Consider the following 57,671-nt stretch of genomic DNA (forward strand, 5'->3'; position numbering starts at 1 on the left):
CTTCCGGCGTTTCTGCGAACTGGTGGGCACACGCAGCGTCACCGAGTTCAACTATCGCATTGCGGACGCGAATTCCGCCCATATCTTCGTGGGCGTGCAGATCAGGAATCGCAGCGAATCGGCGCAGATCGCCGGCGCATTCGAAGCGCACGGGTTCGCCACAGTGGACCTCACGTTCGACGAACTCTCCAAGCAGCACATCCGCTACATGGTGGGCGGCCGCTCGCCTCTGGCGCACGACGAACGTCTGTTCCGCTTCGAGTTTCCCGAGCGTCCGGGCGCGCTGATGAAATTCCTTTCGTCGATGGCGCCGAACTGGAATATCAGCCTGTTCCACTACCGCAACCAGGGCGCGGATTACAGTTCGATCCTGGTCGGCATCCAGGTGCCGGTGAGCGAGAACGAGGCATTCAACAAGTTTCTCGCTACGCTCGGCTACCCGAACTGGGAAGAGACGCAGAACCCGGTGTATCGCTTATTCCTCGCCTGATCTTTTAGGACTGAAACGCGCAGATGGCTCTTTCGCTTGTCGACAAACTGGTGGTGGCAATCTCGTCGCGCGCGCTGTTCGACTTCGAGGAAGAGAACCGCGTGTACGAGGAAGGCGATCTGCAAGCCTATGAAGCATTGCAGCGCGACCGCCTTGCCGTGCCTGCCAAGCCGGGCGTGGCGTTTCCGCTGATCCGTAAGCTGCTGGCGTTGAACGCGGGCGGACATCGCGTCGAAGTGGTGATCCTCTCGCGCAGCGATCCAATCAGCGGACTGAGGGCGTTCCATTCGTGCCGCGAATACGGGCTCGCCATCGAGCGCGGCGTGTTTACTCGCGGACGCGCGCCGTTCGGCTATCTGAAGCCGTTAAACGCGTCGCTGTTTCTGTCGGCGAATCAGGAGGACGTGCGCGACGCGCTCGCCGCCGGATTTCCCGCCGCGCGCGTCTTGCCGGAATCGGCGAAAATGGCGAGCAAGTATCCCGACGAAATCCGCATTGCCTTCGACGGCGACGCCGTCCTGTTTTCCGACGAAGCCGAGCGCGTGTTCCAGAAAGACGGTTTGCGCGCATTCGTCGGCCACGAGATTCACAACAAGGATCTGCCGCTCGCGGACGGCCCGCTGAAGCCGTTGCTCGAAGCACTGCACCGGCTGCAAAAACTCGCGGATGAAGCCGCGCCCATGCATATTCGTACGGCATTGGTGACGGCGCGCTCGGCGCCCGCGCACGAGCGCGCGATCCGCACTTTAATGGCGTGGAACATTGAAATCGACGAAGCGATGTTCCTCGGCGGCCTCGACAAGAGCGCATTTCTGCGCGAGTTCGAGCCGGACTTCTTCTTCGACGACCAAATTGGCCACTGCGAATCGGCCCGCGTCGTGACGGCGACGGGGCACGTGCTGAGTGGCATCGTGAACGCATCATGACACCCGAACAATCACCGCTGGGTAAGGCCTCCACTTACACCGAACAATACGACGCCTCGCTGCTGTTTCCGATCGCGCGCAAAAATGCGCGCGAGGCGATCGGCATCGGCGCGCAGTTGCCGTTCTTCGGCACGGACATCTGGAATGCGTATGAGTTGTCCTGGCTGAACGCGCGCGGCAAGCCGCAAATCGCGGTGGCGACTTTCTACGTGCCGGCGGACTCGCCGAATATCGTCGAGTCGAAGTCGTTCAAGCTGTATCTCGGCTCATTCGCGCAGACCGCGTTCGAATCGATGGACGCAGTGCGCGACACGATCAAGCGCGACGTGTCCGCTTCGTGCGGCGCGACCGTCTCCGTTCATCTGGCCGCGCCCTATGAGTTCGGCAAATTGCAGATGGAAGAATTCGAAGGCTTGTCGCTCGACCGGCTGGATCTGGATACCGATATCTATCAGCCGGACGCATCGTTGCTGAAAGCGGCGCTGCATGAAGCGCCGGTCGAAGAAACGCTGTTCTCCAACTTGCTGAAGTCGAATTGCCCGGTGACGGGCCAGCCCGATTGGGGCAGCGTGCAGATTCATTATGTAGGCCCGCAGATCGATCACGCGGGCTTGCTGCGCTACATCATCTCGTACCGCAATCACACCGGCTTTCATGAACAGTGTGTCGAGAAAATTTTTCTCGATGTGCTGAAAGCCTGCAAGCCGGTCAAGCTCGCGGTGTACGCACGTTATACGCGGCGCGGCGGACTGGACATCAATCCGTTCCGCACGAATTACAACTTGCCGATGCCGGACAATATGCGTCTGGCCCGGCAGTAAAAAGCAGCTTGTTCGCCGCGGCGAGTTGATGCAAAGCTGCGGCGAACCAATCCGGCTGAATGTTCAGGCTTATGCCGTGGGCTTCTTATAAGCCACGCAGTCCACTTCGACGCGGCAATCGATCACCATCGAAGAAACCACGCAGGCGCGCGCTGGCGGGTTCTCGCCGAAGTACTCGCGGAACACCTTGTTGAACGACGCGAAGTCGCGCGGATCATCCAGCCACACGCCGCAGCGGACCACATGCTCGGCGCCATAGCCGGCTTCCTTCAGAATCGCGAACACGTTCTGGATCGCCTTATGCGATTGTTCGACGATGCCGCCGTTGATCACTTCGCCGTTTTCCATCGGCGTCTGGCCGGACACGAACAGCCAGCCGTCGGCTTCGACCGCGCGTGCAAACGGCATATGCTGACCGCCCGTTCCCTTCCCGCCTTCAACACCATAACGCTTCATCATCACACTCCTTAAAAAGTCCGGCACGCATGCGGCAGAATCGCCGTGCGCGCCGCAATCAATCACTCAATCGAGCAAAAATTCAGAACGCGCCGTGCGCGTCACCCTTCGACGCGGCGCCGCGCGCCACGAAGTGACCGGCGCGCTCGCCCGTCACTTCGCCGTCGCGGTACGACAGCACGCCGTTCACCCACACCGCGTCGATGCCGTCGGCGGCCTGTTGCGGTTTTTCGAACGTCGCCGCGTCGCGCACCTTGGCCGGGTCGAATAGCACCAGGTCGGCGTGATAGCCGATATGCACCTCGCCGCGCTGCGCCAGACCAAAGCGCCGCGCCGACAAGCTGGTCATCTTGCGCACCGCCTCTTCGAGCGGCAGCAAACCCGCGTCGCGCGCATAGTGGCCGAGCACACGCGGAAACGCGCCCCACAAGCGCGGATGCGGCAGCGGATCGTTCGGCAGGCCGTCCGAGCCGACCATGGTCGCGGGATGCGATAGGATCCGCCGCACGTCGTCTTCGGACATGTTGTGGTACACCGCGCCCGCCGGCTGTAGACGTTTGCCCGCTTCCTGCTGCGTAACGCCCCACTCCGCCGCAACCTCCTTGATCAGCTTGCCCGCCATCTCCGGATGCGGCTCCGACCACGTAATCGTGATGTCGATGTCGCCCGTCACCTGCTTCAGATCGAGCGTCGACGAACTGCGGTTGTACGGATAGCAATCGCAACCGATCGGCTGCAACCGGCTCGCGCTTTCCAGCGACTTCAGCACTTCGACGCTGCGCCCCCAGTTCGACGGACCCGCGCACTTCAAATGCGAGATCACCACCGGAACATGCGCGTGACGGCCCACGCGATACGCTTCGTCCATCGCATCGAGAATCGCGTCGAACTCGGTGCGCATGTGCGTGGTGTACAGCGCGCCGGCCGCGGCGAGCGGCTCGGCCAACGCCATCACTTCTTCGGTCGGCGCGGCGAACGCCGAACCGTAGGCGAGCCCCGAACTCAAACCCAGCGCACCATTCGCCAGTGCTTCTTCGAGTTGCGCGCGCATACCCTCGATTTCCTGCTCGGTCGCCGCGCGATCGAGCCGGTCCATCTGGTTGCTGCGCAACGCCGTATGCCCGATCAGCGCGCCGACGTTCACCGCCGGCCGCGCCGCATTCACCGCTGCGACATACGCGGCGAAGGTCGGATACTGGAACGCTTCGCGCTCGCCAAGCAGGTTCATCGGATCGGGCGGATCGCCCTTCAAAGCAACCGGCGACGCGCTGATACCGCAATTGCCGACGATCACCGTGGTCACGCCTTGCGTGATCTTCGGCAGCATTTGCGGCGAGCGGATCACATGCGTGTCGTCGTGCGTGTGAACGTCGATGAAACCCGGCGCCAGCGCGCGGCCTTCGGCCTCGATCACTTCTTCGGCGAGCCAGTTCGACAGATTGCCGATCGCGACGATGCGACCGTCGCGAACCGCGACATCGCGCTCGACTGGCGGCGCGCCCGTGCCGTCGTACAGTTGCGCGCCGACGATCAGCGTATCGGCGGCTTCGGGATGCGAATGCATGGATCAGTCTCCTAACGGTTGTCGATCGCCGCCGCCGCGGTGCGTGTCGAGTGCGTGCTTCATGCGGCGCAGCAATTCGCGGCTCTCGTCGCCCTGACTGACGGCGAGTTCGGTGACGAGCACATCGAGCGCCATCATCATTGCGTAGCGCGACGACGACGGCTTGTAAATGAAGTCGGTTTCAAAGGCGACGATCGGAATGACCCAATCGGCCAGCCGCGCAAGCGGCGAAGCCGGCGCGGTCAGCGCGATCACGGTCGCGCCGTAGCTGCGCGCGATCTTGCAGTTCTCGACCATTTCCGGCACGCGCCCGGTGGTGGAAAGCGCGATCACCACGCATTCACGCGACACGGTGCTCGCTACCATGCGTTGCAGCAAGCCGTCCTGATAAGTCGCGACGGGCCGGCCGAGGCGCACGAGCCGAAAGCGCATTTCGTCGGCGAGCGCGGTGGAACCGCCGCCCATGCCGAACACGTAGATCATGCGCGCAGCGCGCAACGCGGCCGCCGCTTCGCTGAGCGGCGCCTGACGCAGCAATTGATGGTTGTGCGCCAGCGCGGTTTGCAATTCGTCGAACACACGGGTCGCGATCGGCTCGGGGGCGTCGCCCGCGCCGCCCGGCTGCAGGAAGCGCTGACCGACCGCAGCAGCCTGAGCGAGCCGCAGTTTGAGTTCGCGCACGTCACGGCAGCCTACCGCCTTGGCAAAGCGCGTCACGGTCGCCACGCTCACCTCGGCCTGCTGTGCAAGCGCGCCGATGCTGGCGCGCGAAGCGCCCGTCAGATCGTCGAGAATCAGCGCGGCAACCTTGCGCTCAGCCGAGCGCAGTTCCGGCGCGCATTCGGCGATGCGCGCAACGATGTCGAAAGCCAGCGGTTCGGCGGTTGAGTTCATTGCAGACTGTGGGATACGGCGCGAAGGTGGCGCAAAGGCTAAGCAAAGGCGGACTGCCGCCCTTCAGCAACCGGTGGTACTAAATAACATTTCTTCATCCATCGTACTTTCGGTAACATGCTAAAGTCAACTTTGATTCAATTTAACTGGACGATGGAGCAAGGAGACATGAAAGTTACAAACTATCAGGGCGCGACGATTGATCCTTATAGCAAGGGCTTGGGCATGGTTCCGGGCACCAGCATCCAACTCACGGATGCCGCGCGTCTGGAGTGGAACCTGCTGAACGAAGACGTGAGCCTGCCGGCCGCCGTGCTGTACGCGGACCGGGTGGAACACAACCTGAAATGGATGCAGGCATTCGTCGCCGAATACGGCGTCAAACTCGCGCCGCACGGCAAAACCACCATGGCGCCGCAGTTGTTTCGCCGTCAGCTCGAAACCGGCGCGTGGGGTATTACGCTCGCCACCGCGCACCAGGTGCGCGCGGCTTATCACGGCGGCGTCTCGCGCGTGCTGATGGCCAATCAGCTGGTCGGCCGCCGCAACATGATGATGGTCGCCGAGTTGTTGAGCGATCCGGATTTCGAATTCTTCTGCCTCGTCGATTCGGTTGAAGGCGTCGAACAGTTGGGCGAGTTTTTCAAGTCGGTGAACAAGCAGTTGCAGGTGCTGCTCGAACTCGGCGTGCCGGGCGGCCGCACGGGCGTGCGCGACGCAGGGCAGCGCAACGCGGTGCTCGACGCGATTGCACGCTATCCGGACACGCTGAAGCTCGCCGGCGTCGAGTTGTACGAAGGTGTGCTGAAGGAAGAGCCCGAAGTGCGCGAGTTCCTGCAGAGCGCGGTCGCGCTCACGCGCGAGCTCGTCGAGCAAGGGCGTTTTGCGCGTACGCCGGCCGTGCTGTCAGGCGCGGGATCGGCCTGGTACGACGTGGTCGCGGAAGAATTCGTGAAGGCGTCGGAGACCGGCAAGGTCGAGGTGGTGCTGCGTCCGGGCTGCTATCTGACGCACGACGTCGGCATCTATCGCAAGGCGCAGACGGACATCTTCGCCCGCAATCCGGTCGCGAAGAAAATGGGCGAGGGTCTGCTTCCGGCGCTGCAATTGTGGGCGTATGTGCAGTCCATTCCCGAGCCGGATCGCGCGATTATTGGTCTTGGCAAACGCGATTCCGCGTTCGATGCGGGCATGCCGGAACCGGCGCGCCACTATCGTCCGGGTAACGAAGCGCCGCGCGATATCGCGGCAAGCGAAGGCTGGGAGATTTTCGGCCTGATGGATCAGCATGCGTATCTGCGGATTCCCGCAGGCGCCGATCTGAAAGTGGGCGACATGATCGCGTTCGACATCTCGCACCCGTGTCTGACGTTCGACAAATGGCGTCAGGTGTTGGTGGTCGATCCAGCGTATCGCGTCACGGAAGTGATCGAAACGTTCTTCTGATTCTTCTTGCGAAAGGCGCGCCCTGAAACATCGGGGCGCGCCTTTCCTGTTGTTTCGGAATGCGTGGAGCAAGCGATTGCTCTGCGATCCCCGAAGCGCCGCGTGCGGCGTCGTTCACGCCGCGTACGGCACGTTAAGGTTGACGCGGTGCTTCGCCCTCCACGACTTCGGCTGCCTGCTGCGAAACATCGCCGGCGGCGGCTCCCGCAGCGCCGGCTGTCGCCGCCACTTCTCCAATTCTCACCTCGAGCATCTTCAGTGCATCGGACAGCGCGCCCAGCGCCTCGTCCGGCAGCGCAGCCATCGTGTCGTGCAGAAACGCATTGCGACGCGGCAAGCTGGCTTCGGTCGCCGACTGCCCCGCTTCGGTCAGACGCACATTGGTCACGCGATTGTCGCGCGTGTCCATGCTGCGAGCGATCCAGCCCAAACCTTCCAGTGTCTTCAACTGCCGCGTCAGCGCGCCCGGGTCGACACGCAAGCGCTCCACCAGCCGTTTCTGCGACGACTCGCCCGCCTGCTCGTGCAGCGCGAGCAGAATGCGCCAGCGCGGCAGCGGGTGGCCGACATGCGACTCGAAGGCCGACATGAACGCCCGATATGTGCGGCCGAATTGCTGCATGACGGCGACGCGGTCCTGTTCTTCCATGATCTGTCAGTAAAACGATAAGTCTAAAAAATCAGTCCGCGTGAATCACGGGTTCGAGCTTGCGTTGGAGCTTGATCGGCGGCACTCGGCGGCTTTGCCAGACCGACACCACGGCGATGATCGCCGCCATGGCCAGCCCCAGATGAATCGCCGCCACGAGAGCTTCGCGCGCGCTCTCGAGCAGCATCGCGCCGTTATGGCCCGCGTGCGTCAACTGGCCGAGCAAGGTGGTTTGCGCATCGCGATTGATGAGAATTTGCGGGTCGCCGAGATCCGCGAACCATTGCGATGCGTGATCGTTTTCCAGCGCGCTGCGTACGCCGCTCGCGTACATGTGGCTGACCAGCGTGCCGGTCAGCGCGGTGCCGATCATGCCGCCGATCATGCGCAATGACTGCAGCAGCGCCGTGGCAATGCCGAGGTGCTCCCGGCCGGCCGTTTGCTGCGCGAAAATCGTCAGGTTCGGCATGACGAAACCGAGTCCCAGTCCGCCGACGACCATGAACGACATCAACAGCCATTGCGGCATGGCGCGTGTCGCGACGACCACGCCCAGGCACGCCAGTGCGAGCAGCGTAAAGCCCACGTAAAGCATCAGATTCGGATTGCGCACGCGCGAGACGATGCGTCCATTGGCGATGCTGCCGATCGTAATGAATACGACGAGCGGCGTGATGACGAGCCCCGCCTCTTTCGGCGACATGCCGAAGCCGCCCTGGAACAGCAGCGGCGCATAGAACAGCAGCGAGAACATCGTGAAGCCGCCCAGCACGGCCAGTGTGAACAGCGCGGCGAGACTGCGGTTGCGGAACATGTCGACCGGCAGGATCGCCGTCGGGCAGCGCTTTTCCCACTGCAAGAGCGCGTAAGCCGACGCGACGCTCAACGCGAGCAGCATGGCCGCACCGAAGCTCACGCCATGCTTGGGCAGCAACTCGACGAACAACTGCAACGAGCCGAGCGCCACGGCGATCAACACGGCGCCAGGCCAGTCGAGCCGCATCTTGCCTTCGTGTTCGACATGTCGCAGATGTGGCAGGAAACGCCAGACGAAAAACAGCGACAGCAGACCGACGGGCAGATTCACATAGAAAACCGAGCGCCAGCCGTAATACTGCGTGAGGAAACCGCCGAGCGACGGCCCGACCGCGTTGGCAATACCGAACGCCGAACTCATCAACACTTGCCAGCGCAGGCGCACGACCGAGTCGGGAAACAGATCGGGAATACAGGCGAACGCGGTGCCGACCAGCATGCCGCCGCCGATGCCCTGCAAACCGCGCGCGAGCACGAGGAACAGCATATTGTTGGCCGCGCCGCACAGCACCGAGGCGCCCGTGAACACGACGATCGACGCGATCACGAACGGCTTGCGCCCGTAGTAATCGCCGAGCCGGCCGAAAATCGGCACGGTAATCACCGAGGTCAGCAAATAGGAAGTGGCGACCCACGCGTACAGCTCGAAACCCTTGAGTTCGGCGACGATGGTGGGCAATGCGGTGCCGACCACGGTCTGGTCGAGCGCGACGAGCATCGTGACGAAGGAGATGCCGAGCATCGCCAGCAATGATTCACGGAAAGGTAAAACTTGCCCACTCGAGTGGTGGGCCGCGGTATGGACAGCCATTTTTGATAGTGCAACAGTTGACTGGTCAATCGATAGGGAATCATACCACGCGACGATGCTCTAATCCGGACACGCCGCCGCGGTGCGCAGCAGCGGCAACCGACTGAAAAAAACACATCACATGACGCCAGGGAGGCACATGGAGCCGAGCTCGCTCGCAACACAATCGTTATCGGACGACGATCTGAAGGCGCTGCGGCGCGCGAAACATGAACTGGAGAGCCCCGCTCTGGCGATGAAACTGGCCAGCATCGTCGGCGCGCCGCTGGAGAAGCTGCTCTCGCGCATGCCGGCGTTCGCCAACGAAAAGGTCGCGGACGCGACCGAGCTGGCGTTGCGCAAGTGCCTGGCAATCGCGCTGCGCACGCTGGGGCGCAAGGACGCCACGCTTGCGCTGGCGGCGCCCGAGAAGCCGAGCAATCTGCTGCACAAGTTCGCTGTGGCGACCACCGGCGCGGCCGGCGGCGCATTCGGACTGTTTGCGCTGCCCGTCGAACTGCCGGTCACGACCACGCTGATGTTTCGCTCGATCTGCGACATCGCGCGCAGCGAGGGTGAGGATTTGTCGTCGATCGATACGCAACTGCAGTGTCTGACCGTGCTCGGCATGGGCAGCACATCGAGTGCCGACGACGACGCCGACTTCGGCTACTTCATCATGCGCGGCGCGTTGGCGCAGGCGGTGTCGAAAGCGTCGTCCGAGATAGCCACCAAAGGTTTCACCACGCATGGTTCCGCGGCCTTGCTGCGCCTCGTCAACACGATCGCCGCGCGCTTTTCGGTGCAGGTGAGCGAACAGATCGCCGCCAAGTCGATTCCGGCGATCGGCGCGGTGCTCGGCGCGATGGTCAATACGGTTTTCATCGACCACTTCCAGCAGGTCGCGCATGCGCACTTCACCGTGCGGCGGCTGGAACGGCAATATGGCCAGCAGACCGTCGAGGCCGCCTATCAGACCATCGACATCGCGCTCGACGGCTGAGACGCGCGGCTCGTCACGCGCCGCACGAAGGTGGCGGCGCGCTCGAGCGCGCGATTTCCTTCCGGGACGAACGGCGCAAAAATCGGCCAGACGTGCGGCATCTTGTTCCACACTTCGAGTTCGCAGTCGACGCCTGCCGCGCGCGCGTTGTCGGCCACGCGCTGCGAGTCGTCGAGCAACACCTCGGTGCTGCCCGCCATGATGAAGAGCGGCGGCAAGCCGTTCAGATCGGCATAAACGGGAGAGGCATGGGGATGCGTGGCCGGCGTGTCGCCGAGATAAACCTTTCCCGCCAGCGCGATTGCCGGGCCGCTGAACATGGGGTCGAGACCGTCGTTGGTGCGGATGCTGGCGCCCGTCGCGGCCAGATCGGTCCATGGCGAGAACAGCAGGGCGCCGGCCGGCATGGGGTCGCCGGCGTCGCGCAGCGCCACCAGGGTAGCGAGCGCGAGGCCGCCGCCCGCCGAATCGCCGGCTATCACGATCGACTCGGGCGCAATGCCATTGCCGATCAACTGACGATAAGCGTAGGTTGCATCGTTCAACGCCGCCGGGAAGCGATGCTCCGGCGCGAGACGATAGTCGAGCGAAAAAACGGCCGCGTCGGCGCGTGTCGCCAGGCCGAACGTGATCGAGCGATGCGTACGCGGTGAACAGAAGTAATAGCCGCCGCCGTGACAATACAGCACCGTTGCACCGGTCTGCGCGGCTTGCGCGCCGTCGGCGCGCTCGATCCATTCGCCGCGCAAGGGCGCATCGCCCGGGCCGTACAGCTCACGCAGACGCCAGCCGCGAGGCACGCGCGGCGACCAGGCGCGCTTGGCGGTCAACGCGCGCGCCTTCTCGACATTGATACGCGGCTTCAAGGTCTCGGGACGAAACTGCCTACGCAGATACCAGCACGCGAGTGCGCTTTGCCAGCTCATCGGGACACGCTCCTTCGATTGTGTCCCGTCATGTTACGTGCGTTCACGGCAGCGCCGGTGGGCGGCGGCTTCTAATCCCAAAAGGGTCCGCGCCGCCCGGTAAGGTTTTCCGCTCGTTAGTTAGCCGGCAAAACCTGCCCGCGAATTTCGCCCATCGGGTTCTGCGCGGTATGAACGTTGAAGTACCACTGCCCCGCCATCAGATCGGTGACCTGCTGCTCGGTGAGCGCCGCCGACCCTTTGATCGGGCTGGCGAGGGCTCCCTTATCGATCGGCACCTGAACCTTGGCGTTCTGGCCCACCGGCGCAGGCCCGTGGAAATGCGCGGCGGTTGCCGGGCCGCTCAAGCCTTCATAAGTGACCGTCCATTGCAGGGATTTGGTCGAGGTGTCGAAGGTGGCGTTCAACATGCCGTGTCCGTGGCTCACGCGAGGAGGCACTTCGCTCGACGGCTCGAGATCCGCCTTCAAGGCCACCGTATCGGCGAAGGCGACGCCCGACGCCAACGCCCACAACACCATAGCGAGATTCAGTTTTCGAAGCGCAATCATGGTCTTCTCCGGACTTGATGCACCGCCGCACCGACACTTCGGCCGCGCGGAGCCACCACATACTAGTTCAAATCCGCTGAGCCTGTTTGTGCCTCGGACCGCGCATGGCCGGCGCGGGCGCCACGCGCTGTGCTGCCAGAAGCCGCTCGCGAGGTGCTGCTTTTACGTATTGAAACGCGGCGACTTCATAGTTGTCCGTAGTGATCCTGCGTCTTGCCGACGAGTTAAACCTTGGCGATATCGCGCGAGAAGTGCCGCTGTGCGCACACGCCGCCGCCGGCACCCCGCCAAGACGGAGCGATGAGACGACGTCCTGGAAGCGTTTTAAGCGAATTTCTCAAACAGTTAATTGTCGATTTTGTAGTGAATCAACCGCGTTATCCCGGTTATGCTTCCGGCTGCGAGAAGTGACTCCTTCATCGAGGGATGTCTCCAAATCTTTAACGCGGCTTCGGCCGCGTTTTTTTTCGTTCTATCGTCTCGCCTCTCGTCCGTGTGGGTGCGCTCTGCTACGAGGCGACCGCACCTATTCCGCATAATCCCCTGCGGCTTTTTCAACCGGCAGCCCGCTATACGAGCAACGCGGCTTGCTGTTCGATTCCGTCCAGCATGGCGTTGCACTTGTTGATTAAAACCATTCCGTCATTGCGCACAAGTTCGGGCGGTTTCACATTGATTTCGCGGCGGTAATCTTCGAGCGCCATGAGTAGCGGCGGATATTGCAGGACGCTCGCCGCCCCTTCCACGCGATGAAGCCATTCGCGCACACGCTCCAGTTCAGTGCGCTCGGAGCCGACCCGCTCGAGCAATGGCGAGAGCGACTGCACGTCTTCCCGAACGGAAGATACGAACGAGTCGAGCAGCGCCTTGACGGTCGATTCGCTCCCCCATAGTTGTGTCATGTGCCCCAGGTCGACCGGGACGAAGGGATCAGCGCCGCCGTGGACCTCCGGTGTAGCGACAGCCGGCGCTCTCGCGGCCTCCAAAGGCGCGGCGTGCCCCGCGCTGTCGGATCCAAACCAGCGGCTCAGATAGTCGCGCAGCGTGGCCAGCCGCGTCGGCTTCACCAGGCTGTCGTCCATGCCAGCGTCGCGACACAGATTCAGGTCTTCGGGCGCGGTGTTCGCCGTGATACCCAGAATGGGCAGCCGATGCATGCCACCCTGCTCACGTTCACGAATGCGCCGAGTGAGTTCGTAGCCCGACACGTTCGGCATGTGGCAATCCGTGATCAGACAGCCGTAGTTCGTGCGCTCCAGCGCTGCCAGCGCTTCCGCGCCGTCGTTCGTCACGTCGCAGGCGAAACCTAGCAACGCGAGTTGGTGGCGAATCAACTCCTGGTTGACCGGATGATCTTCCGCGACGAGGATCAGCCGGCCACTGGCGATTGCCCGCTCCCGGTCCGGAGGCGAAGCGCCGCCCTCCGGCGCGCGTGGCATGGCAGCCAGGCGCGGCGCCACCGAAGGCAGCCCGGTCATCGCGGCGGCGCACGCGGCGCCGAGGCCACGCCATGAAATGGGATTGATGCTGACGCGCACGGTGTCGTCGAGAATGCGGTAACCCGTCGGCTTCGGCTTCTCAGTCAGACAGACGACACGCGTGCGCGCGCGAACGTCCGCGGGTAAAGTCACGTCCTCGTTCACGAACAGCAAATCCAGATCTTCCAGTGCGACGCGATCGCGCAGTTCCGGCGCATCGGGCGACACGCGACGCAACGCGAGTCCGAGCGCCTCGCCGAAGTGCATCAGGGCTTGAGCAACACGAGCGTCGCCAGTTGCCACGAGCCCGCGCTTGCCGCGCAAGCCGTTGACCGAATAGCGCTGAGTCTCGACAGCCATGGTGAGCCGCACGGTGATGCGTGTGCCGCTGCCCGGCTCGCTGTGCAATGCAAGCGAGCCGCCCATGAGGTCGATCAGCTTGCGGCAGATCGTCAAACCGAGGCCTGTGCCGCCAAAACGGCGCGTGGTGGAAGACTCGGCCTGCACGAACGGCTCGAACAGCTTGTCCTGCACCTCCGGCGCGATGCCGATCCCGGTGTCCTCGACAGTCATGGCGAGCGTTTGAATGTCGCCGGCCTGAGCAACGACCGACACGCACACGTCGACCTCGCCTTGCGGCGTAAACTTGATGGCATTGCCAAGCAGATTGAACAGAATCTGGCGCAACCGTACGCTGTCGCCCCGCAGCGTGGCTGCGACGTCCGGCGCAATGTCCACGCGCACTTTCAGGCCCTTTTCGTGCGCCCGCCCGGCCAACAGACCGACAGCGTTGTCCACCAGTTCACGTATGTCGATAGATTCGGCCTCGATCGTCAGCCGTCCGGCTTCGATTTTCGAGAAGTCGAGCAAGTCGTCGAGGATCTGCAGCAGTGCGCCCGCCGACTCGTGGATCATGCCCAGCATTTCGCCCTGGTCCGCATTGAGCGGCGTACGCTCCAGCACCTCGACGAGACCGAGCACACCGTTCATCGGCGTGCGGATTTCGTGGCTCATCATTGCGAAGAAGTCGTCTTTGGCGCGCGAAGCCGCTTCGGCCAGGTCGCGCGCTCGCGCCAGTTCGTCGGAGCGAGCGTGCTCGACGCTGGCGTCCACCCAGTAACCGCTCCACACGACACTACCGTCCGTTTCGCGACGCGGCACCAACTCGGCACGTGCCCACTTGATCTCCTGGTCGCCTTCGAAACGGAACTCCATGTTCACCGGCGTTTCGCTGCGAGCCGAGCGCTCCAGTTCCGCCAGCACGAACGCCCTGTCCTCCTCACACACGCGCTGGAAATCGACGTGATCGCTGCTGCTCACCGCACTGTCTTTTGCACCCAGCAGATGCCGCGTGTCGCCGCCGATATACGGAAACGAGTACGCGCCATCCGAAGTGCGGCGCAGTTGAAACACCACCGCCGGCAGGGAGCGCGTCACGTCGAAGAGGCGCCGTTCGGTTTCGCGCGCGCGCATCTCAGCGCGCCGAATGTCCGTGATATCGACCACCGTCCCCAGCACGCAAACCGGCTGACCGTCGCTGCCACGGCAGACGCTGGCCCAGAAAAGGCCATGCCGCACATTGCCCGCGCCGCGCTCGAACTGCAACTCCAACTGCACAGTCTCGCGCCCGCTTAGCATCTCGCGAGTCATGTCGCCGAGAATCCGGCTGTTGGCCTCACCCCATGTTTGCACGTCCATGGTGTTTCGTCCGATGACCGCTTCGCGGCTCAATCCGCAGGCTTGCTCATAAGCCTCGTTGACTGCGATATAACGGCCGTCGAGGTCCATGGCGACAAGCGGATACGGCACCATCTTCATCATCGTTTCCTGGAAATTCAGTTGCAGCTCGAGCTTGAGCTCGGTTTTCTTGCGCAGCCTGACTTCCCGTTGCAGCAACAGATAGGCACGCAGCGTGATCAGCAGCGCGACGCCGATGCCGATCAGCAACGGCAGCAGGCGCACCGCGGTCACGCTCCATATGCCCGACTCCGGCGCACTGCCGGTGACCCATTTCTGCCGGATGCGCTGCTTTTCCGCAGCCGGCATGGCCAGCAATGCACGATCGATCAGTTCGGCAAGCGGACTCAGGTCCGGGCGCACAGCGAAGTCGAGCGCGTCGGTTTCGCCTACCGTGCCGAGGATTTTCAGGACACCGTCGTAACGCTGCTTGAGCAGGATGTCGATAGCGGCCACATTGCCGACCAGCACGTCCGCCTCGCCGGCCTCGACCATCCTGAGCGCGTCGTCGAGACTGGGCGCGATTGCAACGTGGTCCGCCGGAATGCGCTCGAATGCGAGCGGAATCGAACCGGCAACGTGCGACGAAACGACAATGCGCCGTGACGCGAAATCATTCAGGGATCTGGCCGCCGGCTCGTTCTCACGCCCGACGATCACCAGTGGATAGCTTTCGTATGCAAGGGTGTGGCGCGCCCGCTTGAGTCGCGGATCGTGAATCGAGGCCGTGGCGAGCATCGCCAGCTCGCCGTGTTGAAAGGCTTCAATAGCGGCGGGCCAGTCGGCCGTGCGGGCGCGGTTGATCACGACGCCGAGCGTGCGGCTCAGATACGCCAGATAGTCGGCGGCAATACCGGCCGGTTGCCCGGAACTGTCGACGTAACTGAACGGGGACCAGCCATTATCAAAACCAATCTGCAACGGCGGCAACGAACGAAGCCAGGCCTGCTCCTGCGGCGTCAGCACGAGACGCGGCGCAACGGGCACGGGCTTCGCGTCGAAGTTGCCGGATAGCCAGCGCACACGAATCGCCGCGTCGTCGGCCGGGTTCAGCGAGGCGAGCGCCTCGTCGAGCTGGTCGCGCAGCGTAGCGCGGCTCCGTGGCACCGCGAAGCGCAGATTGGCGGTCCGGCTGCTTTCCTCGAAGGCCACGTGCAAACCACGGAACTCCTCCGTAGCCAACGCATATTGCACAGCCGGCGTGAAGCCGAGATAAACGTCGGCGTCGCCCCGGACCACCGCCGAGAGTGCGGCATGCGTCGTGGCGAACACGCTGATCTGCGCATGAGGAAAGCGCTCGCGTGCCACCCGCTCGAGCGCAAAACCCTTTTCTATCGCGATACGTGCTCCGGCAATCTGAGCGGGACTCGCGTAGCTGTCACCGTCACGGCGAACCACTGCCGACGACGAAGAACGGAAATACGGTGCGGTAAAACTCAGGCACCGCTCGCGTTCCGGTGTGCGGGCAACGCTCGTCAACAGGTCGACCTCACCGGCGCAGGCCGCGGCAAGCAATTGCGGCACATCAGGAAACGCCTTGGCTTCGATAACGACATTCGGCCCGACGAGCGCGCGCAGATAGTCGACGCTCATGCCGGTGAGGCGTCCGCCTTGCAACGCGTCGAGCGGCAGCCAGCCGCCCGCGAGAACCCCGGTGGTCAGTTTCGCGGGAAAAGCGGCAACGCTCTGGCTGTTCGAACGGTTGTCGAACAGTTGGGCGGCGGCTGCCGTTTGGGTGGCGACAAACAACGCCCATACGAGCAGACCAAGCCACACGCGTTCGAGCGTGCGCCTCATTGCAACGTTTGGCGGGAAATTGACGGCAGACACGATGATGGCGCCCGGCAACACTCAGGCGACTTCGCCTTGCCCATCGGCAAGCCCGGCGCTACCGTGCTCGGGCTTGCCGTGCAGATACGAGAACAACGCGCCGGCAGTGATGCCCCCCGACAGCGGCGCAGCCCAGAACAGCCAGAGTTGATCCAGCGCCCAGTCTCCGACGAACAAGGCTTGCGCCGTGGAACGGGCGGGATTGACAGAACCGTTGGTGACCGGGATCGACACCAGGTAGACGAGCGCCAGACAGGCGCCGAGCACCAGCGGCGCGAGCGGCTGCACGTCGTGCCGGCGGGCGATCATGAGGTTGGCCATGACAAAGCAGAAGGACAGCACGAACTCGATGGCCAGCGCCGAATGCAATTGATAGTCAGCGGGAGAATGGTCGCCGAAGCCATTTGCCGCGAACTCGCTTGCGCGCAGATCGAAACCGGGACGGCCGCCCGCCACGTAAAGGAGCAATGCTGCGGCAACGATCGCGCCGAGAATCTGCGAGGCAATGTAGGGGAGCAAATCCCTGACCGGAAAACGCTGTGCGACGGTAAAGCCTACGGTGACAGCAGGATTGAAATGACCGCCGGACAGGCTGCCCATGCAGTAGCTGGCCGTGGCGAGTGCGAGGCCGAATGCCACCGCCGCTTCCAGCACGCCGCCCGCCTGCTGGATCGCGCCGACGTTCAGCACAATGCTGCCGCAGCCGACGAAGACGAGCCATGCCGTTCCCGCACTCTCCACCAACAACCGCTTACCTAATGCAACCATGCCGCCTCCTGTTTCTGTCCATGAGGCAGACGGCCCTGCGCGATTGCCATAAGACATCTGCCTGAATTCGCTCGGCTCGGGCATTGCTCAGCTTAACGAAATGACTGCTTTCGTCACGGGAGCATCGAATAAAGCCGCAGTGAACGCAGAACTATGAGGCGGCAATGTCTCGCGACCAATCGGAACACTCCTAAATTCGCTGTTCTCTAAAAACAGCTGCCAACGTCGCAATGCAATACGCCCCTCGCGTTTCAGGTCAATCCGATTTGCCGCGCGTAGTCGATCAGGTCGGCTTCCGTTTCCAGGCCGAGCTTGCGCATTGCACTACGTTTCTGCGTACTGATCGTTTTGCCGCTGCGCTGCAAACGCGCTGCGATCTCGTGGACAGCGAGACCTTGCACATAGAGCTGGAAGATTTCCCACTCGCGCGCGCTCAGCACACCGGCGCGAAGCTGCGGCGGCGCATCCGCCGTTTCGATTGCGGCGCGCGCATGCTCCGACAGATAGACGCGGCCGGCAATCGCCGCCTCGATTGCGTCGAGCAAGGCGGTGACGGTTTCACGTTTATCGACGATACCGCCCACGCCGATGTGCAAAAGGCCGGTAAGCATGTGCGCATGGCAGATCATGGTCAGCACGACGACGCACGGACGCGGCCGGCCCCGCAACAGGCGGCGCAGAAAAGACACCGCGTTGCTGCCGCCGTGAATGCCCGGCATGTTGATATCCGAAACGACCACGTCGCATGCATAAGCGTCGAGTAATTCAGCGAGGCCATGCGTGTCGGCCGCTTCGCCGACAAACTCGATGTGCGGGACGGTTTGCAACATTTGCTTGACGCCGACACGAACGCAGTCGTGATCGTCCGCGACGATGACGCGAATCTTTTGTCTCATCTTCTTGTTGTCTTATCGACTGGCATGCCCCGCACGCGTTGTGCTTCCCCGGGCGATGCCAATGCATCTTGTTTTCGTCACGCCAAGGCGCGACACGCGGCCGGCTCGTCACCGGTTCTGCACGCGCTCCTCGGGAATCACCCCGTACTCGACGGCGAAGCGGAACAGTTCCGCGTCGCTGTGCAGCGCGAGCTTGCGCATGGCGGTGCACTTCTGCGCGCTGATCGTTTTGACACTGCGCCCCAAACGGGCGGCGATCTCGGTCACGCCAAACCCTGACGCATATTGGGTGAACACTTCGAGTTCGCGGCGCGACAGCATTTGCCGGACAAAGTCGAGCCGCTGGGTCACCGTTGCGTCGGCGATCAACGCGCGCACCGCCGGCCCGACGTAACACTCGCGCGCCAACGCCGTGACGACGGCCACGTGAATCAGATCGATCCGGTCGCGCTTGCTCACCAATGCGTCGGCGCCGAGCGAAATCACCTTTTGCAGCTCGGCGGCCTCGGTTTCCATGGTAAGCACGACGAGCGCAATGTCGGGGTAGCGCATCTTGAACTGCCTGACGACTTCCAGTCCGCTGCCATCCGAACCGCCCGGCATGTAGAGGTCCATGAGCACCAGATCGCATGAACCACGGTCGACTTCCGTGAAGAGTTCGGTCGCATCGGCCGCGCGACCGACAATCTCCATATTCGGATAACCGCCCATCAAATTTTCGATCGCCAGCAGCACCAGTGGATGATCGTCCGCAATGATGGCTCGAATGGGCGTGCTTACCTCAGCGGTGTCGCGCATCTTCTATTTTTCCTCCGTACCTTGATTGACTGCCGCCCTTTTCAGTAAAACCAGCTCTCGTGCCGATCATTAAACATTTTTCAGAAAATAAACATAAGATCGCTCCGAAACCACCGCATTCTATTTAAAAAGTAAATTGCTTAGATATACGATTCAAAACCAGGAATTCCATATGCGCGCACGTGAGAAAAAAGACCTGGATCGTTGGCAACTCCGAGCTTGGTCATTGCCTCGCGTTTCTGCCTGCTGACCGTGCGACGATGACAGCCGAGCGCCGCTGCAATTTCAGCGATCGACTGGCCGTCCACCAGCAGCCTGACGACTTTGGCCTGAGCGCCTGATAGACGCGGCGGCGCCGGTCGTTCACACGCAAACTCCTGCGGGCGCGCGAGCGCTTCGACGATGGAACGCCCGAGGTAGGCCTCACCGTGCCGAGTCGTGGCAATCGCCTGCCAAAGCTCGTGCATCGACTCCGCCTTGCCGAGCATGCTCACGGCGCCGTCCGACACAATGGCGCGAAGGATCGCGGCATTCGTCAGCGTTGTCATCACCACGATGCGCAGCTGCGGCCAGTCGCAACGGATTCGCCGGACGAGATCGAGGCCGTCGTCGACGGCGCCCGAGCGCTCCGGCATGGCGAGATCGGTGACGAGCACATCGCAGGGTGTGTTCCGCAAGCGTTCGAGCAGCGAAACGGCATTCGTCGCTTCGTCGACGATGGTGACACCGGCATGCATTTTTAAAGTCGCACGGATGCCAAGCAGAACGAAGGGATGATCGTCCGCCAGGATAATTCGAAGGTTCACCAGGATTTTCTCTCGTTTGTTGTAGGATTATTTTCAAATGCGCAGAAAAAATCTGACACACTTTACCTATTCTTTGACGGCCCCTTGACGACGCTTCGCGTGTCAAGGCGGCCATAAAATCACCACTACAACTCCACGAAAATCGGAGCGCTCCGAATCCTGTAGAAAAACCAATTACCAATGCGGATTTATCAAAGAAGAAAAGAATAACTACGCAAAATGAATATTTTTTACTTTCACAACGGAACCCATTCCGGCCGGAATTCGACGGTGCAACCACTCATCGCAGGCGTGTCCACACGCCGCCCAACGGCATGACAAAAAGCGCGGCAGCCGCCCCGCGGCAACCGCCTTATTACCGAGCGGCGCCGCGCCTCGTCAGATTGCGTCGCAGGCGCGCGGTGCCCTCGCCTTGCTTTCACGCGCCGCGCGCGGAAATACCGGGAACGCGATCAATGCGCACACGCTGGCTACTGCCCACACTATCGGCCACGAACCTATCGTCAACAGCAGCGGTATTACCAGCGGCGTCACGAACAGCGTGAGAAAGACACACGTGTTGCCGATCGCCAGCGCCGTGCCGGCGCGGTTCGTCCCTGCCAGCGTGGCGAGTTCCGTAAAGGCCACGCCGTGCCATGCCGACGCGCTCACACCGCCCAGCACGACCATCAGCGCGAATACCGCTGTCAGCGTCGCGTGATGCATGCCGGCGAGGCCGGTCAGTAACGCGAGCGAGGCGAACAACACCGCCGTCAGCAAACTGCAGGCGCGCATGTAGTTCCGCCGATTGCCGCGCCGGTCGGTCCACGCGCCACTCCAGACCCGCGCGATCGCGGCGCCCGTTTGCACCGCAGCCATCGTCACGCTGATCGCCATGACGCCGGCGCGGCTGAAATCGTGAAGAAACACCGTCCCGAACGTCACGACGGCGAGTTGCGGCACGCACAGCGCTCCAGCGCCGAGCGCCACGCGCCAGATGCCGATGTCGCGCAACGGCGAGACGCTGCTGCGCATGCCATTCGCCGCCGTGTCACGGACTTCGCGTGCGCCTTCCGAATCGGTATGAGCAGGTTCATGCAGCCAGCGCCATGCGAACCCCGCCGTGATCGCACAGCCGAGCGCCAGCACGGTATATGCGCTCGCAAAGCCATAACGCGACGCGAGCACCGGCAACAGCAGTGCGCCGAGGCCGCCGCCCGCAGGCACCGCGGTCTGGCGAATACTCATGGCAAGGCCGCGCTCGCCTTCGCGAAACCAGGCCATCACTGCGCGGCCGCTCGAACCGTTGACGCTGCCGCCGAACAGTCCCACCAGCAACAGGCCAAGCGCGAGCGTGCTCACGCCCGGTATGTGCGTACCGGACGGCACGACGAACAACGCGAGGCCGGCGAGCGCGGCAGCGGTCGAAAGCAGTCCGAGCAACAGGACACGCCGGTCGCCCCAGCGATCGGTCAGCAGTCCCCATGGCAACTCGCTGACCGCGATGCCGAGGCCCAACATGCCGAGCACGAGACCCAGACCGTCGTTGCCCAGGTGATAGCCCGAGCGCAAGAAAACCGCCGTCGTCGGAATTCCCGAAAATGCCGCGGAAAAGCTCGCGTTCGCAGCGAAACCGACCCCGAGCACCTTCCACCTGTGGCTTGCCGAACGCCTGCCGGATAGACCTACGGCTGCCATTGATTCGTTTCCCATTCCACCCTCCGCAAAGAATCTGGAGGTATGCTACGGCTGGGCTTTCTATCGGAAAAACCGGAATTTCAGATGACTTCCATCGGATATACCGAATCATGAGCCAGCGTGGCTTCGACCTGACCCAGTTGCGAACCTTCGTCGCCGTCGCCGAATCGGGCAGTGTCTCGGCGGGCGCGGAGCGCGTATTCCTGTCGCAGTCTTCCGTTAGCGAGCAGTTGAAGAAACTGGAGGAACGCGCCGGCCAGCCGCTCTTCATACGCAGCAAGCAAGGCGTCAGCGCCACGCCGGCCGGCAGCCGCCTGCTCGACCACGCGCGGCGCATCATCGCCATGAGCGAAGCCGCGTTCGACGATCTCCAAGGCCGCTCGCTGGACGGCGAGTTGCGCATCGCCATCACGGACTACTACCGTCCGCACGACATCGCGCGCATTCTCAAGACGTTTTCGGAACAGCATCCGCGCCTGAAGCTGCACGTCACCGTGTTGCCGAGTGCGGTGATCGACAGCTATGCAGGCGACGATGCGTCGTTCGACATTGGTCTCTCGCTGCGGCTCGTCACGGATAACTCGCGCGCCACCGGCCGGCGCAACGCTGCGCCGAGCACGGTTGTGCGGCGCGAAAAACTGCTCTGGGTGAGCGCGGCGGATTCAGGTCCGCGGACGGCCACGCCCTATTCGCTCGTGTTGCTGCCGTCGAGTTGCCAGTTGCAGCGTTTCGTCGTGAAGTTGCTCGACGAACACAAAGTGCCCTACGTGGTGTCGCACTCCGCCTCCGGCGTGGCCGGCTTGCAACTCGCACTGAAGGCGGGACTCGGCATTTCCTGCCTGAACGAATCGTCGGTCGGCGGCGGCGTCGTGGCCTGCCCGGCGAGCGTCGGCTTGCCCGCGCTGCCTGCCGTGGAGTTTCATCTGTTGCCCGGACGAATCGGCGAAAGCGAACGCGTGAGCAATGCGCGCACGGCCTTGCTGCGGCTCTTCAGTTGACCACGCGCGCAGGGGGTCCAAGGCGTGTCGCTAAAGCACGTGTTCCATCATCAAACAATCACATTCGCGCGATAACGTCGAAGCACGCGGCGATTTGCAATGAAACGTTGAAAGCCCCCTGGTCGACGCCTATCATGAACAGGTGTTTGGTCAAATTAGCTTTTGTTTGCTATTGACGCGCCGAATGAATTCCTGCAACCTCGTACACGCTGCTGAACGTTTCAAGCGTTAATTCCCGCAGCCCGAAAGCCGCCACCCACTGGCGCATTCAGGCAGATCGTTGTTTTAAAAAGCAATCGCATCGCCGTAGCAAATCAACACTCGCCATTCAGAATAAGTCCGTTTTCGATTTGCTGTTTTCGCACTCGTTATACAAAAACAACTGACGGAGTTGCCACACACCGTCCGTGGATTCAGGAGCCAATCCGCGAGCGAATGCGCGAGAAATAATCGAGAAGAAAGAACGTTCCCAATAGAGGCCTGGCGTGCATCGTAGAACTATCGGATCGTCTGTTCTGTTAGTGCTTTACGTCATGTGGAGCGGCGTGGCGCTCGCCGCCACCGACGCGTCCAGCGCCATGCCCTCGGCCATGGACGAACGCGTGCGCGCCTGCACCTCCTGTCACGGCGTGCAGGGCCAAGGCCTGAACAACGATTACTTTCCGCGCATTGCCGGCAAGCCGGCCGAGTATCTGTTCAACCAGTTGACCGCGTTTCGCGACGGCGGCCGCACATATCCGCCAATGGGCTATCTGCTCGCCTTCCTGCCCGACGACTACCTGCGCAAGATCAGCCAGTATTTCGCCGATCTGCAACCGCCCTACCCCAACGCCGATCAAAGCGCCGTCGCGCCGTCAGTGCTCGCCGCCGGACAGCGCCTCGTCACCCAGGGCGACCCTACCCGCAAGATACCGGCGTGCATTGCGTGCCACGGTGCGCGCATGACCGGGACGCAGCCGGGCATTCCTGGTCTGCTCGGTTTGCACGCGAGCTATATCGCCGGACAAATGGGTACCTGGCGCTCGGGCACGCGGCACGCGCTCGCGCCGGACTGCATGCATTCGATCGCGGTCAAGCTCAGCGACAAGGACATTACCGCGGTATCGAGCTGGCTCGCGCGCCAGCCGCGTCCGGCCGATCCGCGGCCCGCACCGGCGTCCGGCGAGCGGCTGCCTCTCGCATGCGGGAGCCAACCGCAATGAAGCCGACACTTCGCTCTCCGGGCTCGTTCCGCGCGCTGCGCACCGCGCTGCTCACCACTGTGCTCGCCATGACGAAGGGCCGACGCGCGCATGCGCCGTTCGCGTCAGGTCTCTTGGCCGCCGGCCTGATCCTCACGGGCAGCGCCGCGCTTCTGCACGTATCGCACACGCCCCTCATCGCCGAAGCACGCGCCGCCGACACCGCGACAACGTCCGCACCGGGCGGGGCCGCCGACACGCGCCCCGACATCGTCAAACGCGGCGAGTATCTGGCGCGCGCGGGCGACTGCGTGGCCTGCCACACCGCGCCGCGCGGCAAACTGTTCGCGGGCGGCCTTGCCATGGAAACGCCGTTCGGCACGCTGTATTCGCCAAACATCACGCCGGACGCGCAATACGGCATCGGCACCTGGAGTCAGGACGCGTTCTTCAAGATGATGCGCACCGGCCGCACGCCGGACGGCACGCTGATTTATCCAGCAATGCCGATCGCTCAATACACCAAGGTCACGCGCGAGGACTCGGACGCGATCTTCGCCTATCTGCGGACCGTCACGCCGGTGCGTGAGCCGAATCACAAACACACGCTGCGCTTCCCGTTCAATCAGCGCAACCTGCTGTACGGCTGGCGCACGCTGTATTTCCGCGAAGGCGAATTCCAGCCCGATCCGACCAAATCGGTCGAATGGAACCGCGGCGCGTATCTGGTCGAAGGGCTCGGGCACTGCACGATGTGCCACACCAAGATCAACATGCTCGGCGGCTCGTCGCAGAGCGAACAGTTCGCGGGCGGCCTGATTCCCGTACAGAACTGGTACGCGCCTTCGCTGACCTCGGACAAGGACGGCGGCCTCGGCGACTGGAGCACCAAAGACATCGTCGATCTGCTGCAAGCGGGCATTTCCGATCGCGGCGCGGTGTACGGCCCGATGGCCGAAGTCACGTACCACAGCCTCCAGTACATGACGGAAGACGATATCAAGGCGATGGCGGTTTATCTGAAATCCTTGCCCGACAAGAGCGGCCGCAAGACCGGTCCGTCGGCGCCGACCAACACCAACGTGTTCGCGCTCGGCGAAAAAATCTACGCCGACAAATGCGCGATCTGCCACGGCGAAAAGGGCGAAGGCAAGCTGCAACACTATCCGCCGCTCGCCGGCAACCAGTCGATCGAAATGGACTCTTCGGTCAATCCGATTCGCATCGTGCTCAATGGCGGTTTCCCGCCGGGCACGATGCGCAATCCTGAACCGTACGGCATGCCGCCTTTCGGTCAGGAACTGAACGACACCGACGCCGCCGCCGTGGTCACCTATATCCGCACGGCGTGGGGCAATCACGGTCAGCCCGTGACGTCCCGCGACGTCAACGCGTTGCGCAATGCGCCGTTGCACTGAACCGCCGCACTGGAGAGCCTTCAGATGGAAGCAAACGAAACCGGTAGCGCGGCCCCGCCGACGGACGAAGAAGTGGAACGCGTCGTCGCGGCCGGCCCGCATGGCGCGATCGCTCTCGCCGGCGTCGCCACGCTGATCGTCATGGCGATCTGGTTCGGCTTCTACTTTCTCGTGTTTCTGCCGCGCGGCGTGGTTCACTGATCATGTCGACCGATTCCAACCACCAATCGGGCGGCCACGCGGTCGCCTTGCGCGCCGAGCGCCGCTGGGCCATTTTCGCCGTCGCGCTGATCGTTCTGATGCTGGTCGTGATCGTGTATTCGGGACTGCATTGGGCGATGATGCCGCCCTCGCGCGTCGAAACGATCGATCCATCACGCCTGCAACTGTCCGGCGAATTCGTCGAAGACAATCTGGGCAGTGCGGTCGAGCCGGACGGCTCGGTGGTCGTGCGCTTCATCGCGCAGCAATACTCGTTCACGCCGCAATGTCTGCTGGTGCCCGCCGACACGCCGATCACGATCCGCACCACCAGCGCCGATGTCGTACACGGCCTGCTCGTCACCGACACCAACATCAACACGATGGTCGTGCCCGGCTACGTCGCCACGCTGAACACGCGCTTCGACGCGCCTGCCGATCACACCATGCCGTGCCACGAGTTCTGCGGCTTCGGGCATCAGACCATGTGGGCCCACGTGAAAGTCATCGACAAAGCCACCTTCTTCGAGCAGGCCCGACAATCACGGAGGCTGAGCTGTGTTTCACGCTAAGCGACTCGTTCTCGCGCATTTCTGGCTCGCCTTCATTGCGTTTCTGATCGCGCTGCTGCTCGGCGCCTGGCAGATGCTGGTGCGCAGCCCGCTGGTGCCGTGGGTCGGCGACCCCGAGCTTTACTATCGTTCGGTAACCGCGCACGGCTCCGTGATGGCTTATGTGCTGCCCACGCTGGTGTCGATGGGTTTCGGCTACGCGATCGTCGAACTCGCGCTCGCGCAGCGCCTCGTCGGTCTCAAATGGGCGTGGGCCGCCTTCATCATACTGGCAATCGGCGCGGTGATGGCAATGGTGCCCGTGGCGCTCGGCCAGGCCTCGGTGCTCTACACCTTCTATCCACCGATGATCGGCAGTCCCTTCTATTACCTCGGCGTGGTGCTGGTGGTGGTCGGCTCGTGGATCTGGGTCGCGCTGATGCATGTGAACCTGCGCATCTGGAAGCGCGCCAATCCGGGCAAGCCGGTGCCGCTCGCCATGTTCGCCAACGTGGCGGGCGCGTATCTGTGGGCCTGGACCGCTGTCGGCGCGGCGCTGGAAATCCTGTTCCAGATCCTGCCGGTCGCATTCGGCCTGACCAACACGATCGACGCCGGCCTCTCGCGCATCCTGTTCTCGTGGACGCTGCACGCGATCGTCTACTTCTGGCTGATTCCCGCTTATATCGCTTACTACACGCTGGTGCCGCGCGCGATCGGCGGACGGCTCTATAGCGATTCGATGGCGCGCGTGTCGTTCATCCTGTTCCTCGTCTTCGCGATGCCGATCGGCATTCACCACCTGTTCGCCGATCCGCAGGTCGGCTCCGGCTTCAAGTTCCTGCATGCCGTCTTCACCGGCATGGTGTCGGTGCCGACGCTGCTGACGGTGTTCACGATCTGCGCGTCCGTCGAAATCGCCGGCCGACTGCGCGGCGGCAAGGGCGCCTTCGGCTGGATAGGCGCACTGCCCTGGCAAAACCCGATGATGCTCGTAATCGCGTTCTCGTTCGTGATGCTCGGACTCGGCGGAGCGGGCGGGCTGATCAACATGAGCTACCAGCTGAACTCGACCGTGCACAACACGCAGTGGGTGACCGGCCACTTCCATCTGATCTTCGGCGGCGCGATCGTCATCATGTACTTCGCGATCGCCTATGAACTGTGGCCGCAACTGACCGGCCGGGCCCTCGCGTCGGTCAAGCTGGTGCGTACGCAACTGTGGCTGTGGTTCATCGGCATGATGGTCGTGACGCTGCCGTGGCATTACGTCGGCCTGCTCGGTGCGCCGCGCCGCATGGCCTACTACGACTACAACACGCCGGGCATGCAGTCGCAGGCGTTCTGGGTCGGCATGTCGGCGGTGGGCGGATTGATCCTCGTGGCGTCCGGCGTGCTGTTCATCTACATCCTCGCCAAGTCGCAATTCGGCCCGGTGGTGCAGCAGCAGAGCTTCCGCTTCGCGAGCGCGGCACAGCCGGTGGAGCGCGTGCCGGCCGCACTCAACAGCTTCGGTTTGTGGGTGGCGTTGATGATCGGCCTCACGGTCGTCAACTACAGTGTGCCGATCGTGCAGTTGCTCAGATTGCCGCAGACGTCCGTGCCGGCAGTCGTCGTCGGAGCGCAGCGATGAACCAGGAACGCGTCTTCAGCTTGCGCAACCCGTGGTTCACGGTGAGCGTGGGCGGCACGCTTGCGATTGCCGTCGTGTCGATACTGATCGGCTTTATCTGGCTGCCTTCGGCGAGCAACGCCTTCGGCGACCGCGGCTTATGGGCGACGATCTGCAGCGCCGCGGGCGCGCCGTCGAGCTGGTACGGCGGCGCCAATCTCACCGGGCCGGCGCCGAGCGAAGTGGTGGTCTTGCCGCCTTTGCGGCGCGCGCGAGCCGACGCGAATTCGATCGGCCGCGGCGCGACGATCGCGACGCAAAATTGCTCGATGTGTCACGGCGTGCTGGGCACGGTGCAGGTGACGGCGCCCGCGCTGGCCGGGCAATATGCCGACGTGATCTATAAAGAATTGCGCGACTACCAGAACGGCGTGCGCCAGAACGCGATCATGCAACCCATCATCGCCGCGCGCAGCGACCAGGATCTGCACGATCTGGCGGCTTATTACGCATCGCTGCCGCGGGCACCGGCAGCGCAGACACTGCCCACCGGGGTGGAACCGGACGCGAATGCCGTGAAGCTGGCCATGCAGGGCGATCCGCAGCGCAATATCGCGCCTTGCGCGGCATGCCACGGGCAGCTCGATCGCAAGGGCGCGGCGCCGTGGCTGGGCGGACAGTCGTCGATCTATCTGGCGGCGCAGTTACGCGCCTTTGCTTCCGGCGCAAGACACAACGACATCAACGAACAGATGCGCAACGTCGCACGGCAGATGACGCCCGCCGAGATCGACAGTGTGGCGAAATACTATGCGGCCATGCAGTAGCGGACGCTTTGCGCGTGCCGCGCGACTCGTCCCAACGACTCGACACGCCGTCTCGCAACACAACCGCCGATCTCAAGCCGTTGCGAACTCGCCTGCATGCGTGGTTCCCGGCGCGGCGACCGAACCGCCGCGCCGTCCGCCATGCGCGGACGACGAACCTGCGCCGCTGCCGGTCTGAAACACCGACACGGCGGAAGTCAGTCGCCGCGCCTGCTCTTCCAGCGAACTCGCCGCCGCCGCGGCCTCTTCGACCAGCGCCGCATTTTGCTGAGTCACCTCGTCCATCTGCGCAACCGCGAGATTGACCTGATCGATGCCGGTGCTCTGCTCGGTCGCGGCCGCCGCGATTTCACCCATGATCGAACTCACGCGCGCGATCGCGTCGACGATCTCGGTCATCGTCGAGCCCGAGCGTTGTACCAGCTGCGAACCGGCCTGCACACGCGCCGTCGATTCGTCGATCAAACCCTTGATCTCCTTCGCCGCTGCCGCGCTGCGCTGCGCGAGCGAGCGCACTTCGCTCGCCACCACCGCGAAGCCGCGTCCCTGCTCGCCGGCGCGCGCGGCTTCGACTGCCGCATTCAGCGCGAGAATATTGGTCTGAAACGCGATCCCTTCGATCACGCCGACAATGTCGGCAATGCGCCGCGAATCGTCAACGATGCCGTGCATCGTGCCCACCACCTGCTCCGTCAGATCGCCGCCTTGCGCGGCCAGACTGGATGCACCCTGCGCGAGCGAGCTGGCCTGCTTCGCGTTGTCGGCCGTCTGCTTGACCGTCGAGGTGAGCTGTTCGATGCTCGCCGCTGTTTCTTCGAGCGACGCGGCCTGCTCTTCGGTACGTTGCGACAGATCGGTATTGCCCGCGGCAATCTCGCTCACGCCGGTGTCGATGGATTCCGTGCCTTGCCGCACCGAATTCACTGTCGCGATCAGCGATTCCTGCATCTTGCGCAGCGCGGCCGCGAGACGGCCCATTTCGTTATTGCTGGCCACGACGATCTGACCAGTCAGGTCGCCATTGGCAATGCGCTGAAACTGCGCGATGGTGGCGTCGACCGGACTGACGATCGCGCGCACCAGCACCGCGCGGCCGATCAACGAACCGAGCAGCGACACGACCATGCCGATCGCCACCGCAATACAGATCGCGTAGAACAGATCCTGCGCATCCTGATAGCGCTGCGCGCCGTGATCGATCTGCAACTGTTCGAGCGTGAGCATGGCCTTTTCATAGGCGCTGTAGAGCGACGGCAGCTTGTGCGCCTGCAATTGCTGGAAGGTGGTCTTGTCGCCGGACTTGAGCGCGGCGAGCGCCGGATCGACGCCTTCGTGCAGGAAGGTATCGCGCTTGTCCTGCATGTCCTTGATGAGGCGCTGTTCGTCGGCGTCCGTGCTCGCGCGGCTCACATAGTGGGCAAGACGGTCGTTCGATCCTTTCTGGTACTGATCGAAACGCTTGAGCACGGCGTTCGCGCCGTCCTGATCGTTGAGATCGACGAGCGAGGCATACGTCGCCAGCGCGAGACGCAGGCGCAACAGCTGTCCGGCGCTGCCTTCGAGGTCGGCGACTGCCGGCGTGTCCACGGTGTACATCTGCTGCAGCGAGGCGTTGCTCGAGCGCAGCGACAGCAGGCCGGCGGCGGCGCCGACCAGTAACACGATGCCGAAAAATCCGATCATCATGGTCAGACAGGTGCGAATCGACAGATTTTTCAACATCGGGCGTGTCTCCGTTGGGCTGCCTGACCGGATGTTCATCAAAAATCTCGGCCACGCGCGCTGCGCCCAAGCTCACTCGGCCAGGTCCGCAACTATTGTCTTGATTTAAGCGAATGCCACATGTAAGGACTACGGCGCGATCAGCAAAAACTTGATAGTCGATGCCCACGCCGTTGTGTTACATCAAAATTCAAGCGGATGAGGCCGGTGATACGCGCCGATCGTTGCGGGACTACCCGGGTTTTCGGCGGGCGGCGGTTGATGGAAAGTGGCAAGGGTGCGTCTACGGAGCATGCGTATGTCCGAAGTCGGTTCGACCGTGGTGATTTTCGCTCTCTTGCTGATCGCGACCGGCGTGGGCGTGTGGGTGCGGCCGCTGTTGCCTGAAGAGCACAAGGCGCATGAAACGGTGCAGTTGATCCAGCTGGTGATCGGCATGCTGGTGACGTTCGCCGCGCTGGTACTCGGCTTGATGACGGCATCCGCGAAGTCCAGCTTCGACACGGCTTCCAATGATTTGCGCGCCTACGCAGCCGATCTGATCGAGTTCGACACGACCTTGCGCCAATACGGCGCGGATACCGATCCTGCCCGGCACCTGTTGCGCCAGTACACGGCGGCGGCGATTGCCTCGACGTGGCCCGGCGAAACCCCGCCCACCGGCGAATATCCCAAAGACATCGGATCGCAGGACAACTCGCAGAAACTGGAGAACGTGCGGCTCGGCGATATGCTGACCGCCGTGGGCAGGGAGTTACGGCAACTGCGGACCCACGATCCATTACAGCAACGCGCGCTCGACGACGGATTGGTGCAATACCGGCGCGTGGTGGACGCGCGGTGGAAGATCATCGAGGAAGCGCACAGCTCGATTTCCCAGCCGTTCCTCAAGACACTGACCTTCTGGCTGGCCGTGATCTTTCTGAGTTTCGGCCTGATCGCGCCGCGCAACGCGCTGGCGCTGGTCACGATTTTGCTCGGCGCGGTGTCGATTGCTTCCGCGATCTATGTGATCGTCGACCTGGATACGCCGTTTACGGGGCCGATTGTCATCTCCAGTGTGCCCATGAGGGACGCGTTGGACCATTTGCGCCGGTAAGCATGGCTTGCCTTGCCGCCGGGCCGAACCGGCGCACCATCACCGCGTGAGCGTGTCGAATTCAGCAATCCTCTTCGCCCGCTCGATGACCGGCCGGTCGACCAGTTTGCCGTCCACCGCGAACGCGCCTTCCGGATGCTCGCGACACGCCGCGAGAACACGCGCCGCCCAACGCCGCTCGTCCTCGCTGGGCGCGAAACCACTGTTGACCGGATCCACCTGCCGCGGGTGTATGCACAGCTTGCCGCCGAAGCCGAAGCGCCGCGCGGCGGCCACGTGCTCCGTCAGGCGGGCGAGATCGTCGAGCTCCAGCGTCACGCCATCGACCGGCGCGGCGAGGCCCGCATAGCGCGATTCGATCACCATCTGCGAGCGTACGTAATTCAGTTCGACGCCGAGTCCTTCAATGCCGGCATCGCCGCAAAAATCCACGGTGCCGAACGCAAGCCGCGTGACCGACGGCACGGCGGCGATTTCCCGCATCGCCACCACACCCGCGACGGTTTCGATGAGCGCCACGATGCGCATCGCCGCCGGCAGCCGCGCGGCGACGTCGGCGAGTTGCTGCGCGCTGTCCGACTTAGGCAGCATCAACGTGGCAATGCCGGAGGCCCGCACCATCTCCACATCGGCGACATGCCACGGTGTGCCCACCGCGTTGACGCGGACGATGAGCCGCGCGGGATCCGCAGTCGACAGCCAGCGTTGCAGGCCATCGCGCGCGGCGAGCTTCGCCGCCGGCGCAACCGCGTCTTCGAGATCGATCACCACCGCGTCGGCGCCCGTGTCGAGCGCCTTGCTGAAGCGCTCGGGCCGGTCGCCCGGTACAAACAGATAGCTGCGTGCGTCCATCCTGCTCTCCTGAACCGCACGCCGCGATGCTGCTAGTTGGCGTGCCAGTCGCGTTGAAATGTTTCGGAATAACTGTAGCGGTCCGCCGGATGCACGCTGATAGTCAGCTCGACCACCTGCGCACGCCGGTTCAGATAACGGCGGCACAACCACAGCGCGGGCGAACGCGGCTTCGCGTTCAAACGTTGCGCCAACGCCGCCGGCAGCGCGACCGCGCGGATTTCCTGCTGCACTTCGGCGATCTGCTCGCCGAACTGCTTTTCGATCAGCGTGTAGATCGGCACATGCGTACGGCCGCTCAGGCCTGTCAACGAGCGGAACGCCGGATGGATATACACCTGCGTGTGACAGATCGGCTCGACACTGTCCGGTGAACGGCGAATGCCCTCGGCCAGCAACCAGGTCTCACCCGGCTTCGCGCTGAGCCGCTCGAGCAGTTCGGCGTCGTCGATCTCGACGGTTTGCGTCGACTCGATCTCCAGCTCCGTGTCCGACGTGTAGCGGTGCAGGTCGCTCAGGCGCTCCATCACCTGCCGGTACGCGGTCTCGCTTTGTATGGCTTTCACGCGGGTGCCGATGCCGGGCCGCCGGTCCACCAGACCGCGCTGCTCCAGTTGCTTGATCGCCTGGCGCACCGTGAAGCGGCTCGCGCCGAACTGCTCGCAGAGCTCGAACTCGGTCGGCAGCAACGTGCCGATGGGAAACTGTCCGCCCTGAATCTCGTTCAGGAGCGTCTGTGCCAGTTGCATGTAGCGCGGCTGTTGCCCGAGGACTGTCGTGGCCATCTCGATGTGCAAAAAAGTGAAAGAGCGGACGGTTGCCCGCCCGGCCTTATTGCACCACACCCGCCTCTCTCAGCAAAGCTATCCTTTCCGGACCATAGCCCAGCTCGTCGAGCAGACGCTGCGTGTCCTGCCCGAGGTCCGGCGCCGCGCGCGTCGGCAGCGGCTCGTCGATCCGCACCGGCGCGGCCACGCCACGCACCGTGCCGAAGCGAGGATGTTCGGCGTTCACCACGCATTCGCGCTCGGCAACGAACGGATTCTCCAACGCCTCCTTGACGTCGAACACCGGCGCCGCCGGCACGCGGCCGCCGAAGCGTTCGAGCCATGTTGCCGTGGTCGCGCCCGATAACACCGCGTCGAGTTCGGTCTGCACCAGCTCGCGATTCGCGAGGCGCGCCTGAAAGTTGCAAAAGCGCGGATCGGTCACCCACGACGGTTTATCGAGCACTTCGGCGAGCACGCCCCAGAACTTTTCCTTGTTGCACATCAGGAAAATCCAGCCGTCCTGGGTCTTGTACAACTGGCTCGGCGTGAGCGACGGATGCGACGAGCGATTCTCGCGCCCCGTCACCACGCCGCCGTTCAGATACCACGTCGCGACATACGCGAGGTTGTGCAGCGCGACGTCGAAGAGACTCACGTCGATGTCGCGGCCCTTGCCCGATGTCTTCGCATCGACGAGACCGGCGAGCAGCGCCATCGCCGCGGTCGTGCCGGTCATCAGGTCGATGATCGACAAGCCGAAGCGCGCCGGCGGACTATCGGGCTCGCCCGTGACCGACAGATAGCCGGCCTCGGCCTGCATCAGATAGTCGTAGCCCGGCCATGCCGCGCGGCTGCCGGTGCGACCGTACGCGGACAGATGCCCGCACACGATCTTCGGATTCGCCTCGCGAAGTTGCTCATAGGTGAGTCCGAGCTTCGCCGGCAGATCGCCGCGCAGATTGTTGAACACCGCATCGCTCTTCGCGACGAGGTCCAGCAGCACCGCGCGCGCTTCGGGCTTTTTCAGATCGAGCGTCAGGCTGCATTTGTTGCGATTGAACGCTTCGAAAAAGTGGCTATCGCCGTCGCCGAAAAAATACGGGCCCACCGCGCGGCCGACGTCGCCGCCATTGGTCGGATGCTCGATCTTGATGATCTCCGCGCCGAGGTCCGCGAGATGCTGGGTCGCGAACGGCCCGGCGCCGTATTGTTCGATGGCGAGGACGCGCACGCCGCAAAGAGGCAGACTCATACCGGACTCCTTTCGATCAGCTGCTTCGCGATAATGATGCGTTGCATCTCGTTGGTGCCTTCGCCGATGGTGAGGAGCGGCGCATCGCGATACAGTCGCTCGACGTTGTACTCCTTCGAATAGCCGTACGCGCCGTGAATGCGCATGGCCTCGATGCTGTTTTCCAGCGCGGCTTCGGTGGCGAAGTATTTCGCCATGCCCGCCTCCATGTCGCAACGCTCGCCGCGGTCGTACTTCTGCGCGGCGGCGTCGACAAGGAGGCGCCCCGCTTCGACGCGTGTCGCCATCTCGCCGAGTTTCAACTGGATCGCCTGATGCTCGCAGATCGGCTTGCCGAAGGTCTTGCGCTGCTGCGAGTAGCTGACGGATTCATCGAGCGCGGCTTGCGCGACGCCGACGCCGCGCGCCGCGACATTGATACGGCCGAGTTCCAGGCCGCCGAGTATCTGCTGCAGGCCCTTGCCTTCCACGCCGCCGATCAACGCATCCACGGAAACGTGATAATCGTTGAACGACAGCTCGCAGGTATCGATACCTTTGTAGCCGAGCTTTTCGAGTTGGCGGCTGACTTCGAATCCTGGACCTTTCTGCACCAGCAACAAACTCATCCCACGATGCCGCGGCTCTGCCGTCGTATCCGTCTTTACCAGCAGCGCCAGCGTATTGCCGTGCTTGCTGTTGGTGATCCACGTCTTGTTGCCGTTCACGATGTATTCGTCGCCGGCGCGTTTGGCGGTCGTGCGTATCGCCTGCAGATCCGTGCCGCAATCGGGCTCGGTCAGGCCGATGCCGCCGCGCCACTCGCCGGTGGCGAACTTCGGCAGATACTTGTTCTTCTGCTCGGGCGTGCCGTTGCGTTGCACCAGCATCGCGAGAATCAGATGCGAATTGATGATGCCGCTCACCGACATCCAGACCCGCGAGATGCGCGCGATGATCTGCGCGTAGGTCCGTGTTGACAGGCCCAGCCCGCCATACTCAGGATCGATGATGCAGCCGAACAGGCCCATCTCTTTCATCTTCTCGACGATCTCCGCCGGGTAGATATCGTCGTGATCGAACTTGTGGACGTAGGGCCGCACCTCGGTGTCGAGAAAGCGGTCCAGCATGTCGAGAATCAGTTGATCGTTTTCCAGCGTGTCGAGTTCAGTGGCGGTCATGATGACGTCCTTAAGATGCGGTGTGTCCAGCAAGCGTGTCGGCGAGCGCGCGGGCCGGCTGTTCGTCGAGTTGCAAGACGGCGTGGGCGACCTGTTCGGCCGCACTGCGGGAAATGCTGCGCTGCGCGTTCGCGTAGAACTTGGCGACGATGTCGTCGTTGCTGACGGGACGGTCCGCGCAACCGCGATTGATCGCCTCGCGATGCGCGATACGCGAACCGTCGCTGCGCTCCACCACGACTTCGCCGGTGTAGTGGCGCGGGAAGGTCGTGTCGGGATCGATTTCGTAATCGACTTTTTTGGCGAGCGCCAAAACCGCTGGATCGGCGAGCGCGGCCGGTTCGAGTTCGTCGAGCGTGAAGCGGCCTTTGAGCAACGCCGTGGCGACGATGTACGGCACGCTGAATTGCGCGTCGTAGGCGGTGACCGGCTTGCGCTTCGCCTCGACCGGTTCGCAGACGATTTCCACCGTGCCGCGCGGCACTTTCGCGACCACGCGTTTGATCGAGTCGAGCTTGTCTGCCGAGAAGCGATGCTCACGATGCAACGCGATCGCCGCGTCGGCGACTGCATGCGTGAAGTGACACGCGGGCAGCGGCTTGATCGCCACTTCGTCGATCTGCCATGAACTGCCCAGGCCTTCGGTGGCGAGTTCGCGGTCGGCCGCGTCGAGTGGTTTGCCGAGGTGGCTCGCGTAGAGCCCGAAGCGTCCTTCGTAGGCCAAACGTGGACCCGTGAAGCCGTGTTTGGCGAGCGTCGCGGCGGTGATCGCCGAGGCAGCCGCGAAACCCGGATGAGCGCGCTTGGTCCACGCGCCGTCTTCGAGAAATTCGAGGCTGCCGGCCGCCATTGAAAGCACGATGCCTTGCGCATGCGCCACGCGAGCCTCGTCCAGTTGCAGCAGACGCGCTGCGGCAACCGCGCAGCCGAACGCGCCCACCAGGCCCGTCGGATGAAAACCGGCGTCGTGGAATCCGCCCTTGGCCGCCGACGCTACGCGCGTCGACACTTCCATTGCGACGATATACGCGGTCAACAGATCGGCACCGCTTGCGCCGTCGTGATCGGCGAGTGCGAGCACGCAGGGCAACGCGCTGGTGGTCGAGTGAATGACGCCGCGCGAATGCGTGTCGTCGAAGTCGAGACCGTGAATCAGCACGCCGTTCATCGTCGCGGCGTCGCGCAGGCCAAGACGCCGGCCGTAGCCGATCACTGGCGAAGCGCCGTTGCCGAGTTCGGAGAAGGCGGCGAGCGCAACATCCGCATACGGATAACCACGTGACGCGAATGCAATGCCAACGGCGTCGAGAATCAGATGCTTGGCGCGCGTCTGCACCGCACGCGGCACGTCGCGCAATTGCAGGCCCAGACCGAAGCGCGCGTACTGATCGGACAGCGTGACAGAGGTATCGAGTGAAGTCATGGAGGATTAACCTTGCTGGGTAGCGGGTATCGGATCGGAATCGGTGTCGAGGCTCGGCGAGATCCGCTCAAGCGCGTGCTGATTGGTTTCGACACGCAGCAGCAGAATGCCGAGCACCAACAGCCCGAGCACGCTACTCACCATGGCCAGCACGCCGGACACACCGAACGAGTTGTAGAGCACCACCGCGAGATACGGCGTGGTCATCGAAGCAGCGCGGCCGCAGACGCCCGCCGTGCCGGTACCGCGCAGACGCAGTTCGGTCGGAAAGAGTTCAGGGATGTAGGCGAACAAGCCGAGCGTGGTGACCGTGTAGATACAGGTGACCAGCACGAAGCCCACACTGCTGATCGCCCAACCCGCATGCATGTTCGGATAGATGAAGCCGACCACGATCGTGGCGATCGCGAAGATCACCAGACCACGCGCGCGGCCCACACGATCCGCGCAGAGAAAGCCGATCAACGCGCCGCCGGGTGCGCCGAACGCCATGAGCGTCGTGAAGCCGAGCGATTGCACGATGGTGAGACCTTCCTTCACGAAGAAGGTCGGCAACCACGCAACAAAGCCGTACACCGAAATATTCACCGCGACCGCCGTGAGAATGGCGACCAGCGTTCGGCCGAGCATGGCGTGCGAGAACAGAGCGGAGAACGGTGCTTTCGGCACTTCGAGACTTTCGGTGCGCTCGACCGGCGGCAACGGGCCTTTCTGTCGCTGCACCTCGTTTTCGATGGCCGAAACGGTCGCCTCGGCTTCGTCGCTGCGGCCCACTGATTCGAGCCAGCGCGGCGACTCCGGCATACGGTGCCGCAGCACCCACACGATGATCGCGCCGACGCCGGCAATCCCGAACATATAGCGCCAACCCAGCAGCGGGATCACGACGTAGCCCACCGCCGTCGACACCAGCAATCCGGAATTGATAATGAGCGCGAGCAACGCGGTCCAGCGTCCGCGTGATGCCGGGGGGATGAATTCGCACAACGTGCCCGCCGCCACCACGAGTTCGGCGCCGAGGCCGATGCCCATGATCAACCGGAGCACGATCAGCCACATCATGTTCGGCACGAAGCACGCGGCGATCGACGCGATGCCGAAGATCAGCAGATTGGTCTGATACGACGAGCGGCGCCCGAAGCGGTCGCCGAGATAACCGGCCAGGCCTGCGCCGATCAGCATGCCGAAGAACGTCACCGAAATGAATAGCGCGTTCAGTTTCAGATCGGAGAAGCCCGCTTTCACCATCGCGCCGAGCGCACCGGCGGCGAGATAGATGTCGAAGGCGTCGAGAAAGGCGCCCGCGCTGATGAGGCCGAGAACCTTCCAGTGAAAGGACGCGATGGGCAGGCGATCGAGTCGCGCGCCCGAGTTGACGATACCGATAGCCACCTTTGTCTCCTTGGTGTGCATGCGGCCGCATTGACGCTTGCCGCTTCGTGGCGCCTGTTCGGGCGCCGCCGGAATCCGCGCGCGGGCTGCTCTTGCCGGCAGATGCGCGCAATGTGCTGCTGGTCGTTCTCAGACTGCCCGAGCGTTCAGTTCGCTCATGCGGCGATTGACGCGGGGCAACGCGTCGATCAATCGCCGACGCCGTGGCCGCGCGCCGGCACGAGCGCGCTGCGCACGAAGTCCATGATCGGTGTGCCGTCCTGCTTGAACGCGCGAGTTTGCACGGTGACGATGCCCTGCCCCGGACGCGACTTCGATTCGCGCTTCTCGAGCACTTCGGATTCCGCATAAATCGTGTCGCCGCAAAACACCGGACCGGTCAAACGGATTTCTTTCCAGCCGAGGTTGGCGATCGCCTTGCCGCTGACGTCGTTCACCGAGAGTCCCAGCACCACGGCAACCGTCAGACCGCTATTGACCAGCAGGCGGCCGAATTCGCTCTTGGCGGCGTAGGCGGCATCGCAATGCATCGGATGGAAATTCATCGTCAGCAGCGAGAAGTGGATGTTGTCGGCTTCCGTAATAGTGCGCCCGGGGCGGTGTTCGTAGATATCGCCGACCTGGAAATCTTCGAGGTAGCGCCCGTAATTGGCGCGTATGCGGTGTTTGACTGCGAGGTCTGATTCCATGCCTGTCTCCTGTTTCGAGTGACTTTATCTGCGTTTGTTACTTTGTCCGTACAAACTATGGACTGAGTATTGTCGGGGAAGGAGTGAATGTCAAGGCGACATTGAGGAAGATAAGGCTGAAGGGTGGGAAATGGGGCGCTGAGGCATGCCTGGCGTGGTGCCTAGGTTTATCCCTAGGGGTGTCCCAGACCGGCGCCCGACTATCGCACGCCGCCCCGAATCACGTCAGTCGATCCGTATCGACCGCCGCAACCACCCCTTCAACGCGTCTTTCGAACAATGGCTCGCACGCCAGCCGAGATGCGCGTCGGGCCGCACGCCCCACACCGTGCCGCTCGGGGCGCGAAACGCCGTCGCGAATTCATGTGCCGCATCCGTCAGCACGGTGATCCGCTCGTTGCGGGGCACATCGCATCCCGGCGCCACGATCAGCGCCGCGGACGCGAACTCGTCAGGCAGGGCAGCGAGCGCGGAGCAGCCCTCGACAAACGCGTCGTATTGCGCAGCGGGTGAATCGATATAGCCGAGCAAGACATGTCGGCCGCGGCCGACGTGGTCATGCAGGCGCTGCGCGTGGCCGACGTAGGTCTGCTGGAAGCCCCCCACTTCGGGAACCCGGTCGCCGGGCGCGGGCGACGCCGCGTCCATCCCGGGACACTCGTCGACGACGATTTGGCTGCCGCGATAGGTGACGAGCAACTGGGTTTCGCGCATAGCCGGTGTCACCGCCTCGCGAGCGAACACCGCATTGAGCGCCGCGCTGGTCGACTGAACGACGTCGACTCCGACGGGATGCCGTTCCGCCGAATAGCTCTCGAGCAATTCAGGCTGTGCGAGGCCTTTCGCCGCGAGCGACAGCTTCCACGCCAGATTGTGCGCATCCTGCAAGCCCGTATTCATACCCTGCCCGCCCACCGGCGGATGAATATGCGCCGCGTCGCCAGCAATGAAGACACTGCCCTGCGCATACGCGGGCACGATGCGATGGCTGACACGGTAGACCGACGACCAGCGCATCGACGAGAGGCGCGTGTCATCGGGCAAGGCCGGCAGCAGCAGCGCGCACATCGTATCGAAATCGGGTGAGGGGTTATCGGCGAACGCGGCCTTGTCTTCGGGCACGACGACCGAAAGCCGATAGCGTCGGTCCGAGCCGCGAACCGGCACTGCCGCGAGCGCCGTTTTCGGGCGGCCCTCAGCACTCCATTCGAAGCGATACATCGGCCCCCGGGGCAGATCCCACTCGACGTCGAGATCGGCGAGCGCAAATGTTTGCGGGTATTGTCCGCCTTCGAACGCAAAACCGAGCGTCGAGCGAACCTTGCTGTGCGCGCCATCGCAGCCCACGAGCCAACGGCAACGCAGGGTGTGCGTCTGCCCGTCGGAATCCGTGAGTTGCGCATGGACCGCGCCCTCGCGCTCTTCGAAGGCGGTCAACTCGACGCCGTATTCGACCCGTCCGCCATGCGCGGCGAGTGCGGCCTCGAGAAGACGTTCCGTTTCGAACTGCGCGAGCGACAACGAGCCGTAGGGCAGCCCTGCCGTCGGCATGTTCATGCTGCGTGCCGGGACCATGACGCCGTCCTGCCAGGTTTGAACGCCGGTCAGCCATATTCCGGACTCAATCGCGCGCCGGGCGATGCCGATGTCTTCGAATATCTCGATGGTGCGCGGCGTAATGCCGAGCGCCTTGCAATAGAAGATCCTGGTGGACATACGGTCGACGAGGCGCACCTCGACGCCGTCGCGTCGCAACTCCGTAGCGAGCAATAGACCGACCGGGCCGGCGCCGACGATCAGGACATCTGCGGCATCATCCGACATGTCAAATGCCCCCTCGGAAGATGAAAGGGAATCCGCGCTGTCACGCGGGGCTATCGATTCCACGGACAAAATGCATCACGGTGGCGTCTAAAAAATGTAGCCGCGATTTCGATCGCTTGCGCGTTTTTTTATGAATCAGCGTGCCATGCCAGTGTTCGTGCGCGCTGCCTGCCAGAGCCAAGAACAAAAAAACCCCACCAAAAGGCGGGGTTGATCTTTACACTTTCTGATTACGGGTGGTTAAAACGGAATATCGTCATCCATCTCGTCAAATCCGCCACCAGCCGGCGCGCTCGGACGGCTCGCGCCGCCGCCACCACCGCTGCCGCCACGCGCACCACCACCCGACACCGCACGGCCACCACCACCGCCGCCGCTTCGCTCCGACGGCTCACCGCGGCTATAACCGCCTTCGTCACCGCCGCCGCCCATCGAGCCGCCGCGGCCACCCAGCATTTGCATCTGCTCGGCGACGATTTCCGTCGAGTAACGGTCGGTGCCGTCTTGCGCCTGCCACTTACGGGTACGGATGCGCCCTTCCAGGTACACCGACGAGCCCTTCTTCAGATATTCGGACACGATTTCCGCGAGGCGGCCGAAGAACGAGACGCGGTGCCATTCGGTCGCTTCTTTCATTTCGCCGGACGCCTTGTCCTTGTACCGATCCGTCGTTGCAAGGCGGATGTTCGCCACTGCGTCGCCGCTCGGAAGATAACGGACTTCCGGATCGGCTCCGAGATTGCCGACGAGAATGACCTTGTTCACGGATGCCATGAGTTTCTCCTGTTGATTCCGTTACGGGCGGCGCGGCAATACACGGTTCGCGTTTCAGGGCCGGCAGGCCCGAGACCGGAACTGCGCCTCTGCCCGCCGCCGGGTGAGTTCTGGGTAAGTTCGGGATGCGCCGTATTACGCTTTGCGCGGCGGCTGTTTCATCTTTGCGGCGATTATAAGCCAGCAAAAGACGAGCCCCGAACAAGTGAAGAAGACGGCGCTCTGACCATCCGCCTTCAGCAACCAGCCGCCGACCACGCCACCCAGCGCAAGACCGATGGACTGGGTGGTGTTGTACACGCCGGCGGCCGCGCCCTTGCGGGTTCCGGGCGCCAGTTTCGACACCAGCGAAGGCTGCGAAGCTTCAAGAATATTGAAGCCGAGAAAGTACACAAAAAGGATCGCCGCCACACTCAGAATCGTATGCGGAGCGACGCCCAATAACAACTGTCCGATCAGGATAAGAGCGATCGCCGACAGCAGCACGATTTTCATTTTTCCGCGCTTTTCGGCGGCGATGATCGCCGGCACCATCATCACGAACGACAGGCCCATGACCGGCAAATACACTTTCCAGTGGGAGGCGACCGGCAGGCCGCCGGCTTCGAGAATGCGCGGCACGACGAGGAACAGCGCGGTTTGCGTCGCGTGCAGCACGAGCACGCCGAAATTCAGACGCAGCAACTCGACGTTGTGCAGCACTTCGGCGAATGGTGCGCGCACATGCACCGGTTTCGGCGCATCCGGCACGATCCACACCACCACGCCGATCGCCAGAATCGAGAAGATGCCGACCAGCGTAAACAGGCCGCTCATGCCGACCCACTGGAACACGATCGGCGCGCCGACAATCGCCACCGCGAACGACACGCCAATACTGCCGCCCACCATGGCCATGGCCTTGGTGCGATTTTCCTCGGCGGTCAGGTCGGCGATGAACGCGATCACCGCGGAGGACACCGCGCCCATGCCCTGAATCACCCGGCCGACGATGATCCACGTCATGTCGTGCGCGCCCGCCGCCACGAAGCTACCGAGCGCGAAGATCAGCAGGCCGGTCGCAATGACCGGTTTGCGGCCGACCTTGTCGGAGACCCAGCCGTAGAAGATGTACAGCATGGACTGCGTCACGCCGTAAGCGCCGAGCGCGATCCCCACCAGCAGCACGTTGTCGCCGCCGGGGATGGTCTTCGCGTAGATCGAGAACACCGGCATGATCATGAAGAGACCCAGCATGCGCAGCGCGAAGATCGCGGCAAGCGACACGGTCGCGCGCAGTTCAGGCGCGCTCATGCGTGAGGAAGTGGCGGACGGATTGGACATCGGGAACGTTCTGTGAATGAGCTGGGTGGCACACCGCGGGCGGACACAGCGGCAAGGCGGCCATGACCGCGCGGCTTGCCGCAGGACGGCGGGCCAGCAGGCGGCACGAGGATCGAGCCCGCAGCCTTCGCACCTTCCGCCGGCGCCTCGCGGTTGCCTCGGGGTTGCCTCGCGGTTGCCTTGTACTCGCGGAAAACGGCCCCAGTTAGACCTCTTGTCCGCAGCGCTGGGCCGCTGCCTTACAGCTCGCTTCGACACCTCTTCAGGCTGTCAGGAAGCCGTAACGGCGGTCTTGAAAAGTCGTTATAGTAGCAGGTTTAGCCTCTTCCTCTTTCCGCCAGTTCATGGAATAAATCCGTGGAACAAATCCGTATTCGTGGGGCTCGCACCCACAACCTGAAGAACGTCAACCTCGACCTACCCCGTCACAAGCTCGTCGTCATCACGGGCCTTTCAGGCTCGGGAAAATCGTCGCTGGCGTTCGACACGCTCTATGCGGAAGGACAACGGCGCTACGTCGAAAGTCTCTCCGCCTATGCACGCCAGTTCCTGCAACTGATGGAGAAGCCCGACGTCGATCTGATCGAAGGGCTGTCGCCGGCCATCTCGATCGAACAGAAGGCGACCTCGCACAATCCGCGCTCCACGGTCGGCACCGTCACCGAGATTCACGACTATCTGCGTCTGCTGTTCGCACGGGTCGGCACGCCTTACTGTCCGGACCACGAAATTCCGCTGGAAGCGCAAAGCGTCTCGCAGATGGTCGACGCGGCGCTCGCGCTGCCGGAAGAAACCAGGCTGATGATCCTCGCGCCGGTGGTGGCCAACCGCAAGGGCGAGCACGTCGAACTGTTCGAGGAAATGCAGGCGCAGGGCTTTATCCGTTTCCGCGTGCGCTCGGGCGGCGGCACCGCCAATGAAGGCGTCGCGAAAATCTACGAAGTCGACTCGCTGCCGAAGCTGAAGAAGAACGACAAGCACACCATCGACGTGGTCGTGGACCGCCTGAAAGTGCGCCCCGACATGAAGCAGCGTCTCGCCGAATCGTTCGAAACGGCACTGCGTCTCGCCGACGGCCGCGCGATCGCGCTCGAAATGGACACCGACAAAGAGCATCTGTTCAGCTCCAAGTTCGCCTGCCCGATCTGCTCGTACTCGCTGCAGGAACTGGAGCCGCGCCTTTTCTCGTTCAACAATCCGATGGGCGCGTGCCCGGAATGCGACGGCCTCGGCCAGATCACGTTCTTCGATCCGAAGCGGGTGGTCGCGCATCCGTCGCTGTCGCTCGCGGCGGGCGCGGTGAAGGGTTGGGACCGGCGCAACCAGTTCTACTTCCAGATGCTGCAGAGCCTCGCGGCGTTCTACGAGTTCGACATCGACACCGCCGTCGAAGACTTGCCGGAGAAGGTCCGCAAGATTCTGCTGTTCGGTTCGGGCAAGCAGGAGATCCCGTTCTCGTACATCAACGAACGCGGCCGCACCTCGGTGCGCGAGCATGTGTTCGAAGGGATCATCCCGAATCTGGAACGGCGTTACCGCGAGACCGACTCGGTCGCGGTGCGCGAAGAGCTCGCCAAGTATCAGAACAACCAGCCCTGCCCTGCCTGCGCCGGCACGCGGCTGCGCCGCGAAGCGCGCTTCGTGCGAATCGGCGCGGACGGCGATGCGCGCGGCATCTTCGAAATCAGCGGCTGGCCGCTGCGCGACGCGCTCGGCTATTTCCAGACGCTGCGCCTGGAAGGCTCGAAGCGCGAGATCGCCGACAAGGTGGTCAAGGAAATCGTCGCGCGGCTCATGTTCCTGAACAACGTCGGGCTCGACTATCTGTCGCTCGAACGCAGTGCGGAAACGCTGTCCGGCGGCGAGGCGCAGCGCATTCGCCTCGCCTCGCAGATCGGCTCGGGGTTGACCGGCGTGATGTACGTGCTGGACGAACCGTCCATCGGCTTGCATCAGCGTGATAACGACCGGCTGATCGCCACGCTCAAGCATCTGCGCGACCTGGGTAATTCGGTGATCGTCGTCGAACACGACGAAGACATGATCCGCATGGCCGACTACGTGGTCGACATGGGGCCGGGCGCGGGCGAACACGGCGGCATGGTGATCGCCGAAGGCACGCCTAAACAGGTGCAGGCGAACGCGGCGTCGATGACCGGGCAGTACATGTCCGGCGCGCGCAACATCGAATTCCCGGACGAACGCAAGGAGCCGGACGAGCGGCGTCTACGCATCGTCGAGGCGTACGGCAACAATCTGCAGCACGTCTCGCTCGATCTGCCGGTCGGCTTGCTGACCTGCGTGACCGGCGTGTCCGGTTCGGGCAAGTCCACGCTGATCAACGACACGCTGTACCACGCAGTCGCGCATCACCTGTATGGCTCGGCCACGGAGCCGGCGCCGTATGAATCGATCGAGGGCCTCGAGCACTTCGACAAGGTGATCAACGTCGACCAGTCGCCGATCGGCCGCACACCGCGTTCGAATCCGGCCACCTACACGGGTCTCTTCACGCCGATCCGCGAACTGTTCGCGGGCGTGCCTGCGGCGAAAGAACGCGGCTACGAAGCGGGCCGCTTCTCGTTCAACGTGAAGGGCGGCCGCTGCGAATCCTGCCAGGGCGACGGCGTGCTGAAGGTCGAGATGCACTTTTTGCCGGACGTGTACGTGCCGTGCGACGTCTGCCACGGCAAGCGCTACAACCGCGAAACGCTGGACGTTCAGTACAAAGGCAAGAACATCAGCGAAGTCCTCGACATGACGGTGGAGAATGCCTACGAGTTCTTCAAGCCCGTGCCGGTCGTCGCGCGCAAGCTGAAAACCCTGCTGGACGTAGGTTTGGGCTATATCCGCCTGGGCCAGTCGGCCACTACCCTGTCGGGCGGGGAAGCACAGCGCGTCAAACTATCTTTGGAACTGAGCAAGCGTGATACCGGTCGCACGCTATACATACTCGATGAACCGACCACCGGATTGCACTTTCATGACATCGCGCTGTTGCTCGGAGTGATTCATCGTTTACGGGACCAGGGTAATACTGTCGTGATCATCGAGCATAATCTCGATGTAATAAAAACCGCGGACTGGGTCATCGACCTCGGCCCTGAAGGCGGGGCGGGCGGCGGGCAAATCATCGCCCAAGGCACGCCGGAGCAGGTTGCGAAGTCGAAGGCAAGTTTTACCGGTAAATATCTGGCGCCTTTGCTGAAACGCGCGGCCAGTAAAAAGTAACGCTGCACAACTCGGGTTGGGGACGGAATAAGCCATGGCCAAGCGGAATCAGGCGCGCGACGACGGGCAAGTGCAGGACCTACGCCCACGCCCGGTCAGGCTGACTAGCGACATGAGCCTGCCGAAGCTGTCGGCAGTCGAAATCGGCAGTTATGTTGTGATGCTGTTCGGCATGTGGGCGGTCATCGAACTTCGGCTGCTCGGCGCGTTGCTCGCCGGGCTGCTGGTGTTCCAGCTGGTACACACCATCGCGCCGCGCATCGAGCGTCATATGTCGAGCAAGCGGGCTCGCTGGCTCGCGGTCGTGATTCTGTCCACGGTGATCGTGGGCGCGCTGACGGGGCTCACACTCGGCATCATCGAGCATTTCGAAAACGACGTGCCGAGCGTGCAGAAGCTGCTCGACCAGGCCATGCAGTTGATCGACCAGGCGCGCGGCCGGATTCCGCAATTCATCGCCAACTCTCTGCCGGTCGATACCGAGCAGATGAAGACCAAGGCGGCGGAGCTGATGCAGACGCATGCCAACATGCTGCAGCAAAGCGGCAAGACCGCGGCGCGCGCGTTCACGCATATCCTGATCGGCATGATCATCGGGGCGATCATCGCGGTCGGCGCGCAAAAGCATATCCAGCGTCTGCCGCTCTCCACGGCCTTCATTACGCGCGTGACCCGTTTCGCCGATGCGTTCCGCCGCATCGTGTTCGCTCAGGTGAAAATTTCCGCGATCAATGCGGTCTTTACCGGCATCTTCCTGCTGGTGGTCCTGCCGATCTTCCACGACACGCTGCCGTTGTCGAAGACGCTGGTGCTGGTCACGTTCATCGTCGGCCTGCTCCCGGTGATCGGCAATCTGATCTCGAACACGATCATCGTCGCGGTGGCGCTCTCGGTGAGCTTTCCCGCGGCGGTCATGTCGCTCGTGTTCCTGATCCTGATCCACAAGCTCGAATACTTCCTGAACGCGCGCATTGTCGGCGGACAGATCGAGGCGCGCGCCTGGGAATTGCTGATCGCCATGCTCATCATGGAAGCGGCGTTCGGCCTTCCGGGCGTGGTGGCGGCGCCGATCTTCTATGCGTATATCAAGCGGGAGTTGATTTACCTGCGGCTGGTTTGAGGCGGCGGCCAACGCCCCTAAAGCAGAGGCACGGCAACGAAAAAGCGGCACTTCGGTGCCGCTTTTTTTCATGCTCAGAAGTCGATGCGCGCATTCAGCGACAACGCGCGCGGATCGCCCGGCGTCAGACGTCTCCGCCAAACCCCACGCCCTGGACAATCGACTCGTGTCCAGATGCTGGTCGGGACCGGAAAGGTCGCCGGGGCCGCCACGCATCGTATGCGGCAAGACCGTGCCCGGATATTGCGCCGTCGAGCTCGCGCCGGTAATACCGCTCGAATGACGCGCCTGATACAGCGCGCCGAATGTCGCCGTGAACTTACGACAAACTTGCAGTCCGTGGCATGATTCCTTAAGATGCGAACAATTCCCATTTACACAAAACCTGTGTCGTGACCCCTCATTCGAATTTCCGCTCCGTTCCGCCGGTTTGCCCATGAGGCGGCAGTTCGTCCGCCTGCATCGCTGGTTCGGTGTCGCCACTGCACTGTTTCTGTTCGTCGCCGGCCTCACCGGCGCGGTCATCGCGTGGGACCATGAACTCGATGCGGCGCTGAACCCGTCGTTCTTCAAGGCGCGCACCGCAGGACCGGCGCTGTCGGGGCTGGAACTGGCGCGCCGCGTGGAAGCCGCCGATCCGCGTTTGCAGGTGACGTATCTGCCGCTGGCGGCCGAACCGGGCCACACGCTGCAAATGATGGTGTTGCCGTGTATCGACCCAGCCACGCACCAGCCCTACCCGCTCGACTTCAATCAGATTGCCGTCGACCCCGCCACCGGCGAGATCCAGGGACGCCGCGAATGGGGCGCCGTCTCGCTCGCGCGGCTCAATCTGATCCCGTTCATCTACAAGCTCCACTACACGCTGCAACTGCCTTTTACGGGCGGCGTCGATATCGGTACGTGGCTGATGGGGATCGTCGGCATCGTCTGGCTGTTCGACAGCCTGATCGCGCTATGGCTGTCGTTTCCGAGCGCCAAGGTCTGGCGCAAGTCGTTCGCGTTCCGCTTCGGGCGCGGCGGCTACGCGCTCACTTTCGATCTGCACCGCTCCGGCGGCGTGTGGATCTGGGGCCTGCTGATGATCGTTGCGCTGACATCGGTATCGATGAATCTTGCAGCGCCGGTGGTGCGCCCAATCGTGTCGATGTTCTCGACGCTCACCCCCGATCCGCTCAACAACCCTGAAATCCGCCGCGCCCCGCAACCCGGCGACGCCGTGCTCCCCCGCGAGCGCATCGTGCAATTAGCCGAGCAGGCCGGCAAAGCACGGAATCTCGGCGTCGGGCCGGGCGGCATCTACTACGCGGAATTCATGCATGCGTACGGCGTCGGCTTTTACGCGACCGGCAACGATCACGGCGATATCGGCCTCGGCAATCCGTGGATGTATTGGGACGCGGCCACCGGCAAGCAACTCAGCACGCAGATTCCCGGCAAGGGCACGGCCGGCGACATCTTCTTGCAGGTCCAATACCCGCTGCACTCGGGGCGCATCCTCGGTCTTGGCGGACGGGTTCTGATTAGCGCAGTCGGCCTCGCGGTCGCCGTGCTGAGCGCGACAGGGCTGCTGATCTGGCTGAAGAAGTTGAATGCGCGCCGCCGCTCGGCGCAAAACGCGAATGCCGCGCGTGACGCAGGCCGGTCAGCCGCGCGGCCGTAGTCGACAAAAAAATGGCGGCGCCGGAGTCGTCCGGCTACCGCCATTTATCTCTGCCGCAAAGCGATCAACCGCCTTTAGCGAAACACCACCGTCTTGCTGCCGTTCAGCACGACGCGATGTTCCACGTGCCACTTCACCGCGCGCGCGAGCGTCACGCATTCGACGTCGCGGCCAATCGCCGTCAATTGCTCCGGCGTCATGCTGTGGTCGACGCGCTCCACTTCCTGCTCGATGATCGGACCTTCGTCCAGATCCGTCGTCACGTAATGGGCGGTCGCGCCGATCAGCTTCACACCGCGGTCGAACGCCTGGTAATACGGCTTCGCGCCCTTGAAGCTCGGCAGGAACGAGTGATGAATGTTGATCGCGCGGCCGGCGAGTGCTTCGCACAGCTTCGGCGACAGAATCTGCATGTAGCGCGCGAGCACCACCAGGTCGGCTTGATGCTCGTCGATCACTTCAAGCACGCGTGCTTCCTGTGCGGCCTTCGCGTCCGGCGTCGCGCCCAACAACGGGAAGTGATGGAACGGAATGTCGTAGCTGGCGGCGAGTTGATAGAACTCCTTGTGGTTCGAGATGATCGCGGGAATCTCGATACCCAGCTGGCCGGTGCGGTAGCGGAACAGCAGATCGTTCAGGCAATGGCCGATCTTCGACACCATGATCACCACGCGCGGCTTCACCGACGCGTCGTGCAACTCCCAGCGCATGCCGAACTGTTCAGCCAGCGTCGCGAACGACGTGCGCAACGCTTCCAGACCCGGATCGCCGCCCACCTGCTGGAAATGCACGCGCATGAAGAACTCGCCGGTGCGGCTGTCGCCGAACTGCGCGGAGTCGAGAATATTGCTGCCACGCTCGAACAGAAAGCCCGACACTGCGTGAACGATGCCGGGCCGGTCGGCGCACGACAGTTTGAGGATAAAGCTGTGATCGGTCGACATGACCTGGGTGACTCCCTTCTTCAATGCATGGTTTGTTCGGTATGTACGGCTCGATGCGGCGTGTTTCGACATTCTCGTTGCGCGCGCACCTTTGCGGCAATCAGGCGAGCGCTGGCGGCACGAACATGGCCTCGATGCCGGCGCACGCGTCTTCATCGATCCAACGGCGGCGCAACAGGCAATCCAGCGTGGCGAGACTCGCATCGACTGTCATCGCGCCTTCCTCGATCCAGCGCGCCACTTCGTCGATGCGCGCGAGCCGGTGCTCGCCCACTTCGCCGTCCTGGTTGCGCGGCGCGAAATCAGCCGGCAACGCAAGGTCGTAGATGAAAATCTGTTCGGCCTGCGTGCCTTCCGGCAACGATTGCAGCACATGCGCGGTGCGGCCCGCCGCGGCACGGGCGGCGATCTCCTCGGGAATGCCGGCTTCTTCCCAGCACTCCTTGATGATCGTCGCCTCGACGCCGAAGCCCCAGCCGATCCCGCCTGCCACGACATTGTCGAGCATGCCCGGGTCGGTCGCCTTGGTGTCGCTGCGGCGCGCGATCCACAATTGCGGCGCACCGTCTGCGTATTCTACGACGCCGTTCAGATGCACCGCGTAGGTCATCGTGCCGAAGAAGCGCGACGCCGCGCGTTCGATATACGCGAGCGGCGGCGCATCGAACGCGTTGCGGATCGCGTAGGTCTCGTTGCGCCAGCCTGGAATGCGGCCTTCGGCGGCGAGCGCGCCGATCACGGAACCGAGCGCGGCGCTGCGCAAATCCACCGTATTGAATGCGGGCGCGAGCGTCACACGGTTAGTGTCGAGGTCGAACACATCGGGCCAGCGCGCGAGCGACGGCACATCGCTCGTGCGGATCCAGCCAACCTGTTCGGCGCCGATCCAGAACGGCACATGCGCATGCACGTCAAAGCGGCGCGCGGCGGTGATGCAAGGCAAAGTCATGTAAAGCTCCAAACTGTTTCCGGTGTTTGACGGTGAGCGCTGGGCACCGCGCCGCTCACCTCAATCGCGCAACGCGACCCGAATGCCGATGGCAATGAACGTCGCACCTGCCAGGCGATCAAGCCACACGCCCACCCGTGGGCGACGCTTCAGATAACCGCCCACGATCCCCGCGCACACGCCGAACAGCGAAAACACCACCACTGTCTGCAACATGAACAGCGCGCCGAGCTCGAACATCTGCAGCGTGACGCTTTGCGAGCCGTTCGGCTGCACGAACTGCGGCAGAAACACGATGAAAAACAGCGTCACCTTCGGATTCAGCAGATTGCCGAGCACGCTTTGGCGAAACACCGCCATCAGCGGCTGCGGCGCGCGCTCGTGCGCGGTGGCGAGACCCTGGCTACGCAGGGCCTTGATGCCGATCCAGATCAGATAAGCCGCGCCGGCCAGCTTGATCGCTGTAAAGGCCATCGGCGACGAGCGCAGCAACGCGGCCACGCCGAGCGCGGCCAGCGTGGTGTGAAACGTGATGCCCGCCGCGAAGCCGAGCGCCGCGACGAAACCGGCCGCGCGGCCCTGCGAGATCCCGCGCGCGAGCACTTGCAGATTGTCCGGGCCGGGCGCCACGGTAATCGCGATCGAGGTGGCGAGAAACAGCAGGAAGTTAGGCATTGTTGTGTCCTTCTCTGTGAGCAGGAAGAAGCTTCTCGCAGCGCGTTTGCCGCCAATAATCAATGACCGTCGAATCCAGTCACCGTATACAGCGCGAGACCGCTTTCGCGCAGCAGCTTCGAGCCGCCGAGCTCAGGCAGATCGATAATCGCCGCGCCTTCCACCACGACCGCGCCGAGCCGCTCGAGCAGGATCTTGCCGGCCATCATCGTGCCGCCCGTGGCGATCAGGTCGTCGATGATCACAACGCGATCACCCGGCTTGCAGGCGTCTTCGTGAATCTCGACGGTGGCGGAGCCGTATTCGAGGTCATAGGATTGCGCGACCCGCTTGTAGGGCAGCTTGCCCGCCTTGCGAATCGGAATAAAGCCGAGGTTCAGCTCATACGCGAGAATCGGCCCGATGATAAAACCTCGCGCATCCAACCCGGCAATGTAATCGAGCTTTGCGTCGATATAGCGCTGCACGAATAGATCGATCAGCACGCGCAGCGACTTCGGCTCCTGCAAAAGCGGCGTGATATCGCGGAACTGCACGCCCGGCTCCGGCCAGTCGGGCACCGTGCGAATGTGGCTTTTGATGTAATCGGCCGCATCGAGCGGCGCGCTCGAGAGCGCGTTGGACATGATGTCTCCGGATGGACCTGCACAGGTCCGATGAAAAGCTAAACCAGGGCGCGCCCGCAGGCACGCGCCTCGCCCTGGGTACAGGCGGCGCTATGCTGCGGTGGCGCCCGCGCGCCGATGCTTCGAGAGCCGTTCCTCGGCCTCCGCCAACTGCTCGGGCAGACCGCGCAGCACCACGATATCGCTCGAACGCAGCTTGGTGGACGGGTCCGGCTCGACGCCGCGAATGCCGTGCCGGCGAATCGCCGTCACTTCGACGCCCACGTCGAACAGGCCCAATTCCGCGAGCGTGCGGCCCACGGCGTCCGAGTTTTCGTCGACCGGCACCGATTGTAGCCGCACCTGTTCGTGACCGTCGTCGTCGTCCACGTCGTCGGCGCCGTGGAAATAGCCGCGCAGCAGCGCATAGCGCTCGTCGCGCATTTCCTCGACCCGGCGCACCACCCGCCGCATCGGCACGCCCATCACCACGAGCGTGTGCGAGGCGAGCATCAGACTGCCTTCGACGATTTCCGGAATCACTTCGGTCGCGCCCGCGGCCAGCAGCTTTTCCAGATCGGCGTCGTCCACAGTACGGACGATCACCGGCAGCGTGGGCTCGAGTTCGTGAATGTTGTGCAGCACGCGCAGTGCCGACGGCGTGTTCGCGTAGGTGATCGCGATCGCGGCCGCGCGATGGATACCGGCGGCAAGCAGCGACTCGCGCCGCCCGGCGTCGCCGAACACGACCGACTCGCCCGCCGCCGCCGCCGCCGCGACCCGGTCGGGATCCAGATCCAGCGCGACGTAGGACAACCCTTCATGCTCCAGCATGCGCGCCAGATTCTGCCCGGCCCGGCCGTAACCGCAAATGATCACGTGGCCGCTTTGCTTCAGGCTTTGCGTGGCGATGCGCGTCATCTGCAACGACTGCATCATCCATTCAGTCGACGAAAGCCGCAGCACAATGCGGTCCGCGTTCTGGATCATGAACGGTGCGGCCAGCATCGACAGCAGCATGGCGGCGAGTATCGCCTGCAGCAACGTGGCGTCGACGAGATGCTTGTCGAGAATCAGATTCAGCAGCACGAAGCCGAACTCGCCCGCTTGCGCGAGGCCGATACCGGTGCGCATCGCGACGCCCGGCGAGGCGCCGAACAGCCGCGCGAGCCCCGTGATCATGACTGCCTTCAGCAGAATCGGCCCGAGCACGAAGCCGAGCACGATCAGCGGATGCTCCCAGATCACCCGCGGATTGAGCAGCATGCCGGTGGTGACGAAGAAGAGACCGAGCAGCACGTCGCGAAACGGCTTGATGTCCTCTTCCACCTGATGCCGGTATGGCGTCTCGGCGATCAACATACCGGCGATGAATGCACCGAGCGCGAGCGACAGCCCGAACTTGTCCGTGATGAACGCGGCGCCGAGCGTCACCAGCAACAGATTGAGAATGAACAGTTCCTGCGACCGGCGCCGTGCCACCACGTTGAACCAGCGCGTCATGAACCGCTGACCCACGATCAAAAGGAGCGCCAATGCCACCACGATCTTGATCGCCGCCACGCCGAGCGCGCTGACCAGGTCTTCGGAATTGCCGCCCAGCGCCGCGATGACGATCAGCAGCGGCACCACCGCCAGATCCTGAAACAGCAGCACGCCGAAGATATTGCGCCCATGCTCCGTCTCGATCTCCAGCCGCTCCGCCAGCATCTTGCTGACGATCGCCGTCGACGACATGGCGAGCGCGCCGCCCAGCGCCACGCTTGCCTGCCACCTGATGTGCACCCAGCGCTCCAGCACGAAACCGAGCGTGACCGCCACCGCGATCGTACCGATCACCTGCAACAGGCCGAGGCCGAACACGAGACGGCGCATGGAGCGCAGCTTGGCGAGCGAGAACTCCAGCCCGATCGAGAACATCAGGAACACAACGCCGAATTCAGCGAGGTTCTGCGCCCCGACCGAGTCCGGAATCAGACCGAATGCATGCGGCCCGACGACGATGCCCACCGTCAGATAGCCGAGCATCGGCGGAAGATTCAGAAAGCGAAAGGTCACCACGCCCGCCACCGATGCAAGCAGCAGGAACAGCGTCATTTCGAGGGGGGAAATCATCGGCAGAAACGCATCGGTAAAGCGTCCTCGTTCGTCAGCGGAACCGCGCACGAGAAACGCCGTGCGACAAGGTTGAGGGGCCGTCAAAGGCAGCAATAGAGACAGCGGCTCGGCACAGCAGGCCCGGCGCGGCGAACAGGCGCCTTTGCTATACTTCGCGAATGATAGCGAAAATCAATGGCGACCGGGCACTCGCGCTCGCTCGCGACGTGCTCGACATCGAAGCGGACGCCGTACGCGCGCTTCGCGATCAACTCGACGATGGTTTCGTCGGGGCGGTCGATTTCATCCTCGGTTGCCGCGGGCGCGTAGTCGTTTCCGGCATCGGCAAATCCGGCCACGTGGCCCGCAAGCTCGCGGCCACGCTCGCCAGCACCGGCACGCCGGCATTCTTCGTGCACCCAGCGGAAGCCAGTCATGGCGACCTCGGCATGGTCACTGCCGACGACGTGTTCGTGGCGCTGTCCAATTCCGGTGAAACCGAAGAACTCGTCGCGATCCTGCCGCTCATCAAGCGACTCGGCGCGAAGCTGATTGCGATGACGGGCCGCCCGTCATCGAGTCTCGCACAACTGGCCGACGTGCACCTGAATTCCGGGGTAGCGAAAGAGGCCTGTCCGATGAACCTCGCGCCCACCGCCAGCACCACCGCCGCGCTCGCGCTCGGCGACGCGCTCGCGGTCGCGGTGCTCGACGCGCGTGGCTTCGGCCGCGACGACTTCGCCCGCTCGCATCCGGGCGGCGCGCTCGGCCGGCGCCTGCTGACTTATGTACGCGACGTCATGCGCACCGGCGACGAAGTGCCGAAGGTCACACCCCAGGCTACCGTGCGCGACGCGCTGTTCCAGTTGACCGCCAAGCGCATGGGCATGACCGCGATCGTCGATCACGCGGACCACGTGGCCGGGATCTTCACCGACGGCGACTTGCGCCGCGTGCTCGAACGCGACGGCGATTTCCGTAATTTGCCGATCGCCTCCGTGATGACCGCCGGCCCGCGCACCATCGGTCCGGATCAACTCGCGGTGGAAGCCGTGGAACTCATGGAGCGCCACCGCATCAATCAGATGCTGGTCGTCGACGAAGCAGGCAAGCTGATCGGCGCACTCAACATGCACGACCTGTTCTCGAAGAAGGTGATCTGATGGCCCTCGCTCCCGCCACCGCAACCGAACGCGCAAGCCGCGTGAAGCTGATGATTTTCGACGTCGACGGCGTGCTGACCGACGGCGGCCTGCTGTTCACGGCGGAAGGCGACACGATGAAGGGCTTCAATTCGATGGACGGCCACGGCATGAAGCTGCTGCGCCAGGCCGGCATCGAAACGGCGATCATCACCGGGCGCAAGTCGGGCATCGTGGCGGCGCGGGCGAAGGAAATGAACATCACGCACGTCTACCAGGGCGTGCAGGACAAACCCCAGGCGTTCGCGGACCTGCTGCAGCAAACCGGCATGACGGCGGAACAATGCGGCTACATGGGCGACGACTGGGTCGATCTCGCCGTGATGCTGAAGGTCGGCTTCGCGGCCGCGCCGGCCAACTCGCATCCTGAAGTAATCGCGCGGGCCCATTGGGTCAGCGAAGCGCGCGGCGGCCATGGCGCGGCGCGCGAAGTCTGCGATACGTTGCTGCGCGCGCAGCACAAATACGACGCGTTGCTCGCGGCCGCCTGTAGCGGCGAACAGCGAGGCCTCGTCGGATGAACCAGTTTCGCCTGACTTCGCTGATTCCGCTGGTCGCAATGGCTGCGCTCGCCGGTATCACGTGGTGGCTGTTGCAGGCCACCCTGCCCCGGCAGAACGAAGGCGTGGTGCGTCCCAAGGAACACACGCCGGACTACTTCGCCGACAACTTCTCGATTTCCGAACTCGACCAGTCGGGCTCGACGCAATACCGGCTGACCGCGCAATCGCTGATCCACTACGAAGACGACGAGCTGAGCGACATGGTCAAACCGGCCATGCGCGCGTTCCAGCCGGGCAAGCCGATCGTCACCGCAACCGGCGATACCGGTAAGGTGAACGGCGACGCGTCCATCGTCGATCTATACGACAATGCGCGCATCCTGCGCGCGCCCGGCTTCGGAGATCCGCAGATGCAAGCGGATTCGCAGCATTTTAGGGTGCTGGTCAACGACGATGTGATCGAGACCGAAAAGCCGGTTAAACTTCAGCGCGGCATGTCGGTGATGACTGCCAGCGGCATGAACTACAACAACGTCACCCGGGTGATGCAGCTGTTCGGCAACGTGAAAGGCTCGATCGCCCCGTCCGAAGCAGGCGGCAGCTCGCCCAAGCAACCCGGGTAATCCATTCCAGGCGTGACTGCATGAACGAATCGTTCCCCCGTTTTGATACCGGCCGCTCGCGCTCCCTGTCCGCGTGCCGCGCCGGACTCGCCGCGCTGATCGTCGCGTTGCCGCTCGCCGGCTTCGCGCCGCTCGCGCACGCGGACCGTGCCGACAAGGACAAGCCGCTGAACGTCGAAGCGGACAACATGACTTACGACGACCTCAAACAGGTCAATATCTTTACCGGCCATGTGGTCGCGACCAAAGGCACGATCGTGATCAAGGCCGACCGCGTCGAAGTGACACAAGACCCGCAAGGCTATCAGTACGCCACCGGCACCTCGAACGGCGGCAATCTGTCGTATTTCCGCCAGAAGCGCGAAGGTCTCGACGAGTACATCGAAGGCACGGCCATTCGTATCGACTACGACGGCAAGCAGGATCTGACCACGCTCACCACCAACGCCACCGTGAAACGCCTGCAAGGCCTGTCCACGGTCATGGACCAGGTGCACGGCAGCGTCATTACGTACGACGGCCAAAGCGACTTCTATACCGCGAAGGCAGGTAAGGACGTAGCCGGCCCGGGTAACCCGACCGGCCGCGTGCGCGCCATGCTGGCGCCGCGCAACGGCGGCGCCGCGCCGCTGAACGGCGCGTCGGCCACGCTTGCGCCGTCCACTACGATCCAGGGAGCGCCGAACCAGTGAGCACCTCCGCGTCCCTCCCCAATCGCAAGCCGGCCGGCACCAGTAGTTCGCTGGCAGTGCGCAACCTGAAAAAGCGTTATGGGTCGCGTACCGTCGTCAAAGACGTGTCGCTCGACGTCAAAAGCGGCGAAGTGGTCGGTCTGCTCGGGCCCAACGGCGCGGGCAAGACCACCTCGTTCTATATGATCGTCGGCCTCGTGCCGCTCGACGCGGGTGAAATCGATCTGGACGGCAAGTCGATCAGCCTGCTGCCGATCCACAAGCGCGCTTCGCTTGGGCTGTCGTACCTGCCGCAGGAAGCTTCGGTGTTCCGCAAGCTCAGCGTCGAACAAAACATTCGTGCCGTGCTCGAATTGCAGCACGAAGACAACGGCAAGCGGCTTAGCAAAGACACCATTACGAGCCGCACGGAAGCCTTGCTCGACGAATTGCAGATTTCGCACTTGCGCGAAAATCCGGCGCTGTCGCTCTCGGGCGGCGAACGCCGCCGGGTCGAAATTGCTCGCGCGCTGGCCACCAATCCGAGCTTTATTCTGCTCGACGAACCGTTCGCCGGCGTCGACCCGATCGCCGTGCTCGAAATCCAGAAGATCGTCAAATTTCTGAAGCAGCGCAACATCGGCGTGCTGATTACCGACCACAACGTGCGCGAAACGCTCGGCATCTGCGATCACGCCTACATCATCAGCGACGGTAGTGTGCTGGCAGCCGGCGCCCCGAGCGACATCATCGAAAACGAAAGCGTGCGGCGCGTCTATCTGGGCGAGCACTTCCGCATGTAAGCGCATCAGGGATTCCCGGCGGTGCGAGCGCGCACCCGCCGGCTCCCCGTGCGGCAACCGCACACGCGTATTTTCGACCCGGGCCGATTCGCGCCCAGCACCGCCCAAGACCGCCCGAAAGAGCGCACGAGAGTGCACGCGAGAGGCGCACGCGTAATTGCGAATGTCGCAAGGTATCGCGGTCGTGGCAAACTC

At 63.3% G+C, this 57,671-nt stretch carries 49 protein-coding genes and 1 pseudogene; 21 read left to right on the forward strand and 29 right to left on the reverse strand.

Features of this window, described 5'->3' with window-relative positions; genetic code table 11:
• From P0D71_RS29955 to queF, 3 genes and pseudogenes are all read left to right on the forward strand, one after another.
• Positions 1–490 (forward strand): annotated as a pseudogene (locus tag P0D71_RS29955) (threonine ammonia-lyase, biosynthetic); the annotation flags it as partial.
• A 23-nt stretch (positions 491–513) separates the two neighbouring features.
• Positions 514–1,416 (forward strand): 5'-nucleotidase, encoded by a 903-nt coding sequence (locus P0D71_RS29960; protein WP_091796754.1) that lies wholly within the window; start codon positions 514–516, stop codon positions 1,414–1,416.
• A complete protein-coding gene (gene queF, locus P0D71_RS29965) occupies positions 1,413–2,237 on the forward strand; it encodes an NADPH-dependent 7-cyano-7-deazaguanine reductase QueF (RefSeq protein ID WP_091796755.1) in 825 nt (274 codons plus the stop codon). Before P0D71_RS29960 ends, queF begins: the two co-directional genes overlap by 4 nt.
• A gap of 69 nt (positions 2,238–2,306) precedes the next feature.
• On the opposite strand, the gene P0D71_RS29970 is transcribed toward queF, so the two are convergent.
• The 3 genes from P0D71_RS29970 to P0D71_RS29980 form a co-directional block, all read right to left on the reverse strand.
• The gene (locus P0D71_RS29970; RefSeq protein WP_007179354.1) at positions 2,307–2,693 is read right to left on the reverse strand and encodes a RidA family protein; all 387 of its coding nucleotides are present in this window, start codon (positions 2,691–2,693) and stop codon (positions 2,307–2,309) included.
• Between the two features lie 82 nt (positions 2,694–2,775).
• Positions 2,776–4,257, reverse strand: a complete 1,482-nt coding sequence (locus P0D71_RS29975; protein WP_408483320.1) for an N-acyl-D-amino-acid deacylase family protein — start codon at positions 4,255–4,257, stop codon at positions 2,776–2,778.
• A gap of 3 nt (positions 4,258–4,260) precedes the next feature.
• Positions 4,261–5,151 (reverse strand): MurR/RpiR family transcriptional regulator, encoded by an 891-nt coding sequence (locus tag P0D71_RS29980; RefSeq protein ID WP_408302496.1) that lies wholly within the window; start codon positions 5,149–5,151, stop codon positions 4,261–4,263.
• Positions 5,152–5,319: 168 nt separating this feature from the next.
• On the opposite strand from P0D71_RS29980, the gene P0D71_RS29985 reads away from it, so the two are divergent.
• Entirely contained in the window at positions 5,320–6,597 is a 1,278-nt protein-coding gene (locus tag P0D71_RS29985) for an amino acid deaminase (protein ID WP_408302494.1), read from the forward strand.
• A gap of 133 nt (positions 6,598–6,730) precedes the next feature.
• Here P0D71_RS29985 and P0D71_RS29990 read toward each other — a convergent pair whose 3' ends face one another.
• Both P0D71_RS29990 and P0D71_RS29995 read right to left on the reverse strand, forming a co-directional pair.
• Entirely contained in the window at positions 6,731–7,246 is a 516-nt protein-coding gene (locus tag P0D71_RS29990) for a MarR family winged helix-turn-helix transcriptional regulator (protein WP_408483321.1), read from the reverse strand.
• Between the two features lie 31 nt (positions 7,247–7,277).
• Positions 7,278–8,873: an MDR family MFS transporter gene (locus P0D71_RS29995; RefSeq protein ID WP_408483322.1), complete on the reverse strand. Its 1,596-nt coding sequence runs from the start codon at positions 8,871–8,873 to the stop codon at positions 7,278–7,280.
• 139 nt (positions 8,874–9,012) lie between these two features.
• Between P0D71_RS29995 and P0D71_RS30000 the strand changes: the two genes are divergently transcribed.
• On the forward strand, positions 9,013–9,855 hold the full coding sequence (locus P0D71_RS30000; protein ID WP_408302489.1) for an EcsC family protein: 843 nt from the start codon (positions 9,013–9,015) through the stop codon (positions 9,853–9,855).
• On the opposite strand, the gene P0D71_RS30005 is transcribed toward P0D71_RS30000, so the two are convergent.
• From P0D71_RS30005 to P0D71_RS30040, 8 genes are all read right to left on the reverse strand, one after another.
• Complete coding sequence (locus tag P0D71_RS30005) at positions 9,825–10,781, reverse strand: alpha/beta hydrolase (protein WP_408483323.1); 957 nt, start codon at positions 10,779–10,781, stop codon at positions 9,825–9,827. The two genes, P0D71_RS30000 and P0D71_RS30005, sit on opposite strands and share 31 nt — an antisense overlap.
• A 116-nt stretch (positions 10,782–10,897) precedes the next feature.
• On the reverse strand, positions 10,898–11,332 hold the full coding sequence (locus tag P0D71_RS30010) for a CHRD domain-containing protein (protein ID WP_091796763.1): 435 nt from the start codon (positions 11,330–11,332) through the stop codon (positions 10,898–10,900).
• A 569-nt stretch (positions 11,333–11,901) separates the two neighbouring features.
• Entirely contained in the window at positions 11,902–16,344 is a 4,443-nt protein-coding gene (locus P0D71_RS30015) for an ATP-binding protein (protein ID WP_408483324.1), read from the reverse strand.
• Positions 16,345–16,398: 54 nt separating this feature from the next.
• Positions 16,399–17,145, reverse strand: coding sequence for an aquaporin Z (gene aqpZ, locus P0D71_RS30020; protein ID WP_408483325.1), 747 nt, complete (start codon positions 17,143–17,145; stop codon positions 16,399–16,401).
• A 251-nt stretch (positions 17,146–17,396) separates the two neighbouring features.
• The gene (locus P0D71_RS30025; RefSeq protein ID WP_408483326.1) at positions 17,397–18,041 is read right to left on the reverse strand and encodes a response regulator; all 645 of its coding nucleotides are present in this window, start codon (positions 18,039–18,041) and stop codon (positions 17,397–17,399) included.
• A 108-nt stretch (positions 18,042–18,149) separates the two neighbouring features.
• Complete coding sequence (locus tag P0D71_RS30030) at positions 18,150–18,839, reverse strand: response regulator (protein ID WP_091796766.1); 690 nt, start codon at positions 18,837–18,839, stop codon at positions 18,150–18,152.
• A 140-nt stretch (positions 18,840–18,979) separates the two neighbouring features.
• Positions 18,980–19,645, reverse strand: coding sequence for a response regulator (locus P0D71_RS30035; RefSeq protein WP_091796767.1), 666 nt, complete (start codon positions 19,643–19,645; stop codon positions 18,980–18,982).
• 378 nt (positions 19,646–20,023) lie between these two features.
• Positions 20,024–21,337, reverse strand: a complete 1,314-nt coding sequence (locus tag P0D71_RS30040; RefSeq protein WP_408483327.1) for an MFS transporter — start codon at positions 21,335–21,337, stop codon at positions 20,024–20,026.
• Between the two features lie 95 nt (positions 21,338–21,432).
• Here P0D71_RS30040 and P0D71_RS30045 point away from each other — a divergent pair, with 95 nt between their 5' ends.
• The 7 genes from P0D71_RS30045 to P0D71_RS30075 all read left to right on the forward strand — a co-directional run bounded on the left by P0D71_RS30045 (position 21,433) and on the right by P0D71_RS30075 (position 28,110).
• Positions 21,433–22,320 carry a LysR family transcriptional regulator gene (locus P0D71_RS30045; RefSeq protein ID WP_408483328.1) on the forward strand — a complete coding sequence of 296 codons (888 nt, stop codon included), beginning with the start codon at positions 21,433–21,435 and terminating at the stop codon, positions 22,318–22,320.
• A 485-nt stretch (positions 22,321–22,805) separates the two neighbouring features.
• Positions 22,806–23,522 (forward strand): c-type cytochrome, encoded by a 717-nt coding sequence (locus tag P0D71_RS30050; protein ID WP_408483329.1) that lies wholly within the window; start codon positions 22,806–22,808, stop codon positions 23,520–23,522.
• Positions 23,519–24,919: a c-type cytochrome gene (locus tag P0D71_RS30055; RefSeq protein ID WP_408483330.1), complete on the forward strand. Its 1,401-nt coding sequence runs from the start codon at positions 23,519–23,521 to the stop codon at positions 24,917–24,919. Before P0D71_RS30050 ends, P0D71_RS30055 begins: the two co-directional genes overlap by 4 nt.
• 24 nt (positions 24,920–24,943) lie before the next feature.
• Positions 24,944–25,120, forward strand: coding sequence for a hypothetical protein (locus tag P0D71_RS30060; RefSeq protein ID WP_177205028.1), 177 nt, complete (start codon positions 24,944–24,946; stop codon positions 25,118–25,120).
• Between the two features lie 2 nt (positions 25,121–25,122).
• Entirely contained in the window at positions 25,123–25,692 is a 570-nt protein-coding gene (locus P0D71_RS30065; protein WP_091796772.1) for a cupredoxin domain-containing protein, read from the forward strand.
• On the forward strand, positions 25,679–27,304 hold the full coding sequence (locus P0D71_RS30070) for a b(o/a)3-type cytochrome-c oxidase subunit 1 (RefSeq protein ID WP_408483331.1): 1,626 nt from the start codon (positions 25,679–25,681) through the stop codon (positions 27,302–27,304). Before P0D71_RS30065 ends, P0D71_RS30070 begins: the two co-directional genes overlap by 14 nt.
• Positions 27,301–28,110: a c-type cytochrome gene (locus tag P0D71_RS30075; RefSeq protein WP_091796774.1), complete on the forward strand. Its 810-nt coding sequence runs from the start codon at positions 27,301–27,303 to the stop codon at positions 28,108–28,110. Before P0D71_RS30070 ends, P0D71_RS30075 begins: the two co-directional genes overlap by 4 nt.
• A gap of 72 nt (positions 28,111–28,182) precedes the next feature.
• Here P0D71_RS30075 and P0D71_RS30080 read toward each other — a convergent pair whose 3' ends face one another.
• Positions 28,183–29,832 carry a methyl-accepting chemotaxis protein gene (locus P0D71_RS30080; RefSeq protein ID WP_408185980.1) on the reverse strand — a complete coding sequence of 550 codons (1,650 nt, stop codon included), beginning with the start codon at positions 29,830–29,832 and terminating at the stop codon, positions 28,183–28,185.
• A 298-nt stretch (positions 29,833–30,130) separates the two neighbouring features.
• Between P0D71_RS30080 and P0D71_RS30085 the strand changes: the two genes are divergently transcribed.
• Positions 30,131–30,931 carry a bestrophin-like domain gene (locus P0D71_RS30085; RefSeq protein WP_408185979.1) on the forward strand — a complete coding sequence of 267 codons (801 nt, stop codon included), beginning with the start codon at positions 30,131–30,133 and terminating at the stop codon, positions 30,929–30,931.
• Between the two features lie 39 nt (positions 30,932–30,970).
• Here the strand turns inward: P0D71_RS30085 and P0D71_RS30090 are convergent, their stop codons facing one another.
• From P0D71_RS30090 to P0D71_RS30135, 10 genes are all read right to left on the reverse strand, one after another.
• Positions 30,971–31,783: an HpcH/HpaI aldolase/citrate lyase family protein gene (locus P0D71_RS30090; protein WP_408353393.1), complete on the reverse strand. Its 813-nt coding sequence runs from the start codon at positions 31,781–31,783 to the stop codon at positions 30,971–30,973.
• Between the two features lie 32 nt (positions 31,784–31,815).
• A complete protein-coding gene (locus tag P0D71_RS30095; protein WP_091796778.1) occupies positions 31,816–32,568 on the reverse strand; it encodes a GntR family transcriptional regulator in 753 nt (250 codons plus the stop codon).
• 46 nt (positions 32,569–32,614) lie between these two features.
• The gene (locus P0D71_RS30100; RefSeq protein WP_408483332.1) at positions 32,615–33,805 is read right to left on the reverse strand and encodes a CaiB/BaiF CoA transferase family protein; all 1,191 of its coding nucleotides are present in this window, start codon (positions 33,803–33,805) and stop codon (positions 32,615–32,617) included.
• Complete coding sequence (locus tag P0D71_RS30105) at positions 33,802–34,965, reverse strand: acyl-CoA dehydrogenase family protein (protein ID WP_408483333.1); 1,164 nt, start codon at positions 34,963–34,965, stop codon at positions 33,802–33,804. The genes P0D71_RS30100 and P0D71_RS30105 overlap by 4 nt, the downstream gene beginning before the upstream one ends.
• A gap of 10 nt (positions 34,966–34,975) precedes the next feature.
• Complete coding sequence (locus tag P0D71_RS30110) at positions 34,976–36,388, reverse strand: MmgE/PrpD family protein (RefSeq protein WP_408483334.1); 1,413 nt, start codon at positions 36,386–36,388, stop codon at positions 34,976–34,978.
• A 6-nt stretch (positions 36,389–36,394) separates the two neighbouring features.
• Positions 36,395–37,801: an MFS transporter gene (locus P0D71_RS30115; protein ID WP_091796782.1), complete on the reverse strand. Its 1,407-nt coding sequence runs from the start codon at positions 37,799–37,801 to the stop codon at positions 36,395–36,397.
• A gap of 167 nt (positions 37,802–37,968) precedes the next feature.
• Complete coding sequence (locus P0D71_RS30120; protein ID WP_408353389.1) at positions 37,969–38,469, reverse strand: MaoC family dehydratase; 501 nt, start codon at positions 38,467–38,469, stop codon at positions 37,969–37,971.
• A gap of 225 nt (positions 38,470–38,694) precedes the next feature.
• On the reverse strand, positions 38,695–40,293 hold the full coding sequence (locus tag P0D71_RS30125) for an FAD-dependent monooxygenase (protein ID WP_408483335.1): 1,599 nt from the start codon (positions 40,291–40,293) through the stop codon (positions 38,695–38,697).
• 240 nt (positions 40,294–40,533) lie between these two features.
• Positions 40,534–41,067, reverse strand: a complete 534-nt coding sequence (locus tag P0D71_RS30130; RefSeq protein ID WP_091796785.1) for a single-stranded DNA-binding protein — start codon at positions 41,065–41,067, stop codon at positions 40,534–40,536.
• A gap of 135 nt (positions 41,068–41,202) precedes the next feature.
• Positions 41,203–42,390: an MFS transporter gene (locus P0D71_RS30135; protein WP_408185974.1), complete on the reverse strand. Its 1,188-nt coding sequence runs from the start codon at positions 42,388–42,390 to the stop codon at positions 41,203–41,205.
• 357 nt (positions 42,391–42,747) lie between these two features.
• Here P0D71_RS30135 and uvrA point away from each other — a divergent pair, with 357 nt between their 5' ends.
• From uvrA to P0D71_RS30150, 3 genes are all read left to right on the forward strand, one after another.
• Positions 42,748–45,621, forward strand: a complete 2,874-nt coding sequence (uvrA, locus tag P0D71_RS30140; protein WP_408483336.1) for an excinuclease ABC subunit UvrA — start codon at positions 42,748–42,750, stop codon at positions 45,619–45,621.
• 34 nt (positions 45,622–45,655) lie between these two features.
• Complete coding sequence (locus P0D71_RS30145) at positions 45,656–46,741, forward strand: AI-2E family transporter (RefSeq protein ID WP_091796788.1); 1,086 nt, start codon at positions 45,656–45,658, stop codon at positions 46,739–46,741.
• Between the two features lie 436 nt (positions 46,742–47,177).
• Complete coding sequence (locus tag P0D71_RS30150; RefSeq protein ID WP_408483337.1) at positions 47,178–48,404, forward strand: PepSY-associated TM helix domain-containing protein; 1,227 nt, start codon at positions 47,178–47,180, stop codon at positions 48,402–48,404.
• A gap of 74 nt (positions 48,405–48,478) precedes the next feature.
• Here P0D71_RS30150 and purU read toward each other — a convergent pair whose 3' ends face one another.
• The 5 genes from purU to P0D71_RS30175 form a co-directional block, all read right to left on the reverse strand.
• On the reverse strand, positions 48,479–49,348 hold the full coding sequence (purU, locus tag P0D71_RS30155; protein WP_091796790.1) for a formyltetrahydrofolate deformylase: 870 nt from the start codon (positions 49,346–49,348) through the stop codon (positions 48,479–48,481).
• Positions 49,349–49,448: 100 nt separating this feature from the next.
• Positions 49,449–50,297, reverse strand: a complete 849-nt coding sequence (locus P0D71_RS30160) for an NUDIX hydrolase (protein ID WP_408353380.1) — start codon at positions 50,295–50,297, stop codon at positions 49,449–49,451.
• A 60-nt stretch (positions 50,298–50,357) separates the two neighbouring features.
• Positions 50,358–50,972 carry a LysE family translocator gene (locus tag P0D71_RS30165; RefSeq protein WP_091796792.1) on the reverse strand — a complete coding sequence of 205 codons (615 nt, stop codon included), beginning with the start codon at positions 50,970–50,972 and terminating at the stop codon, positions 50,358–50,360.
• Between the two features lie 59 nt (positions 50,973–51,031).
• Positions 51,032–51,598 (reverse strand): adenine phosphoribosyltransferase, encoded by a 567-nt coding sequence (locus P0D71_RS30170; RefSeq protein WP_091796793.1) that lies wholly within the window; start codon positions 51,596–51,598, stop codon positions 51,032–51,034.
• A 90-nt stretch (positions 51,599–51,688) separates the two neighbouring features.
• Positions 51,689–53,692: a monovalent cation:proton antiporter family protein gene (locus P0D71_RS30175; RefSeq protein WP_091800824.1), complete on the reverse strand. Its 2,004-nt coding sequence runs from the start codon at positions 53,690–53,692 to the stop codon at positions 51,689–51,691.
• A gap of 161 nt (positions 53,693–53,853) precedes the next feature.
• On the opposite strand from P0D71_RS30175, the gene kdsD reads away from it, so the two are divergent.
• Genes kdsD through lptB form a run of 5 tightly spaced genes read left to right on the forward strand, consistent with a single transcriptional unit; the run spans position 53,854 to position 57,476 of the window.
• Positions 53,854–54,837, forward strand: a complete 984-nt coding sequence (gene kdsD, locus P0D71_RS30180; RefSeq protein WP_408483338.1) for an arabinose 5-phosphate isomerase KdsD — start codon at positions 53,854–53,856, stop codon at positions 54,835–54,837.
• Positions 54,837–55,397 carry a KdsC family phosphatase gene (locus P0D71_RS30185; RefSeq protein WP_408185969.1) on the forward strand — a complete coding sequence of 187 codons (561 nt, stop codon included), beginning with the start codon at positions 54,837–54,839 and terminating at the stop codon, positions 55,395–55,397. Before kdsD ends, P0D71_RS30185 begins: the two co-directional genes overlap by 1 nt.
• Positions 55,394–56,002 (forward strand): LPS export ABC transporter periplasmic protein LptC, encoded by a 609-nt coding sequence (lptC, locus tag P0D71_RS30190; protein WP_408483339.1) that lies wholly within the window; start codon positions 55,394–55,396, stop codon positions 56,000–56,002. The genes P0D71_RS30185 and lptC overlap by 4 nt, the downstream gene beginning before the upstream one ends.
• A 20-nt stretch (positions 56,003–56,022) precedes the next feature.
• Positions 56,023–56,694: a lipopolysaccharide transport periplasmic protein LptA gene (lptA, locus tag P0D71_RS30195; protein ID WP_408483340.1), complete on the forward strand. Its 672-nt coding sequence runs from the start codon at positions 56,023–56,025 to the stop codon at positions 56,692–56,694.
• Positions 56,691–57,476, forward strand: coding sequence for an LPS export ABC transporter ATP-binding protein (gene lptB, locus P0D71_RS30200; protein WP_091796798.1), 786 nt, complete (start codon positions 56,691–56,693; stop codon positions 57,474–57,476). Before lptA ends, lptB begins: the two co-directional genes overlap by 4 nt.
• Positions 57,477–57,671 lie beyond the last annotated feature (195 nt).

The organism is Paraburkholderia sp. RL17-383-BIF-A (assembly GCF_046028015.1).
GTDB lineage: Bacteria > Pseudomonadota > Gammaproteobacteria > Burkholderiales > Burkholderiaceae > Paraburkholderia.

Bases quoted from the DNA above. Each gene is read 5' to 3' on its own strand.
- P0D71_RS30095 (WP_091796778.1), bottom strand. From the start codon at position 32,568: ATGGCCACGACAGTCCTCGGGCAACAGCCGCGCTACATGCAACTGGCA.
- P0D71_RS29980 (WP_408302496.1), bottom strand. From the start codon at position 5,151: ATGAACTCAACCGCCGAACCGCTGGCTTTCGACATCGTTGCGCGCATC.
- kdsD (WP_408483338.1), top strand. From the start codon at position 53,854: ATGATAGCGAAAATCAATGGCGACCGGGCACTCGCGCTCGCTCGCGAC.
- P0D71_RS29970 (WP_007179354.1), bottom strand. From the start codon at position 2,693: ATGAAGCGTTATGGTGTTGAAGGCGGGAAGGGAACGGGCGGTCAGCAT.
- P0D71_RS29985 (WP_408302494.1), top strand. From the start codon at position 5,320: ATGAAAGTTACAAACTATCAGGGCGCGACGATTGATCCTTATAGCAAG.
- P0D71_RS30100 (WP_408483332.1), bottom strand. From the start codon at position 33,805: ATGAGTCTGCCTCTTTGCGGCGTGCGCGTCCTCGCCATCGAACAATAC.
- P0D71_RS30090 (WP_408353393.1), bottom strand. From the start codon at position 31,783: ATGGACGCACGCAGCTATCTGTTTGTACCGGGCGACCGGCCCGAGCGC.
- P0D71_RS30135 (WP_408185974.1), bottom strand. From the start codon at position 42,390: ATGTCCAATCCGTCCGCCACTTCCTCACGCATGAGCGCGCCTGAACTG.
- P0D71_RS29990 (WP_408483321.1), bottom strand. From the start codon at position 7,246: ATGGAAGAACAGGACCGCGTCGCCGTCATGCAGCAATTCGGCCGCACA.
- P0D71_RS30175 (WP_091800824.1), bottom strand. From the start codon at position 53,692: ATGATTTCCCCCCTCGAAATGACGCTGTTCCTGCTGCTTGCATCGGTG.
- P0D71_RS30105 (WP_408483333.1), bottom strand. From the start codon at position 34,965: ATGACCGCCACTGAACTCGACACGCTGGAAAACGATCAACTGATTCTC.
- P0D71_RS30015 (WP_408483324.1), bottom strand. From the start codon at position 16,344: ATGAGGCGCACGCTCGAACGCGTGTGGCTTGGTCTGCTCGTATGGGCG.
- P0D71_RS30170 (WP_091796793.1), bottom strand. From the start codon at position 51,598: ATGTCCAACGCGCTCTCGAGCGCGCCGCTCGATGCGGCCGATTACATC.
- purU (WP_091796790.1), bottom strand. From the start codon at position 49,348: ATGTCGACCGATCACAGCTTTATCCTCAAACTGTCGTGCGCCGACCGG.
- P0D71_RS30150 (WP_408483337.1), top strand. From the start codon at position 47,178: ATGAGGCGGCAGTTCGTCCGCCTGCATCGCTGGTTCGGTGTCGCCACT.
- P0D71_RS29995 (WP_408483322.1), bottom strand. From the start codon at position 8,873: ATGGCTGTCCATACCGCGGCCCACCACTCGAGTGGGCAAGTTTTACCT.
- queF (WP_091796755.1), top strand. From the start codon at position 1,413: ATGACACCCGAACAATCACCGCTGGGTAAGGCCTCCACTTACACCGAA.
- aqpZ (WP_408483325.1), bottom strand. From the start codon at position 17,145: ATGGTTGCATTAGGTAAGCGGTTGTTGGTGGAGAGTGCGGGAACGGCA.
- P0D71_RS30125 (WP_408483335.1), bottom strand. From the start codon at position 40,293: ATGTCGGATGATGCCGCAGATGTCCTGATCGTCGGCGCCGGCCCGGTC.
- P0D71_RS29960 (WP_091796754.1), top strand. From the start codon at position 514: ATGGCTCTTTCGCTTGTCGACAAACTGGTGGTGGCAATCTCGTCGCGC.
- P0D71_RS30060 (WP_177205028.1), top strand. From the start codon at position 24,944: ATGGAAGCAAACGAAACCGGTAGCGCGGCCCCGCCGACGGACGAAGAA.
- P0D71_RS30040 (WP_408483327.1), bottom strand. From the start codon at position 21,337: ATGGGAAACGAATCAATGGCAGCCGTAGGTCTATCCGGCAGGCGTTCG.
- P0D71_RS30130 (WP_091796785.1), bottom strand. From the start codon at position 41,067: ATGGCATCCGTGAACAAGGTCATTCTCGTCGGCAATCTCGGAGCCGAT.
- P0D71_RS30145 (WP_091796788.1), top strand. From the start codon at position 45,656: ATGGCCAAGCGGAATCAGGCGCGCGACGACGGGCAAGTGCAGGACCTA.
- P0D71_RS30055 (WP_408483330.1), top strand. From the start codon at position 23,519: ATGAAGCCGACACTTCGCTCTCCGGGCTCGTTCCGCGCGCTGCGCACC.
- P0D71_RS30160 (WP_408353380.1), bottom strand. From the start codon at position 50,297: ATGACTTTGCCTTGCATCACCGCCGCGCGCCGCTTTGACGTGCATGCG.
- P0D71_RS29975 (WP_408483320.1), bottom strand. From the start codon at position 4,257: ATGCATTCGCATCCCGAAGCCGCCGATACGCTGATCGTCGGCGCGCAA.
- P0D71_RS30065 (WP_091796772.1), top strand. From the start codon at position 25,123: ATGTCGACCGATTCCAACCACCAATCGGGCGGCCACGCGGTCGCCTTG.
- P0D71_RS30010 (WP_091796763.1), bottom strand. From the start codon at position 11,332: ATGATTGCGCTTCGAAAACTGAATCTCGCTATGGTGTTGTGGGCGTTG.
- lptA (WP_408483340.1), top strand. From the start codon at position 56,023: ATGAACGAATCGTTCCCCCGTTTTGATACCGGCCGCTCGCGCTCCCTG.
- P0D71_RS30120 (WP_408353389.1), bottom strand. From the start codon at position 38,469: ATGGAATCAGACCTCGCAGTCAAACACCGCATACGCGCCAATTACGGG.
- P0D71_RS30085 (WP_408185979.1), top strand. From the start codon at position 30,131: ATGTCCGAAGTCGGTTCGACCGTGGTGATTTTCGCTCTCTTGCTGATC.
- P0D71_RS30185 (WP_408185969.1), top strand. From the start codon at position 54,837: ATGGCCCTCGCTCCCGCCACCGCAACCGAACGCGCAAGCCGCGTGAAG.
- P0D71_RS30165 (WP_091796792.1), bottom strand. From the start codon at position 50,972: ATGCCTAACTTCCTGCTGTTTCTCGCCACCTCGATCGCGATTACCGTG.
- P0D71_RS30115 (WP_091796782.1), bottom strand. From the start codon at position 37,801: ATGCACACCAAGGAGACAAAGGTGGCTATCGGTATCGTCAACTCGGGC.
- P0D71_RS30000 (WP_408302489.1), top strand. From the start codon at position 9,013: ATGGAGCCGAGCTCGCTCGCAACACAATCGTTATCGGACGACGATCTG.
- P0D71_RS30075 (WP_091796774.1), top strand. From the start codon at position 27,301: ATGAACCAGGAACGCGTCTTCAGCTTGCGCAACCCGTGGTTCACGGTG.
- P0D71_RS30025 (WP_408483326.1), bottom strand. From the start codon at position 18,041: ATGAGACAAAAGATTCGCGTCATCGTCGCGGACGATCACGACTGCGTT.
- P0D71_RS30080 (WP_408185980.1), bottom strand. From the start codon at position 29,832: ATGTTGAAAAATCTGTCGATTCGCACCTGTCTGACCATGATGATCGGA.
- P0D71_RS30110 (WP_408483334.1), bottom strand. From the start codon at position 36,388: ATGACTTCACTCGATACCTCTGTCACGCTGTCCGATCAGTACGCGCGC.
- lptC (WP_408483339.1), top strand. From the start codon at position 55,394: ATGAACCAGTTTCGCCTGACTTCGCTGATTCCGCTGGTCGCAATGGCT.
- P0D71_RS30005 (WP_408483323.1), bottom strand. From the start codon at position 10,781: ATGAGCTGGCAAAGCGCACTCGCGTGCTGGTATCTGCGTAGGCAGTTT.
- P0D71_RS30030 (WP_091796766.1), bottom strand. From the start codon at position 18,839: ATGCGCGACACCGCTGAGGTAAGCACGCCCATTCGAGCCATCATTGCG.
- P0D71_RS30045 (WP_408483328.1), top strand. From the start codon at position 21,433: ATGAGCCAGCGTGGCTTCGACCTGACCCAGTTGCGAACCTTCGTCGCC.